General features: G+C 60.0%; 49 protein-coding genes (1 of these 49 running past the window's edge). 23 read left to right on the forward strand and 26 right to left on the reverse strand.

Features of this window, described 5'->3' with window-relative positions; translation table 11 throughout:
* The 3 genes in view from ACOYQJ_RS16265 to ACOYQJ_RS16275 are tightly spaced (at most 1 nt apart) and all read left to right on the forward strand, a layout consistent with a single transcriptional unit that may run on beyond the window.
* Positions 1-652, forward strand: partial view of an ABC transporter permease gene (locus tag ACOYQJ_RS16265; protein ID WP_422907097.1) — the 3' portion only. The gene continues 260 nt to the left of window position 1, outside the view; the window shows 652 of its 912 coding nt (coding positions 261-912); its start codon lies beyond the left edge, outside the window; its stop codon occupies positions 650-652.
* Positions 649-1497, forward strand: coding sequence for an ABC transporter ATP-binding protein (locus ACOYQJ_RS16270; protein WP_422907098.1), 849 nt, complete (start codon positions 649-651; stop codon positions 1495-1497). Before ACOYQJ_RS16265 ends, ACOYQJ_RS16270 begins: the two co-directional genes overlap by 4 nt.
* A gap of 1 nt (position 1498) precedes the next feature.
* Complete coding sequence (locus ACOYQJ_RS16275) at positions 1499-2248, forward strand: ABC transporter ATP-binding protein (protein ID WP_422907099.1); 750 nt, start codon at positions 1499-1501, stop codon at positions 2246-2248.
* On the opposite strand, the gene ACOYQJ_RS16280 is transcribed toward ACOYQJ_RS16275, so the two are convergent.
* Complete coding sequence (locus ACOYQJ_RS16280) at positions 2245-2850, reverse strand: 2-dehydro-3-deoxy-6-phosphogalactonate aldolase (protein WP_422907100.1); 606 nt, start codon at positions 2848-2850, stop codon at positions 2245-2247. The genes ACOYQJ_RS16275 and ACOYQJ_RS16280 overlap by 4 nt on opposite strands.
* Positions 2847-3755 (reverse strand): 2-dehydro-3-deoxygalactonokinase, encoded by a 909-nt coding sequence (locus ACOYQJ_RS16285; RefSeq protein WP_422907101.1) that lies wholly within the window; start codon positions 3753-3755, stop codon positions 2847-2849. Before ACOYQJ_RS16285 ends, ACOYQJ_RS16280 begins: the two co-directional genes overlap by 4 nt.
* Positions 3756-4115: 360 nt before the next feature.
* On the opposite strand from ACOYQJ_RS16285, the gene ACOYQJ_RS16290 reads away from it, so the two are divergent.
* On the forward strand, positions 4116-8393 hold the full coding sequence (locus ACOYQJ_RS16290) for a PAS domain-containing protein (RefSeq protein ID WP_422907102.1): 4278 nt from the start codon (positions 4116-4118) through the stop codon (positions 8391-8393).
* Here the strand turns inward: ACOYQJ_RS16290 and ACOYQJ_RS16295 are convergent.
* The 5 genes from ACOYQJ_RS16295 to ACOYQJ_RS16315 form a co-directional block, all read right to left on the reverse strand.
* On the reverse strand, positions 8390-11791 hold the full coding sequence (locus ACOYQJ_RS16295; RefSeq protein ID WP_422907103.1) for a translocation/assembly module TamB domain-containing protein: 3402 nt from the start codon (positions 11789-11791) through the stop codon (positions 8390-8392). The two genes, ACOYQJ_RS16290 and ACOYQJ_RS16295, sit on opposite strands and share 4 nt — an antisense overlap.
* Positions 11791-13593: an autotransporter assembly complex protein TamA gene (locus ACOYQJ_RS16300; protein WP_422907104.1), complete on the reverse strand. Its 1803-nt coding sequence runs from the start codon at positions 13591-13593 to the stop codon at positions 11791-11793. Before ACOYQJ_RS16300 ends, ACOYQJ_RS16295 begins: the two co-directional genes overlap by 1 nt.
* Positions 13594-13853: 260 nt before the next feature.
* Entirely contained in the window at positions 13854-16157 is a 2304-nt protein-coding gene (locus ACOYQJ_RS16305; RefSeq protein ID WP_422907105.1) for a hypothetical protein, read from the reverse strand.
* A gap of 939 nt (positions 16158-17096) precedes the next feature.
* Positions 17097-18197 (reverse strand): ParB/RepB/Spo0J family partition protein, encoded by a 1101-nt coding sequence (locus ACOYQJ_RS16310; RefSeq protein ID WP_422907106.1) that lies wholly within the window; start codon positions 18195-18197, stop codon positions 17097-17099.
* 3 nt (positions 18198-18200) lie between these two features.
* The gene (locus ACOYQJ_RS16315) at positions 18201-19604 is read right to left on the reverse strand and encodes an AAA family ATPase (RefSeq protein WP_422907146.1); all 1404 of its coding nucleotides are present in this window, start codon (positions 19602-19604) and stop codon (positions 18201-18203) included.
* 534 nt (positions 19605-20138) lie between these two features.
* Between ACOYQJ_RS16315 and ACOYQJ_RS16320 the strand changes: the two genes are divergently transcribed.
* Positions 20139-21305, forward strand: a complete 1167-nt coding sequence (locus ACOYQJ_RS16320) for a replication initiation protein (RefSeq protein WP_422907147.1) — start codon at positions 20139-20141, stop codon at positions 21303-21305.
* A 38-nt stretch (positions 21306-21343) separates the two neighbouring features.
* Here ACOYQJ_RS16320 and ACOYQJ_RS16325 read toward each other — a convergent pair whose 3' ends face one another.
* Genes ACOYQJ_RS16325 through ACOYQJ_RS16340 form a run of 4 tightly spaced genes read right to left on the reverse strand, consistent with a single transcriptional unit; the run spans position 21344 to position 25185 of the window.
* The gene (locus ACOYQJ_RS16325; RefSeq protein WP_422907107.1) at positions 21344-21592 is read right to left on the reverse strand and encodes a MoaD/ThiS family protein; all 249 of its coding nucleotides are present in this window, start codon (positions 21590-21592) and stop codon (positions 21344-21346) included.
* Between the two features lie 4 nt (positions 21593-21596).
* A complete protein-coding gene (locus tag ACOYQJ_RS16330) occupies positions 21597-23840 on the reverse strand; it encodes a xanthine dehydrogenase family protein molybdopterin-binding subunit (protein WP_422907108.1) in 2244 nt (747 codons plus the stop codon).
* A complete protein-coding gene (locus tag ACOYQJ_RS16335) occupies positions 23840-24322 on the reverse strand; it encodes a (2Fe-2S)-binding protein (RefSeq protein ID WP_422907109.1) in 483 nt (160 codons plus the stop codon). The genes ACOYQJ_RS16330 and ACOYQJ_RS16335 overlap by 1 nt, the downstream gene beginning before the upstream one ends.
* Positions 24323-24324: 2 nt before the next feature.
* Positions 24325-25185 (reverse strand): FAD binding domain-containing protein, encoded by an 861-nt coding sequence (locus ACOYQJ_RS16340; protein ID WP_422907110.1) that lies wholly within the window; start codon positions 25183-25185, stop codon positions 24325-24327.
* A 228-nt stretch (positions 25186-25413) separates the two neighbouring features.
* On the opposite strand from ACOYQJ_RS16340, the gene ACOYQJ_RS16345 reads away from it, so the two are divergent.
* The 3 genes from ACOYQJ_RS16345 (at position 25414) to ACOYQJ_RS16355 (ending at position 28018) form a co-directional block, all read left to right on the forward strand.
* Positions 25414-26157, forward strand: coding sequence for an SDR family NAD(P)-dependent oxidoreductase (locus ACOYQJ_RS16345; protein WP_422907111.1), 744 nt, complete (start codon positions 25414-25416; stop codon positions 26155-26157).
* A 105-nt stretch (positions 26158-26262) separates the two neighbouring features.
* Positions 26263-27291: a four-carbon acid sugar kinase family protein gene (locus ACOYQJ_RS16350; RefSeq protein ID WP_422907112.1), complete on the forward strand. Its 1029-nt coding sequence runs from the start codon at positions 26263-26265 to the stop codon at positions 27289-27291.
* Complete coding sequence (locus tag ACOYQJ_RS16355) at positions 27284-28018, forward strand: FadR/GntR family transcriptional regulator (protein ID WP_422907113.1); 735 nt, start codon at positions 27284-27286, stop codon at positions 28016-28018. The genes ACOYQJ_RS16350 and ACOYQJ_RS16355 overlap by 8 nt, the downstream gene beginning before the upstream one ends.
* On the opposite strand, the gene ACOYQJ_RS16360 is transcribed toward ACOYQJ_RS16355, so the two are convergent.
* The 5 genes from ACOYQJ_RS16360 to ACOYQJ_RS16380 are packed head-to-tail and all read right to left on the reverse strand — an operon-like array spanning position 28015 to position 33122.
* Positions 28015-28983 (reverse strand): ketopantoate reductase family protein, encoded by a 969-nt coding sequence (locus ACOYQJ_RS16360; RefSeq protein WP_422907114.1) that lies wholly within the window; start codon positions 28981-28983, stop codon positions 28015-28017. The genes ACOYQJ_RS16355 and ACOYQJ_RS16360 overlap by 4 nt on opposite strands.
* 14 nt (positions 28984-28997) lie before the next feature.
* A complete protein-coding gene (locus tag ACOYQJ_RS16365; protein ID WP_422907115.1) occupies positions 28998-30119 on the reverse strand; it encodes an iron-containing alcohol dehydrogenase in 1122 nt (373 codons plus the stop codon).
* A gap of 11 nt (positions 30120-30130) precedes the next feature.
* Positions 30131-31036, reverse strand: coding sequence for a dihydrodipicolinate synthase family protein (locus tag ACOYQJ_RS16370; protein ID WP_422907116.1), 906 nt, complete (start codon positions 31034-31036; stop codon positions 30131-30133).
* The gene (gene pdxA / locus ACOYQJ_RS16375) at positions 31033-31980 is read right to left on the reverse strand and encodes a 4-hydroxythreonine-4-phosphate dehydrogenase PdxA (RefSeq protein WP_422907117.1); all 948 of its coding nucleotides are present in this window, start codon (positions 31978-31980) and stop codon (positions 31033-31035) included. Before pdxA ends, ACOYQJ_RS16370 begins: the two co-directional genes overlap by 4 nt.
* Entirely contained in the window at positions 31977-33122 is a 1146-nt protein-coding gene (locus tag ACOYQJ_RS16380; protein WP_422907118.1) for a sialidase family protein, read from the reverse strand. The genes pdxA and ACOYQJ_RS16380 overlap by 4 nt, the downstream gene beginning before the upstream one ends.
* Positions 33123-33386: 264 nt before the next feature.
* On the opposite strand from ACOYQJ_RS16380, the gene ACOYQJ_RS16385 reads away from it, so the two are divergent.
* Positions 33387-34280 (forward strand): DMT family transporter, encoded by an 894-nt coding sequence (locus tag ACOYQJ_RS16385; protein WP_422907119.1) that lies wholly within the window; start codon positions 33387-33389, stop codon positions 34278-34280.
* Positions 34281-34285: 5 nt separating this feature from the next.
* Here the strand turns inward: ACOYQJ_RS16385 and ACOYQJ_RS16390 are convergent, their stop codons facing one another.
* Positions 34286-35197 (reverse strand): LysR substrate-binding domain-containing protein, encoded by a 912-nt coding sequence (locus ACOYQJ_RS16390; RefSeq protein WP_422907120.1) that lies wholly within the window; start codon positions 35195-35197, stop codon positions 34286-34288.
* A gap of 194 nt (positions 35198-35391) precedes the next feature.
* Here ACOYQJ_RS16390 and ACOYQJ_RS16395 point away from each other — a divergent pair, with 194 nt between their 5' ends.
* From ACOYQJ_RS16395 to ACOYQJ_RS16425, 7 genes are all read left to right on the forward strand, one after another.
* Positions 35392-36897: an ABC transporter substrate-binding protein gene (locus ACOYQJ_RS16395; protein WP_422907121.1), complete on the forward strand. Its 1506-nt coding sequence runs from the start codon at positions 35392-35394 to the stop codon at positions 36895-36897.
* Positions 36898-36965: 68 nt separating this feature from the next.
* Positions 36966-37880 carry an ABC transporter permease gene (locus tag ACOYQJ_RS16400; RefSeq protein WP_422907122.1) on the forward strand — a complete coding sequence of 305 codons (915 nt, stop codon included), beginning with the start codon at positions 36966-36968 and terminating at the stop codon, positions 37878-37880.
* A gap of 3 nt (positions 37881-37883) precedes the next feature.
* Positions 37884-38804, forward strand: coding sequence for an ABC transporter permease (locus ACOYQJ_RS16405; protein WP_422907123.1), 921 nt, complete (start codon positions 37884-37886; stop codon positions 38802-38804).
* Complete coding sequence (locus ACOYQJ_RS16410) at positions 38801-40429, forward strand: ABC transporter ATP-binding protein (RefSeq protein WP_422907124.1); 1629 nt, start codon at positions 38801-38803, stop codon at positions 40427-40429. The genes ACOYQJ_RS16405 and ACOYQJ_RS16410 overlap by 4 nt, the downstream gene beginning before the upstream one ends.
* Entirely contained in the window at positions 40429-41391 is a 963-nt protein-coding gene (locus tag ACOYQJ_RS16415) for a 2-hydroxyacid dehydrogenase (protein WP_422907125.1), read from the forward strand. Before ACOYQJ_RS16410 ends, ACOYQJ_RS16415 begins: the two co-directional genes overlap by 1 nt.
* Positions 41388-42428, forward strand: coding sequence for a DUF475 domain-containing protein (locus ACOYQJ_RS16420; RefSeq protein ID WP_422907126.1), 1041 nt, complete (start codon positions 41388-41390; stop codon positions 42426-42428). Before ACOYQJ_RS16415 ends, ACOYQJ_RS16420 begins: the two co-directional genes overlap by 4 nt.
* A 1-nt stretch (position 42429) precedes the next feature.
* Positions 42430-43152, forward strand: coding sequence for a FadR/GntR family transcriptional regulator (locus ACOYQJ_RS16425; protein ID WP_422907127.1), 723 nt, complete (start codon positions 42430-42432; stop codon positions 43150-43152).
* Between the two features lie 17 nt (positions 43153-43169).
* On the opposite strand, the gene nadC is transcribed toward ACOYQJ_RS16425, so the two are convergent.
* The 3 genes from nadC to nadA are packed head-to-tail and all read right to left on the reverse strand — an operon-like array spanning position 43170 to position 46640.
* Positions 43170-44018, reverse strand: a complete 849-nt coding sequence (nadC, locus tag ACOYQJ_RS16430; RefSeq protein WP_422907128.1) for a carboxylating nicotinate-nucleotide diphosphorylase — start codon at positions 44016-44018, stop codon at positions 43170-43172.
* Positions 44015-45583: an L-aspartate oxidase gene (locus tag ACOYQJ_RS16435; RefSeq protein WP_422907129.1), complete on the reverse strand. Its 1569-nt coding sequence runs from the start codon at positions 45581-45583 to the stop codon at positions 44015-44017. Before ACOYQJ_RS16435 ends, nadC begins: the two co-directional genes overlap by 4 nt.
* Positions 45584-45590: 7 nt before the next feature.
* Positions 45591-46640, reverse strand: coding sequence for a quinolinate synthase NadA (gene nadA / locus ACOYQJ_RS16440; protein ID WP_422907130.1), 1050 nt, complete (start codon positions 46638-46640; stop codon positions 45591-45593).
* 385 nt (positions 46641-47025) lie between these two features.
* Here nadA and ACOYQJ_RS16445 point away from each other — a divergent pair, with 385 nt between their 5' ends.
* The 3 genes from ACOYQJ_RS16445 to arsB all read left to right on the forward strand — a co-directional run bounded on the left by ACOYQJ_RS16445 (position 47026) and on the right by arsB (position 49519).
* Entirely contained in the window at positions 47026-47844 is an 819-nt protein-coding gene (locus tag ACOYQJ_RS16445; RefSeq protein WP_422907131.1) for a transglutaminase-like domain-containing protein, read from the forward strand.
* Positions 47845-48034: 190 nt separating this feature from the next.
* Complete coding sequence (locus ACOYQJ_RS16450) at positions 48035-48430, forward strand: hypothetical protein (RefSeq protein ID WP_422907132.1); 396 nt, start codon at positions 48035-48037, stop codon at positions 48428-48430.
* A gap of 78 nt (positions 48431-48508) precedes the next feature.
* A complete protein-coding gene (arsB, locus tag ACOYQJ_RS16455; RefSeq protein ID WP_422907133.1) occupies positions 48509-49519 on the forward strand; it encodes an ACR3 family arsenite efflux transporter in 1011 nt (336 codons plus the stop codon).
* A gap of 45 nt (positions 49520-49564) precedes the next feature.
* Here arsB and ACOYQJ_RS16460 read toward each other — a convergent pair whose 3' ends face one another.
* On the reverse strand, positions 49565-50299 hold the full coding sequence (locus tag ACOYQJ_RS16460; protein WP_422907134.1) for a Crp/Fnr family transcriptional regulator: 735 nt from the start codon (positions 50297-50299) through the stop codon (positions 49565-49567).
* Positions 50300-50443: 144 nt separating this feature from the next.
* Here ACOYQJ_RS16460 and ACOYQJ_RS16465 point away from each other — a divergent pair, with 144 nt between their 5' ends.
* The 3 genes from ACOYQJ_RS16465 (at position 50444) to ACOYQJ_RS16475 (ending at position 52145) form a co-directional block, all read left to right on the forward strand.
* A complete protein-coding gene (locus ACOYQJ_RS16465; RefSeq protein WP_422907135.1) occupies positions 50444-50713 on the forward strand; it encodes a hypothetical protein in 270 nt (89 codons plus the stop codon).
* Positions 50714-50798: 85 nt separating this feature from the next.
* Positions 50799-50933, forward strand: coding sequence for a hypothetical protein (locus tag ACOYQJ_RS16470; RefSeq protein ID WP_422907136.1), 135 nt, complete (start codon positions 50799-50801; stop codon positions 50931-50933).
* A gap of 216 nt (positions 50934-51149) precedes the next feature.
* Positions 51150-52145 (forward strand): DUF3179 domain-containing protein, encoded by a 996-nt coding sequence (locus ACOYQJ_RS16475; RefSeq protein ID WP_422907137.1) that lies wholly within the window; start codon positions 51150-51152, stop codon positions 52143-52145.
* 316 nt (positions 52146-52461) lie between these two features.
* On the opposite strand, the gene ACOYQJ_RS16480 is transcribed toward ACOYQJ_RS16475, so the two are convergent.
* Positions 52462-53121: a hypothetical protein gene (locus ACOYQJ_RS16480; RefSeq protein ID WP_422907138.1), complete on the reverse strand. Its 660-nt coding sequence runs from the start codon at positions 53119-53121 to the stop codon at positions 52462-52464.
* A 347-nt stretch (positions 53122-53468) separates the two neighbouring features.
* On the opposite strand from ACOYQJ_RS16480, the gene ACOYQJ_RS16485 reads away from it, so the two are divergent.
* Positions 53469-54149 carry a hypothetical protein gene (locus ACOYQJ_RS16485; RefSeq protein ID WP_422907139.1) on the forward strand — a complete coding sequence of 227 codons (681 nt, stop codon included), beginning with the start codon at positions 53469-53471 and terminating at the stop codon, positions 54147-54149.
* A 12-nt stretch (positions 54150-54161) separates the two neighbouring features.
* Here the strand turns inward: ACOYQJ_RS16485 and ACOYQJ_RS16490 are convergent, their stop codons facing one another.
* From ACOYQJ_RS16490 to ACOYQJ_RS16505, 4 genes are all read right to left on the reverse strand, one after another.
* Positions 54162-54401, reverse strand: coding sequence for a hypothetical protein (locus ACOYQJ_RS16490; protein ID WP_422907140.1), 240 nt, complete (start codon positions 54399-54401; stop codon positions 54162-54164).
* Positions 54402-54527: 126 nt separating this feature from the next.
* Complete coding sequence (locus ACOYQJ_RS16495; protein WP_422907141.1) at positions 54528-55328, reverse strand: inositol monophosphatase family protein; 801 nt, start codon at positions 55326-55328, stop codon at positions 54528-54530.
* Positions 55325-56392, reverse strand: a complete 1068-nt coding sequence (locus ACOYQJ_RS16500) for an ABC transporter ATP-binding protein (protein WP_422907142.1) — start codon at positions 56390-56392, stop codon at positions 55325-55327. The genes ACOYQJ_RS16495 and ACOYQJ_RS16500 overlap by 4 nt, the downstream gene beginning before the upstream one ends.
* A partial coding sequence (locus ACOYQJ_RS16505; protein ID WP_422907143.1) for an ABC transporter permease occupies positions 56389-57630 on the reverse strand: 1242 nt, incomplete at its 5' end. The genes ACOYQJ_RS16500 and ACOYQJ_RS16505, both read right to left, overlap by 4 nt.

The raw sequence follows: 57630 nt of genomic DNA on the forward strand, positions 1-57630 counted from the left end.
CCTTGGCCGGGATATCCTGTCGCGGCTGATCCACGGCTCGCGCATCACCCTGTATATCGTGGCGCTGGTGGCGCTGATCGCCCCGATCGCGGGGCTGCTGATGGGCACCGTTGCGGGCTATGCCGGGGGCTGGGTGGACACGATCCTGATGCGGATCACCGATATTTTTCTGGCCTTTCCCCGGCTGGTTCTGGCGCTGGCCTTTGTCGCCGCCCTGGGCGCGGGGATCGAGAACGCTGTTCTGGCGATTTCGCTGACCGCATGGCCACCCTATGCGCGGATTGCCCGGGCTGAGACGCTGACAATCCGATCTTCGGACTATATCAGTGCGATCCGCCTGCAAGGGGCTGGCCCCTTGCGGATCATCACCAAACACATATGGCCGCTGTGCATTTCTTCGCTGATCGTGCGGGTGACACTGGATATGGCCGGAATCATCCTTGCGGCTGCCGGTCTGGGCTTTCTGGGCCTTGGCGCACAGCCGCCCAGCCCGGAATGGGGCGCGATGATCTCGGAAGGACGGCGGTTTATTCTTGATCACTGGTGGGTGGCAACCATGCCCGGCCTCGCGATCTTTACCGTCTCACTGGCCTTCAACCTGCTTGGCGACGGGCTGCGCGATGTGCTTGATCCGAAGGATGCTGGCAAATGACGCTTTTGGATGTCGAAGACCTTTGGGTCAAATTTCCCACGCGCCAAGGCATCTTCGATGCGGTGCGCGGGATATCCTTTACCCTTGGCAAGGAACGTCTGGGGATCGTGGGCGAGTCTGGTTCAGGCAAGTCGATGACCGGCCGCGCCATCTTGCGGCTGATCCGCAAGCCGGGGATCGTCGAGGCCAAGCACATCAACCTCGAAGGCACCAACCTGCTGGATCTTACGGAAAAGCAGATGCGGTCGGTGCGCGGCAAGCAAATCTCGATGGTAATGCAGGATCCCAAATTCTCGCTTAATCCCGTAACCACGGTGGGCGAGCAGATCATGGAGGCTTATCTGCTGCACAACAAAAGCAGCAAGGCCGAAGCCTACAAACGCGCCATCGAAATGCTCGAGGCGGTGTCGATCCGCGACCCCGAGCGCGTGATGCGCGCCTACCCGCACGAGGTTTCGGGCGGGATGGGCCAGCGCATCATGATCGCCATGATGCTGATCCCCGACCCCAAGATCCTGATAGCGGACGAACCGACCTCGGCGCTGGATGTGAACGTGCAGCGGCAGGTGCTGAACATCATGGACGGGCTGGTCAAGGAACGCGGCATGGGGCTGATCTTTATCAGCCACGACCTGAACCTTGTGTCCGAGTTCTGTGACCGCGTGCTGATCATGTATTCCGGCCGCATCGTCGAGGTCTGTCAGGCCGACAAACTGCACGAGGCCAAGCACCCATATACCCAAGGATTGCTGAATTCCCTGCCGCGGCTGGACGATCCAAAGGACCACCTGACCGTGCTCAGTCGCGATCCGGCATGGTCCGACGCGCCAAGTGTGAGGGGCTGACATGAACGCTTTGGACATCAAAGACCTGAACGTCTGGTTCGGGGAAGGTCTTGACCGCGTCGATGCGGTGAAAGGCGCAAGTTTCAGCGTCGCACAGGGCGAAAGCTTTGGTCTGGTGGGTGAAAGCGGCTCGGGCAAATCGACCATCCTGCGGGCGATCACCGGGCTGGCGCCGACATGGTCGGGCCAGATCGAAATCGAAGGACAGGCGCTGCATGGCGCCCGGCGCGACCGGACCTTTTACAAGACCGTCCAGATGGTTTTTCAGGATCCCTACGCCTCGCTGCATCCGCGCCATACGGTCGATCAGGTGCTAAGCGAAACGCTGCAACTGCACGGCATGACAGACATTGACGCGCGGGTGGAAAAGCTGCTGGAGGACGTGGGCCTTGGCGGGCGTTTCCGGTTTCGCTATCCGCACCAGCTGTCGGGCGGGCAAAGGCAGCGCGTCGCGGTGGCACGGGCCTTGGCGGGCGAACCAGACATCCTGCTGCTGGATGAACCGACTTCAGCCCTTGATGTGTCTGTGCAGGCGGAAATCTTGAACCTGCTGACCGATCTGCGCAGCGAACACGGGCTTACCTACCTGATGGTGTCTCACGATTTACCCGTGGTCGGGCATATGTGCGACCGCCTCGCTGTGATGAAAAACGGTGAGATTGTCGAAGTCATGGACAAGGCAACCCTGCGCAGCGGCGCCGCCCAACACGCCTATTCCCGCGAATTGTTGGGCGAGTCCCTCGGGGCCTAAGTAAAGGCGGCGTCAAAGGCTGCGACCATGTCAGCGGCCCGCGCGGCCACATCCGCCGCATCGCGCCCCGGCTTGTACAGGTTTGACCCGATGCCAAAGCCTGTGATCCCCACCGCCTGCCAATCGGCAAAATTGTCGGGGCCGACGCCGCCCACCGCATAGGTTTTGGCGTCGGCTGGCAAGACGGCTTTCAATGCAGCCACACCATCGGTGCCGAGTTTGAACGCGGGAAAAAACTTCAGCCCGTCAGCGCCGTTTCGCAAGGCGGTAAAGGCCTCGGTCGCGGTGAATACGCCGGGATAAGACGCCATACCCGCCTGCTTTGTCGCGACGATGACACGCGGATTGCAGTCCGGCGAAACCACGAGATGCGCGCCAAGCACGGCAAGGCGCTGCACGTCGCTTGGGTCAAGAACGGTTCCGGCACCGATCTGCGCGCGCGTTCCGGCCACGTCCAGCATCGCCTTGATGCTGTCAAAGGGGTCGGGCGAATTCAGCGGCACTTCGATCTTGGTGATCCCGGCAGCAATCAGCGCCTCGGCTATCGGGGCGGCTTCGGCGGGGCTGATCCCGCGCAAAATGGCAATCAGTTCACGGGTCATGTCTTGGCTTCCAATTGTTCATAGGCCGCTTTCAGCCCTTGCAGGGTGGTGCCTTCGGCGCTGACCATCCGGCACCAGGCAGATTGGCTTTGCAACGCGGTGTGGTAGGCCTTGGCAAGCCCCTCTTGGCCCAGGATGACAACCTCTTGGCCCAGCCAATAGGGGCGCGCGGCAGCCAGTTCCAAGCCGATCAACATGCCGGAAAGACGCGCCCGCGCCACATCCGGCGATTGGTCTTGCAAAAGCTGAGCGGCGCGCAGGGTGAACAGTTCAGCGCCGATTCCGGCAGGGCGCGAAAGCGCATCCGAAACAGCGACATCAAAGGCCGCGTCATCCCATCCGGTCCCGATGGAATGCTTGAGAACCGAGTGTTCGCCGAGCAAGGCAAAGAGCTCGCCAGTCATGAACGTGCGGAAAGAAACGACCTCTCGCGCGCTGATGTGGACCCATTTGCAATGCGTGCCCGGCAGACAGAGAATGCCGTCGAAATTTGGCTCCGCAGCAAGGAACCCGCCGATCTGCGTTTCCTCGCCGCGCATCACGTCTGGCGGAGTTTGCTGACATATCCCCGGAAGGATATAAACCGACAGGCGCGGATCGTCCGTCTTGACCTGCGTGGCATTCGCCAGTGAGGGAACCTCGCATGGAACGGTCGCATAGGGCGCCTCGACCCAGCCCTGCCGCGCACCGGCCATGCCGCAAATGATGACCGGAATTGCCGCATCCGGCAGATCACCTGCTAACAGTTCCAACAGAGCGGGTTCATATCCCTCTGGCGTCAGACGCCCCATACCCAAAGGCGACTCGCGCCGAGCGATGACGTCTGAGTTTGCCGCCATCAGCCAAAGCCGCAGATGCGTGGTACCCCAATCGGCGGCAACCCATGACAGGGCTGGTTTGGTCATCGCTGCATTCCTTCGATCCCCGGATTGGCCGCAAAGGTTCCTCAACTGACCAATATGGGTTCGTTTTCGCATCCGGGCCACAGGGCGTCAATTGCCGAGAGCACGACGCAAAATTCAAAGTGAATCCCGCACGCGGCGCCCAGCAATTTAGGCCGGTTTCAACGCAAATTTTCTACGCCGATGCCAAAGGGACGGCCGCAATCCAGAATTTTCTGTCTATTTCCAGAGACTTGCGCGCAAACGACCAAGCGAGAACGACTATGTATGGACCACCGGCTAAATAAATCGGCTGTGGCGCACTTAGCCCGCTCTTTAAGTATTGCAGCTAAAAACGCTCCGAAATCGGACGAGAACAGAACAATGATCGACGAAGATGCCCTCAGGGCGTTCAATCAGTTTTTTTCCAGCTCGGACTTCCCGGCCTGGCTTGCCAGTCCTGACGGTCAACACCTGGTTATCAACGGCGCCTTTCAAGGTGTCAGTGGATCATCGATCCCGCCTTTCGCTCCGGTGCTCTCCTCAGAAGTCCTCAGTAGCGATGACATCACGCATCTTGGACAGGCGGGCGCGCAATTGCAGCGCAAAGAGCAAAGTCTCGAACACCACCACATCTGGCTGGTCAGCGGGGCAAATGCATCGGGGGGATACACATTGCAGCCAATCCTGGGCGAGGACGGTATGGTTGCGATCCTTGGCACACGTGCCTTTGGCGCTCCGTTCTTTTCCAAACAAGCGGGTGAGCGGTTTGAAAGTGCCGAACTTCAGCAAGCCGCCATCGAAAGCATTGGCGTTGCCCTATGGTTCGCCGATACCGGCACGGGCAAACTGCGCGCCAGCGATGGATTTTTCGATCTTTTGGGGTTTGCACCTGATGAGGTGGACCTGGACGCAAGTTGGGTTCGTGGCAGGATCCATCCCGCTGACCTGCACGAAAACATCGCCGGTATTTCTGCGCTCTTGTCCGGAGAGATCCAGCGATACGACAATGACTATCGCATGTTGTCCAAGGACGGGTCGTGGAAATGGGTACAGGCCAGCGCTCATCTTGCGACACCGTCCGAAAACGGGGATGGCGCCCCAGTTCTGTGCGGCAGTTTCGTGGACATCTCGGCGCGGAAAGCCAATGAGGAAGCGCTGTCAAAGGCTTTGAAAGAAGCCGAAATGGCAAGATCCCTTTTGCAGTACAGCGAAGAGGCGCACAGGGTTTCGACCGAGGGTGGCGGCATCGCGCCCTGGCATATCGATCCAAAGACCGGCGAAGCATGGTGGAGCGATCATTTTTACCGCATCCTTGGGTATGAGATTAACGGGTTCGACAAAACCCGCGATGCCTTTGTTGCCTTGATCCACCCCGACGATGTTGCGGCAGCGGTCTCTTCGATGGCTGCGCTGAACAACGACGGCGCCGAGGAATATCACGCGAAATTCAGGCTCAAGCGCCGGGATGGAACGTGGCAATGGTACGAGTCCGTCGCGCGACTGGTGGCACGGACTCACATGGGGCTGCATCCGCTGATTTGTGGAAGCATGCGCGACATCGGTGAGTGGAAAGACCAAGAGGTCCGTCTGAAAGCCGCCTTGTCCGAGGCCCGCAATGCGCGCGATGACGCTCAGGCTGCGCGCAGCATCGCACAGTGGAACGAGGAAATTCTGCGTGTCTCTTCCGAAAGCGGCAACGTCGTCCCTTGGACAAGGGTTCCGGAAACCGAGGAGTCGTGGTTTGGCACGAACATTTCGAAAATTCTCGGCCTGCCGCAAGGTTATACTGTTGATTCAGCGTTTTTCAGAACCTTGATACACCCGGACAATCTGGAAGATGTCATCAAAGCCTTTTCTGGACTGGAAAGCGGCGCGGGCGAAACCTTTGCTCAGGATTTTCGGATACGCCGGGCGGATGGCGGTTGGAGTTGGGTCACCTCTCGGGGGCGCAGGATCGAGCGGGCGGACAAGGGTTTGCCCTATATCATTTGCGGTAGTCTGACTGTTATCGACCACCTCAAAGAGAACGAAAAACGACTGGCCGAAGCCGCTGCCGCCGCCGATGCAGCCCGCGCCGACGCCAAAACCAGCGAAGAGATGCTGCGGACATCTGCGTCTTGCGGCGAACTTGGCCCATGGAATGTGTGCCACGAGACCGGTGAATGCTGGATGCTGGACACAACCTATCAAATGCTGGGCTACGAGCCGGGCGACTTTATTCCTAATTCCGAAGGCTGGCGCAACCTAATCCACCCTGACGATGCCCAGCAGGCCATCGAAGCGATGACGGCATTGATTGACGGGCGGGCTGATGTTTACGACGTTGAAAAACGCCTGCGCCACAAGAACGGTAACTATTTCTGGTATCGCGCGATCGCCCGGCAAATCGACCGGTCGGATCAAGGGCTGCCACCACTGATCGCCGGAACGACCACCCGGATTGACCACCTCAAGGAAAATGAACGACGGCTGGCTGAAGCCGCCGAATTGGCGCGGCGGGCGCGCGATCGCCTGAACCGTCTGGCGGACAATGCCCCCGGCGCTCTGTTCGAATTTCGTCAGAACGCCGACGGCTCCTACGAGGTGCCTTATTTCAGTGCGAAACTACCCGATCTTCTGGGAATCGACCGCAGCAACATTGGCTTGGATGGTTCCTGGGTGCTGACCCACATCGCACCGGAGGACTTGCCCGAGTTCGCAGAAAAACTTCACGAGTCCAAGCGAACCCTGACCGAATTTCATTGGCAATTCCGGGTCAATCATCCGCAAACCGGTCAGCGCTGGATTCTCGTCAACTCGCTACCGATGCAACAGCCCGATGGCTCCACGATCTGGTTTGGCAACCTGTTCGATATTACTGACCAACTATTGATTGAACGAAAAGCACAGGAGGCTGCCAAGGCCGTCAAAGAAGCGCATGCGCGTCTGAGTACCATCGCTGATAATGCTCCGGCGGGAATCTTCGAATTGCACCGGGATTGCGACGGCAAAACGGGGCTGCGGTACATCAGTGCCCGGCTCAAGGAATTGTTCGGGATGGAGCATATCACCGCCAAAGATTTCCTGTCCGAACTTCTAGAAAGGATCGCACACGAGGATCAAGTAGGATTCCAGGCCTCGATGGAAAGGTCGCGAAAAAGCTTGACACAATGGAGCCACAGGTTCCGGGTTAACCACCCAAAGCTTGGCACACGGTGGCTGGCGGGATCAGCGACCCCCAAGACCCGCGATGACGGTTCGGTCACGTGGATCGGAACCCTGCACGATGTAACCCGAGACGCCGAGCGCGAGGCCGAGTTACGAAAAGCCCATGAATTGGCCGAAAGAATGCGCGCCAAAAGCGAATGGCAGGCGTTCCATGATTCCCTGACCGAACTGCCCAATCGTCGGTTGTTCGACCGTGCGCTCGCTGAGCGTCTGGAAAACACCTTGTCGAAAAACGGGCCACGCGATTGCGTTCTGATCCGGATCGACGGGGACCGGTTCAAGTACATCAACGATACTCTTGGCCACGAAGCGGGCGACGAGGTTTTGAAGCGCATTGGCGAAATTCTGGTGACGGAAACTCGCGACGATGATTTGGCCGCACGCATCGGAGGGGACGAGTTTTCAATCCTTCTGGCACCGGGAACCACCACCGATAAGGCGAAAAAAATCGTGGCACGCATTCAGGACGGGCTGTCCAAACCGATGGCCTTCAATGGGCGCCAATGTCAGATCGAAGCGAGCTTTGGCATTGCTTACGTCGACGATCTGCGTGCGGCTGGCAGTGACATTCTGCCATTCGCAGATGCCGCGCTTTATCGCGCCAAGGAAAAGGGCCGCAATCGGCTTGAACTTTTCACACCCGAACTGAAAGCTGAAATCCTGAATGATCGCCAACTCGCCGGAGAATTGCAGGATGCGCTGAACAACGATGAGTTCATCCCCTATTTCCAGCCGCAAATCTGCGCCAACACAGGTCAATTGTCGGGCATCGAAACGCTGCTGCGCTGGCAGCACCCGACACGAGGAATTCTGGGGCCGGACCATTTTCTCAAAGTGGCAGGCCAGTTGCGGATGGTCCCCGAGCTTGACGGGCTGATGTTGCGAAAGGCAAAGACTTCGCTGCAAAATTGGCGCCGCCAAGGCATCAAGATTCCCAAGATCGGGTTTAATGTCAGCTCGGGTCGGATGCGCGATCCGAGCATTCTGACCGGCGCCGAGAGCATTACGCAGGACGGCACAAAGGTGGCTTTCGAGCTGCTGGAATCGATCCTGCTAGAGGAAGAGAACGACATTTTCCGCTTTCACCTGGATCAGTTGCGCGAAGCAGGTATAGATATCGAAATTGACGATTTCGGATCAGGTCACGCCTCCATCATTGCTCTCATGGCGATTTCGCCATCGGCGCTCAAGATTGATCGACGCTTGATTCAACCAGTCGATCAGGGGTTCCGCGCCCAGAAAATGGTCCGAGCAATTGTCGAGATTGCCGAAACATTTGAGATAGAGACCATTGCCGAAGGCGTCGAAACGCCGGAACAGGTAGAAATTCTGCGCGATCTTGGCTGTGATATCCTGCAGGGTTACCACTACTCGCGCCCGGTCAGCGAGGCCGATCTGGCGGTTTTTGTTCGCAAACTTTCAAGCCAGACACGTCAGGACAAGGCGGGTTAATAGTCCCGTTCAAAGAAAATCCCGACGCCGCTGCGCCCGTCTGTTCCGACGTGGCCACGCAAAGTCGTCGACGGGCTCAAATCGAGGTTCAGGTTGATCTGGCTTTGCCCATTGCTGTCCACTTCGACGTTGGTATAGGCCTTTTCGCTGATGTATTTCCCAATGCGCAGGGTTGCACCGCCTTCACCATCCGTCGTGACATCGAGATCGTCGACGCCCGTACTTTCACGCAACCTTTCGATAATTCCAACGCCGCCCTTGCCGGCCAAAGTCGCCACGGCAGAGGCAAGTTGAACGGCCTGTAATGCGGAAATGGATGATATTCCCCGCCCGAACAACAGACGGGCAAGCACTTCGTCTTCGGGCAATTGAGGATCGGATTCAAACCGGATCTCGGGCGCATCCGCCCGCCCCTCGATCGTGACGAACACGACTGTGTCTTCGGCTGTGGTGCGTGCAACCAGACGCAGCGTGGGAACCATGTCGCCTTGCAGCCGGGCCGACCCTTCCTCCAGCGTCAGGCGTTTACCCAGAATATCAAGGCGTCCGCGGATCAAATCAAATCGGCCCTGCGGGATCACATCCGCCGTGGTGCCGGTCAGGCGCAATTGCCCCCCAAGTTCGGCATCAAGTCCCCGTCCACGAACAAATATTCTGTTCAACGCGAGGATCTCAACATTGAGAGCAACCGCAACACCCGATCCGCCGCCTGAGGCTCCGGTCACATCCAACAAACCTGCATAGCTTCGGGTGCGGCGCACCGAAGCAGGTTCGTTCAAATGGATGATATCGGGGATGCTTTCGAAAGAGCCGATCCCGGTCGACGGCACACGAATCTCGGTCTGGTCCAGCGCCAGTTGACCGGAGATTGCCAGATTTCCGGGCGCCGTTCCACTCAGCCGCAGGTCACCATTGGCCCGGGTTTCGTATAGCTCCGGGTCGGTGATCTTGACGTTGTTCACCTTCAATTCGGCTTCGGTAACAAAAGGCGCTTGCAACCGTACGCGGCCATCGGCGCCGACGCGGCCCCCGGTATCGAGCGTGCCGCCGACCTCAAAATTTGCCTGCCCGCCGTTGAGCGTGACATTCGCGTCAATCCCCTTCAAAGCGTTGCGCAAACCAGGCAAGGCAAGGCGCGCACCCGCGGTCGTGATCTGCCCGCTTACCGAGGACAGGGCCAAGGCACCGTCAATGCGCAGATCAAACCGCGCAAGCCCTTGGATGGAATTGCCATTCAATCGCCGGTTCACCAACCCAAGCGGCAAAGTTCCGTTCAGCCCCAAAGCCGCAGTGCGCGCATCCTGAGCGATCTGTCCCGCCACGTTGGCCGCACTTCCGCCCGGCCCCTGAACGGCGGTGTCCAGGACCCACTGGCTGCCGCTTCGGCGCGCAGTGCCGCGAATGCTGCCAGGGCCGGCCAGTTCTGGCGCGAGCCACGCAAGCGAGCCGATCCTTGCGTCGAATTCGGCGCTTGGCTCAGCCTGTTTTGGCAGGGAAAGCTGCGCCGACAACGTAATCGCGCGCGGCGCCGTGCCATCCAGCGAGACAGTCCAACCTGCAGAATTTTGCTGCGCGCGCCCTTTCGCAGTGGCCGGGCCGGACAAGCTTGGGACAAACTTGCCAAGATTGGCCAGTCGGGCGTCAAACGTCAGGTCGCTGTCATCGGTTGCCACCCGGCCCGAACCCTGCGCGGTGACGCCGCGTGTCTTAACCTCTGCCCGGCGCAGCGTCAGCCCTTCGGAGCTTCTGAGTGCCGAGACATTCAGTCGGCTTTCGCCAGCCAGAAGATCATCGACATCGGGATTGCCAATCGCCAGATCGCGGCCCGTGGCCACAAGGTCCAGATCGAACGCCCCAGTCAAAATCGTTGTCTGCCCGTCCAGACTGGCCTGCACGCCGCCGCGCAGGTTTTGCCCCGAGATCGCGGAAAACCGCGAAAGATTATCAACCTGCGCTTTCAATGCTCCGTTGACGGTCAGATTAGTGTCCAATCCGTCCAGCGTACCGTCCCCGGTCACCTGCATGCCGGGCGCACTCAGATCAAGGTTGCTGAACTGGATCGGTGCCCCTTCGCGCCAGACGATATCTGCCCCGAGATCGAACATCGAGCCCAAAGCCTGCTGCAAGGCCGGATCAGCCAAAGCCGCCCCCTTAGCCGAGGCATCTATGCGCGCCGAGACTTGTCGCACTTCGCCATTCTGGATCGACCCGCCCGCGACCAGTTTCAGATCGTCCAGCGTGACGTCCGGGCGGCGCAGATCTTTCAGGTCGCCATTCAGCGTCCACGTATCGCCATCCTTGCTGTCGAAACTCGCCGTGATCAGCGCCATTTGAACTTTGGTTTCAGCGCCGGAAATCGGCAACTGGACCGGCGCGCCATTGGGGTCCATCAGCACCGCATCAAGCCGAAAACTCTCGGGCAAACCGCCAGCGGCCAGCGCGAAATTCCCGTTCAGGCGCAGGGCCGCAGCTGTGGCTGTCAAGTCATCCATGGCGACGCGACCGTCAGGGTAAAGGCTGATGCGGCTTCGCAAAGCGACCTCGGGGCCGAAGAAAGATTGATACTGCGGCACGAACAGAGGCGTCAGATCCCCCGAGATATCCACGCGGATCAGTCTTGGATCACCTTCTTCGCCGCTGCCCGCCTGCGTTTCGACCTGCCCCGTCAGGCGCTCTTGGCCATCGCTCAGAAGAACAATGTCGGCGGTGTAGTCGTCGATTGGCGCCGTGCCTTTTGTAGTCAGTTCAATGGCAGGCTTACCCGGCAGATTGAGAAGATTGGCCGCAATCCCGTTTTCGGCTTCCTTCAACGACAGATCGACCGAAAGTTCCTGGCTCGCATTGGAATAGCCAGCGTCCAGAACGAATTCACCGCTCGGTCCTTCCAGACGTGTGATCTCAAGATTTGCGGTGCCTTCGCCATCCGCAAGCTGCATGTCGCCCTGGATCGACGCCACCGCAGGTACGCCAATGATCGGCGCGCCCATTGTGACACGCGCAACAGAGATCTTTTCGATTCGTACGCTGACCGGCAGCTCGGGAAGAGTAAATGCGCGCGCTTCTGCACTGGCAGAGCTTTCAGAAGTAGGAAGGCGCGGCAGATCGATCTGGGCCGCGGACAGTTCGTTGATCTCGATCCGGCCACCCAAAACCGCCGTTCGGTTCCAGTCCAGAACCGCATCCGTCAACGTCAGCCAAATGCCATCGGCATCGGCGATTGTCAGTTTGTCCATCGTCGCCCGAGAGCTGAGCGCACCACGAAAGCCCTCGACCGTCACCTGGCGGCCAAGGCCCGACAGTGCACCCTCAAGGTATCTGGTCAGTCTGTCTTTGTCTTCCTGAGCGCTTGTGCTGAGGGTCTGCAAGAGCACCAGAAAAACGGCTACAATCCAACGCATCAAAAGGCCTGTCCTATTCCCAGATAGATTTGTACGCCGCTGCTGTTGTCACCGGTGACCGGGCCAGCAACATCCAGCCGGATCGGACCGATCCCGGTTTGATACCGCAGGCCGATCCCTGCGCCGCTGTGCCAATCCCCGGTGTCATCCATAAAACTGTTCGCCCCGATATAGGCCGCATCGTAAAACACCGCACCCCCGAGTTTGTCGGTGAATTTGGCACGGATCTCGCCCGACAGGCCAAGGAACGATCTGCCGCCGGTTTCGTCAGGCCCGGAATTGATCGCAAGCGACTGATAAGAATGCCCCCGCACCGTGCCGCTGCCGCCGGAAAAGAACAAAAGGTCCGGCGGCGTGTCCTTGATTGATGAGCCGAGCACCGAGCCAAGTTGCATGCGACCGGCAAAAACCAGCTTTTTCTCTTCGCCCACGGCGCGATAAGCCCGACCGTCTGCATAAAGTCGCCCACCAGAGGCGCTTCCCGACAGTCCGATATAGGGCATGGCATCAACGCGCAGGTACGTCCCTTTGGTGGAGTCCAGCGTGTTATCCCGGCGGTCCCAAGTGACCGCCAAGGGGAAGGTCAGGTGGGTGAACTGGCGCTTTCCCAGATCGTCTTCGACATCGGAGTACCGAAAGGCGACCGACGCATCCGCAGTCAATTGATCTGAAAATCGCCGCGTGATCCCGACCTCAAGGTTTGCCTGCTGCGAAAAGTACGTCGGCTCGGACAACTCTTCGAACTCAGCGCGAACAAACAGGTCAGTTTCAGGATTGAAGGTCGAGGGGCGCGTCAGGCTAAGGCTCAGGTGGTAGTCCAATGAATCCGCATCGCCATTTATCCCGGTGACAGCCCCTTCGATGCGAAACCGTTCCGCCCCGCCGAAAAGATTGCGATGCAGCCAAAATGTCGAAAGCGCCAAGCCTTCGGCGGAATGAAGCTCGGCCCCAAATCCGAGGCGCCTTGGTTTGGCATCGACAACGGCAAGTTCGACATCCATTTGATCGTTTGCATCAAGGGTCTCGGCCTCGCGCAGCGTGACCGAACTGAAGGTGCCTGTCCGCCTTAGCCGTGACGCGGCGTTCTCAAGAACCGCGGGCTCAAAAACCTGCCCGCTCGGAATGCCGGCAATCTCACGGATACGTTCGGGCCGGACAGCGCTTTTCCCGCTGATCTTCAGATCGCCAAACCGGACTACCGGACCAGGGGCGAGTCGCAGGAAAACATCCAACTCCGAAGTTTTGTGGTTTGCGACGACGTCCTGTTCGACCACGTCGGCCTTGGCATGTCCGATCTCGCGCCATGAATCGACACCAGCCAAAGCGGCATCGCGAATAACCGAGGTCTGCGCAGGCTCACCTTGATTAAAGCCCTTTGGCAATTGGGTTTTCGGGGCCAACGGCGCAACCTCGGCGCGGTCGAACACGAACAGAGGTCCGGGATCGACGGACAGAACCACACGGTCAACTTTCGGAAGTTTGGTCAGGGGGGGAAGTTCCGCCGCTTCGCGTCCATCAATCTGGATTTTGACGACAGGTCCGTAATACCCCTGCTGATACAAAGCCCCGACCAATCGGCCATAATCCGCCTGTGCGGCAGCCAGGATATCTTGCGGGTTTTTGGTGCCCTCTTTTTCAGCAGTCAAAACCAAGGACGCATTTGTCAGAATGCCTTCGAGAGTGTCGTCACCACCCGCCACTTTCAGCTTGCCCTGAAAAGCAGCCGCCTGCCCTGCAAGCAGAGAAAGACCTAAAAACAACAGCGCCTTAGCTGAATTACCTGTAAATTTTCGTCTGCTCATACATCCAGCCCGAATACTCTTGGGGGACTTGCAATTGGAAGGATCGTTCGCGTTTCCCCATTGCAACCATTGTGATGCCCCAAGCACAAAGGACAAGTGCTTTCCGGTATTTTCTTGGGGTTGAGGCGGGGAAAAAGGCCGTCAGAAAGTCGACAGCAACAGCCGGCGAACCGCCGCATGTGGATCTTCTTCGGACTCCACCACACAGCGGCCCGGCATTACCTGGCCCTCCGCAGATTTTGCTGCGGAGGGCCGCGAAGTCAGCTTTCGATTTCCAACACGAAAGCCGCGGTATCACCGCGATACTGGAACCCGAGATCGTCCCCGTCGGTGCGCTTGTTCCAGATGTTCAGGAACGCTGTGAACGCGCATTTGCGACGGTTGGGATCAAGGTCCGGTCGCAGCATATCGTCGAACGTGTTTGTGGCGCTGCCACCCGGAAGCGCCGGCGGCTTGCCCACATTGTTCGAGATGACCGGTTGCAGGACGCCCGACGAAAATGCCGTTGACCCAAGTCCGCGCTTCCACGTTATGTTGTGGTAAAGCTGGAATTGCTCGCGCGGGTGATAGGCCCTGTAGCCGACACTGAAGGTGGTATCGCCATCGCCGCCGAAGAACAGACATTCGGCGTTGAAGATCAGACCGTTCCGGCGCAGATCGACAATATCCGCAAAGACATCACGGTTGTCCCACCAGAACATATGCGTCAGCGCGCCGAAGGGCACGTTGGCGGTGGCACCGGTGTCCTGATAACGTCGGCGATAAGTGAAGGCCGCCGTGGTTTCAGCGCCGCTCAGACCGGTGGCGGGAGTCCCTTGCGGTCGCAACCGCTGTCCGTTCTCGTCAAAGACTTCGAGCATCACTAGATGTCGGACATCCGGATCGTTCCAGCGCAGGTCATCGGTATTGATATGCGCATGATATTGGCCAGCGTTCCAATCGGTCGTCGGATTTGTGTCATACGGAATTTCATAGAGGAAATTCTGCGTGTTCCCGCCGCTGCCCGCGCTTGTTGGGCCAAGGCTCACCGGGACAATATCGACCCCGCCGCCGCCATCGGGAACCGCCTTGTTCCAGGACAGTCCGGTATCGTAATAGTGCCGCGTCCCGGTCGGATCGCCGCTGCCATCCGCCTCTATGATGCTGACACGATAGTATTTGGCACCAACGTCCTGCATCCCTTCACTGAACATGAAGCTGAGCTTGAGTGTGCCGCCCCAATTGCGGTTCAGCGCAGCGCCGTCTGCAGCCGCCGGATTTGGCGCCGGGAAGACCAGACCACTGTTGTAAACCGGAGTATCCACCGAGATCGCGCTGTCTGCATTTGGTGTGATCAACTCGTGCGCGCCAGTATCCCCGATCAGATCCAGGAACACGAAATTGCCCGAGGGGTTGCCACGGCATCCATAGGCGAACGGGCTGTAGCTGGTCAGGGTCGGATTGTCGTCGTCATCATACCAATGGCCCGCCGCCACACCGTTGTAGATCGTCAGCCAAAACTGACCAAAGGGTTGCCGCACGATATAGGCGAACTCTTCGTGGCATCCGGGGCGCAGTACGTAGGGGAAATTGAACCAGCAGATGTTGAAAACGCCATCCGGGCCAAGATCTCCCTCGGCCACCTTGACGGGTTGCCCGCAATCATAGCGCCGGCAGAAAAGGTAAGGCCGGGCGTTGATATAAGCCGGGATTTGCTCGTCGCTCAAGGCCTTGATCGCGCGCAGATCTTCCGCCGCCCGCACGGCCCGCTCGTCAAGGGCCCCTTCGCGGAACATCACGTTGTCCCCGCTCGGATCAACCAAGGGAGCCGCTGCCATTAGCGGACCGGGGTCGGGAATTGGTGGAATTGGGCCGCGCGGTATCCGCTGGACGATATCTTCCAGTTCCTTGACCAGCTCGGGTATGCGTGGATCAAAGACAATCCAAGGCTCGCAGCAGCAGACCCGCCGCCAGACTTCAACCCGTCCACGGCACACCGGAAAGCATCGAAATGGCCATGCAATCAGCTGATCGATGGAACCAGCAGGCGAGAGGCGCTTGGCCGCGATTTCTGGCGCCGCCAAGAGATTTCGGGAGGTGTCGGCAGTCGGTGCGCAGCTTGCCTGCAATGCCCTGCTTTTGATCGACGGTGTGCGGTCAGCCAAAACAGGCTGCGTTGCCAGGGCAACAAGGTCGTTGAACCACCAAGGGCTGCGGCGGCATACGCGGACCCGGCCACTGACGCAGCGCAGCAAGCGCAGCCAGCCAATCCAGATCGACCTTGAGATATCGATTTGCCCCCTCTCCAATACGGCTTGGAATTGCTCGCGGCGGAATTTCAAGGCGCTGTCACTCGGGCGCCGCACCTCGTCGCCCTCGGATGGCGGGCCGATGCTGAACCGTTCGGCTTTCTTCAGAACCTCTTTGGGAATGCTTGCATTGCCGTCTTCGCCGAACTTCGCCTCGAAGATCATTTGGCGTTTTCCATCTTGTGCGGACACGACAAGATCGGGACGTTCATCGTTCGGGCTGACTCCTTCTAGATTTGCAAATAGCTTGAGTCCGTCGTTGGGTTGGCGCGCCATGGCCCCCTCCTTGGGTTAATGCCTCACACCCGACACCACCGTGCATGGCGTGAAAATCAAAAAAGGTGCCAACACCACAATCGTCAGACCGGAGCCTGACGTCATCCCGCCGCCGTTACCGCTGCGTGCGGTCATGTCATGGTGTCACCGGGCATCGTTCTATGCCAAAATTGCAAGGAACCCCGTAGGTGTCGAACAGGCACCGAAAGCTGGTTTCAAATACAGTTGACGCATCTCTGCGTTGTGCCAGTTCTACCATAGGTGGTGATCTTTTTCCACCTTTCCGAGAAGGTGTAAGCTTAAACCCGCCGAGATCGCGGATCCTGTTAGCCTGTCGAGAACGCCCAATAACAGACTGTACATAAGGCTCTGAATTTAGGAGTGAATATACCGAAGTACTTTCGTATCCGCTTGTGCGGATGTGACCTTAACTCGTGTCCGCAAATAAGTTTCTCTGTTGTTAAAGAATTCCGGCCGAGCGAATGTTAATCGATAAACGCGCCCACAGGCGGCGCTTTTCCTTCCCCTCAGGAACATTAAGCGCCGCCTATTGGAGATCATCTCTATGTCCGATAAATCTTTGATTGTGCGCAGGTTATGCCTTGGCGCGGACTCGCGTGGTTTTCCTCGACGAATTCAACCAAGCCGTTTTAGACGCTGCGAACTACAATTTTGATACCCGCTTTTCAAGGTATGATGAGTGAGGCTCCAAGTCTGCCGCATTGGTTTGGCCTTGGTCCGAGGGATCGATTTTAATGAAATTCGGGCATGACCCAACTTGTTCAAGAACGCGTCATGTGCATTTCGGGATCGCACTGCGCGTCATCGCGGGATGTCGCGTGTTTAATCGCGGACGGGGATCATAGCCGCAGTCAGAAAGCCAGCCGGCCCGCAACCGAGTTGGATGCAGGTTTCGTGGCGAAACCATGCCTTCAACTTTCAACTCCTGGACTTATCGAGAACCCTCTGAAGCTCGGCAATCAACTGGTCGATCATCTCGGGGCTGACCCCCCTGCCCCCGACCCGGATGAAATATCCGCGGCTGTCCTGCTCGCGGTGGATAGTATACCCCGCGCCAGTTTTGACCTCCCGCACAGCGCTTTTGGTGGCCGGCTTCTTATGGCTTGGCCGCCCCCCGCGCCGTTCATCCCGCGCATTGCCTTCGAACTCGCTGACCACGGGCTCCAACACGGCCCACTCGGCAACGGCGTCCTGCGGAGCGGCGTCAGCCAAAGCTTCTCGCAAGGCACTGTCCGCGCCGCCTCTCAGCGCGGCGGATAAACGCAGGCCTTGCTTTTCACTTAGGCTCTCGGGATAGCTGAGCAGGTCTCCCAGTTCCTCAAAGATCAGCGCAAACGACCGGATCTTTGACCGCTTGGCCTTGGACGCCGCAGCGAACATCTTACTTACCGACTCTTCAGTGGTGGCGAAAACACCAAGCTGCACCGAAATCGACGCAATTCGCCCGCGCTCAAACGGGCTCAGACCTGCGCGAACTTCGTTCTCCTCAACCATCGCGGCGAAGGCCTCGGGGACGGATCCGGGCTTGCGGATCAGCGATTTGATCCTGCTGTATTTGGCATCCCCCGTCAGTGCGAAAAGACCGCTGACTGCCTTGAAGCGGCGATAGCCTGACAAGATGCCATAGCGAGCAGGCCCATCGGTGTTCTCAAGCGCATAGAGTTCTATCGGCAATCGCAGCCCACTGGCCTCGATCGAGCTGCGCAATTCAAGCATGTCCTCTTCTACGAGCTGTGCCCGATCGCGCACCATGTCCTCGGGATTGATCTGCTCCAGCGGGATTTCGCGGATCAATAGCCCAGCGGCCTCGCTCTCCCGCAGGGTCTTGGCATCGAGGGAATCCCGAGCCGCCGTTGCACGGCCTTCGGGTGTCCCAACCGGGGTGGCCAGGGCAGATTCACCCGCGACCTGCGCAATCGGTGCCATCGGCGACGCGGGGGAGGTTTCGCGGCGAAACTCCTCTTCGTAGCGGTTGAGGTCTTCGGCTGAAGGGGCGATCAGTTTACGTCTCTTGGCCATCTATCACACCTCCTCAGCTGTAGGGTTTTCTTCGGTCTTGGGCAAATTCACATCCCGCCACCAGGCGCCAAGGATCAGTTCTTTGACCTCAGCCCATGTTCTGTCAAAGGTTTCGCGACCGCGCACGTAGGTGTCTCGATTGAATTCCCGGTAATCCGTCTCGTAAATGCCGGAAACCTGCTCACCGGCTTGCCCCACCATGGCCGTGAAATCCTGCCGGTAAGTGGTCATGAAATCCCCAAAATAGGCTTGGATGACATTGGCCAGATCGGTCTGCTGACCGGCGTCAAATCGGGTGATCAATGCCCGCACGGCGTCCCATTCAAAGCGCACCTCCTCCAGCCCTTCGCGGCGGCGCATGGCGTTCTCACCTTCTTCTATCGAAGCGAAGGTCGAATAAAGCATGTCAAAGAACCGCCCGGTTGAGTCGAACTCGAGGAACGATGCGCCAAGCGGCACAAGAAGGATGTCCGCCGCCGCCAACGCGTTGATCGTCAGATAGCCAAGGGCAGGCGGGGTATCGAGGAAGATCAGATCGTATTCGTCCAGCAGCCCTTCGGTTTCGAGGAAGCCGTTAAGCGCATCCCAGAGCGGCCAACCGCGCGATTGCATCCGCCAGACCGGAACCTGAAATTCCGCCCAGTACAAATTCAGCTGCGCGCCGATCAGGTCGATGTTGGGCCAATGCGTTTTCTGGATCACCTGTTTCGCTTCGAAACCCAGCGCCTCGGTCAGCGTTTCATCGAAGGGCAGGGGAGCTTGACCGGCGGCCTCCCGAACTTTGTTTTCTTCGGTCATGTGGGTGGCAAAATGTTTGGCCAAAAGCGGGAAAGCCGTCTGCCATTCGTCCGCCACTTGGCCACCCATGATCGAAGTCATGGAACCCTGACTATCGAGGTCAATCACCAGAACCTTGTAACCGTCCAGCGCGGCGGACATCGCCAGATGCGCACAGGTCGAGGTCTTGCCGACCCCCCCTTTGAAGTTAGCCACGGCAATGGTTTTGGCCGCAACGCCCTCCGGGCGCCATGGACGGTACTCGCGCGACGCGACGCCTTCTTCGGCAAAGTGATCTCTCAGCCGTAAGACATCTTCGAGCGCAAACCATTTCGATCCCCCCTCACCGGTGCCTTGTGGCAAATCCGGGTTGGATTTCAGAACTCGCCGAAAATGTGCTGGCGCAACGGGGATCAGATACCGGCAAACCTCCCACGTTGAAAATCTGCGCAAACGCTTGCGGCCATCGGGCATATAGCCACGCTTGGCGAGATCATCGCGGCCTTTCGCGGCGAAGGCGGCGGCTTTGGCGAATCGATTGGTGGTGATAGGGTCGCTCAAAGTCTGCGCGGCGATTTTTGGGTCGATGTTGAAATAGGGCGGGGGAGGGGGCTTACCTGCGGAATTCATGCTGTCCTCGTGATGTGCGGTTATATGCACTATATGCGCCTGAGTATCGCACATGGTCGCAGGAAAGGGAATCGGGATGTCGCAAAACTCGACGTTCAGGCTTCTTTTCAAGAATAAATCAAGGAAAAGCACAGACTATAGGTTGAGAGTCTTTTATGTACTTTAGAATCTTTAAGCGTATAAAGGTGTTCTTATTCAGATAGTTAATCAAGTTTCGGGACCAGTATACAGGATCATTGGCACCCATCCTCGGGAGCTTGGGGACCAGGACACGGGAAAAGCGGTGCCGATTCGCAGGAAGACGGGTGCCAGACTCCGGGAGAGGCAGTTTTCCACTGGATTATCCACAGCAGAGCTGCCAAATGGGGTCTCAGGTGCCATTCTTCCTCCCGTATTTGGGTCCCTTTGCGCCGATAGGCACCCATTTGCGGGACCACACCTTCTTGTATTCAGGCACCCACGGAATGCTTGATCACTGGTTCCTTGGATGCGATACTGCCTCAAAACACAAGCCTGATACAAAGGTGAGCAGTCATCGATACGATTCCCAAAGACGCGCTGTCCGGCGCCCTGCGGCGTGAGAGCGTCAAAAAGAACGTGGCGGCGATCCACGTTTCGGGAAAGCTGTCGCTGCTTCAGCGTAAGCTGAGCAATGTGCTGCTGCTGAACGCCTATGACACGCTGGTGACCAGTGCCAGCCACAGGATAGATGCCCGCACTTTGTGCCTGATGATCGGCTACAATTCCAACGACACTGACACGCTAAAGACCGCGCTGCGTGGGCTGGCCGAGACCGTGGCGGAATGGGACATGTTGGATGAACGCGGGCGGCAGGAATGGGGCGTCTCGGCGTTGCTGTCTTATGCCAAGCTGCGCGACGGGATCTGCGAATACGCCTATTCCCCGGCCTTGGCGGAAAAGCTGCACGATCCGAAAGTCTTTGCGCTGATCAATCTGAATATTCAGCGCCAATTCACCGGAGGCCACGCGCTGGCCCTCTACGAAAATTGTTTTCGCTTTGTGAACACTGGCAGCACCGGTTGGTGGCCATTGGAAACGTTTCGGCGCCTGATGGGCGTCGATGGATCGGATTATTATAAAAGCTTCAAACAACTGAATGCCAAGGTGATCAAATCCGCGGTCGCCGAGGTCAACAAGGTCAGCGATATCATTGTGACGCCCGAGACCCGAAAGATGGGGCGCTCGGTTACGGACATTAGGTTCAGGATCAAACGCAATCCGCAATTGGCGATGATGAATATCGACGATGGCGAGGGCGTTCGAACCGGGGCGGTGTATCAGCGCCTGTTGGGGCTGGGGGTCAGTGACCGGCTGGCACGGCAATGGATCAGTCAACACGGCGAGGACCATGTCGCTGACAAGATCGCCTACGTGGCCGCTCAGGACGGGGTGAAAAGCCCTGCACGCTATCTCAGCGCGGCGCTGCGCGAGGATTTCGGCGAAGCAGTAGGGCAGGGGCCTTTGGTGGGCCGTGCAGCCCGGTTGAAGCGCGTTCAGGATCTTGTGGCGGCACGCTCGCCCACGCAGCGGGATGCGGACCGACGACTGTTCCTGAACCAATTGGCGGACTCGGGCAAGCGGGCGGATTTCGAACGACATGGCTGGATGTCAGCGTTGAACGCCGAAGCCGTCTTTGCCTTTTGGGAAGATCTGGAACCGGGGGCCTTCGACGGGATCTAACCCTTTGCCTGAAGGCACAACGATTGACGGGCGGCGGATTAGCCGCCCTTGAGCCGCTGCATGAGAAAGATCTCATTCTCTTCCGTGATCGGGATATGACGCCCCGTGGTAATCTCGCCGTCAATCGCCACCGAGACTCCGGCTTCGAGCAAGGGGCCAAGGCCTGGATGCGCCTCGGTCAGCGCATCCAGCATTTCTCCGACGGTCGAGGCCTCGACCGTGACCGCCTGTTGACCGTCGGTGAGACGGCGCAGTCCGGACCACAGGTTGACCTCGACCATCGCCATGTCGTTACCCCTTCGCCGCCTTGATCGCCGCCAGAACCTTGGGCGGTGACATGGGCAGGTGCCGCAGACGTGCGCCTGTGGCGGCGTGGATCGCGTTGGCGATGGCGGGCAGGGGCGGGGTGATGCCGGTTTCGCCGACACCGCGCACGCCGTAGGGGTGGCCGGGGTTCGGCACCTCGACGATCACCGTGTCGATCATCGGCAGGTCGGACGCCACCGGCACGCGGTAGTCCAGAAAGACCGGGTTCAACAGATGCCCGTCCTTGTCATAGACGTACTCTTCATTCAGCGCCCAGCCGATCCCCTGTGCCGCGCCGCCCTGATACTGCCCCTCGACGTAAGAGGGGTGGATCGCGCGTCCCGCATCCTGAACCACAAGGTAGCGCAGGATGGTGGTGCGCCCGGTTTCGGGATCGACCTCGACATCGACCACATGCGTGCCAAAGCTTGCACCGACACCGCCGGGAACGGATTCATGGTGTCCGGAAATCGGGCCGCCTGTGCTGCCCATCTTGCTGGCAATCTCTGCGATGGTCATCGGCCGGAACTTTCCGGCGTTTGGACCGGCAGGTTGCGCCGCGCCATCCACCCATTCCACGGCATCTTCGTCGATGCCCCATTCATTGGCGGCGCGGCGGCACATTTCCTTGATCGCATGAGTCGCGGCTTCGACCGCGGCCTTGCCGCTGGCAAAGGTGGCCCGGCTGCCGTGGGTCGGCTCGTTCACGCCAAGCGCACCGGTTTCGACCACGTTCACCCGCACATCTTCGTAAGGGATGCCCAGCGTTTCGGCGGTCATCAACGCGATCGAAGCGCGGCTTCCGCCGATATCCGGGGTGCCGACAGACACCTGCGCAGTGCCGTCCTCGGAGATTGCCATCGAAACCGAGGTTTCGCCGCCGTGGTTGAACCAATAGCCCGAAGCGATGCCGCGGCCCTGATTGGGGCCAAGCGGGGCAGAGAGGTTCGGGTGCGTCTTGGTGGCCTCCAGCGTTTCGATCAGGCCGATGCTGCCGAATTTCGGGCCATAGCTGGCCCTGTCCCCCTCCTTCACGGCGTTTTTCAGGCGCACGTCCAGCGGATCAAGGTTCAGCTCGCGACACATTTCGTCGACAAGGCTTTCGACTGCAAAGGCCCCCATGGGCGAGCCCGGCGCGCGGTAGGCGGCACATTTCGGGCGGTTGGCCAGAACGTCATACCCGACGTGATGCACGGCAGGCAGTTTGTACGAGGCAAAGGCGCAATACAGCGCCATGTCTACCGGTGCGCCCGGAAAGGCACCGCCCTGCATGCGGAATTCGGCATTGGCGGCAGTGATGCTGCCATCCTTTTTCATGCCGATCTTGACGTCCATCGAGGCGGATGCGGTCGGCCCGGTTGCGCGAAGCACCTCAGCGCGGCTCATCACCAGCTTGACCGGACGCCCACCCGCCTTGCGCGACAGCGCCAGCGAAAGCGGTTCCATGAAGATCGTGGTCTTGCCACCAAACCCGCCGCCAATCTCGGACGGAGTGACGCGCAGTTGCGACGCATCCAATCCCAGAACGGCGGTACACATCTTGCGGATGAACCACTGGCCCTGTGTGCAGACCCACATTTCGCCCTTGCCGTCCTCGCCCAGCTGGCCAAGGCAGGCGTGCGGTTCGATATAGCCCTGATGGGTTGCTTCGGTCTTGTAGCTGCGCTCCATCACCAGATCGGCCTCGGCAAAGCCGGCTTCGACGTCGCCGTGACCGAACTCCATGTAGCGCACCACATTGGGCGGGCTGCCTTCGGGGACGGTGGCATCGGCGGCACCTTGGCGGATCACCGGGGCGTCGGGTTTGATCGCCTCGTCCACCTCGGTCACATGGGGCAGAACTTCGTACTCCACCTCGATCAGGCGGGCGGCGTCTTGCGCCAGCAGCGCCGAAGTGGCGGCAACAGCCGCGACCGCATGGCCGTCATACAGCGCCACGTCCCCGGCGATAGTGTTTTCCTGCAGGTTCCAATCCTCACCGGTCAGCCCGGTGGGAAAATCGGCGCGGGTGACCACCGCCTTGACGCCTTCCAGCGCCTCGGCCTTGGAGGCGTCGATTTTGACGATGCGCGCATGGGCATGTGGCGATCGCACGACCGCTGCGAACAGCATCCCCGGCGCCGAGATATCGGCACCATAGCGCGCCCGACCTGTGACCTTGTCCAGACCATCGGGGCGGTTTGGCCGGGTGCCGACCAGCTTGAATTCCTTGAACTCGTCTTTAGCCATCACGCAGCCTCCCCACGCAGTTCGGCGGCCGCATCCATCACGGCGCGCACGATCTTGTCATATCCGGTACAGCGGCACAGGTTGCCTGCCAGCCAATAGCGGACTTCGGTTTCGGTCGGTTCCGGGTTCTGCTCCAGAAGCGCCTTGGCGGCGACCAGAATGCCCGGCGTGCAGAACCCGCACTGAAGCGCGGCGTGTTCGATGAATTTACGTTGCAGCGGGTGAAGCTCAGCGCCCTTGGCCATGCCTTCGATGGTTTCGATGCTCTTGCCTTGGGCCTCGACCCCAAGCACGAGGCAGGAACTGACAAGCGTGCCGTCCAGCGTCACCGAACATGCGCCGCAATCGCCAGTGCCGCAGCCTTCTTTCGAACCGGTCAGGCCAAGGTGGTCACGCAGGCAGTCCAGCAGGGTTTCGCGCGGATCGGTGAGGAACTCGACCGGATCGCCGTTTACTGTGGTTGTCACATGGATCTTGCTCATTTTCAGGCTCCTTTCGCCCGGTCATAGGCGATGCGGGCGGCGCGTTTCGCAAGCACGCCCGCCACGTCGGTGCGGAATTCGATCGTTCCGCGTTTGTCGTCAATCGGGGAACAGGCGGTGCGGGCCGCAGCGACCAGCGCGTCGATGGCCGCGTCGTCCAAGGTGGTGCCGATGATTGCGGTGGCGGCGTCCGGGACAACAACCACGGTGGGGGCGACAGCGCCAAGAACGACGCACGCTTCGGTGATGGTGTCACCATCCAGCCGCAGATTGACGGCGCAGCCGACAACAGCGATGTCCATTTCCGTGCGCGGGATAAAGCGCAGATAAGCGTCACCCCCATTTGCGCCGCGCGGCGGCAGGGTGATGGCCGAGATCACTTCGCCAGCGGCCAGTGATGTCTTGCCCGGCCCTGTCGGGATGTCCTGAACTGCAACCTCGCGGGTGCCATCAGGGCCGGTCACGGTGACCATGGCGCCTGCGGCCACCAGTCCCGGAACGCTATCCGCCGCTGGTGAGCCATTGCACAGGTTGCCGGTCAGGGTCGCACGACCTTGAATCTGGGTCGAGCCGACCAGTTCCATGCCTTCAACCACGCCGGGCCAATCGCCGGTCAATCCATCATGCGCGCCGAGTTCGGCGCCAGACACAGCGATACCAATACGCCAGCCGCCCTCGGGCGTTTGGGCAATCTCGCGTACGCCAGCGATCTGCTTCAGGTCGATCAGATCGTCGGGGATCACCATCCCCGCCCGCAACTGGACAAGTACGTCGGTGCCCCCAGCCAGAAACCGCGTCACGCCAGAGGCCGAGGCGGCGACGCGGGCGGCTTCCTCGAATGTTTCAGGTGTGTGGTAACGCATTTCGGTTCCTCTTCGTGCGGAATGTATGCCGGTGGCAGGCCCACCGTTTGATGACAGGCAGGCGCCCAAAGGCGCGATGTCTTGGCAACACCCTGCCAGTAGCCGCAGGGCTCCGCAACACCCGAGCGCAGGTCATTTGCCATTGCTTGCCTATCGCCGGACGCTCGGCAATGCTGCGCGGATCACGGCGACCCAGCGGTCATGGCAATTTACAAGAGGAGAGGTGTAATGCTGAAGGGCAAAACAGCGATCATCACTGGCGCAAGCCGTGGTATCGGCCGGGCCTGCGCGCTGCGGTTGGCCGGGGCAGGGGCCTCGGTCGTGTTGCACGGCACCAACGCGCAAAAACTGGCGGACCTCAAGGCCGAGATCATCGCGGCTGGCGGAAGGGCCGAGGTCTTTGTTGGCGATGTCGCTGACCCCAATACCGGGCCTGCTGCGGTGGCCTTTACGCTGGACAAGTTCGGCTCAGTCGATGTGCTGGTGAACAATGCGGGGATCAACACGCGGGCGCCGACGTTGGAAATGTCGCTTGAGGACTGGAACCGGGTGATCGACGTCAACTTGAATGGCACATTGCACTTTTGTCGCGCGGTGCTGCCGGAAATGATCCGTCAGAAGGGTGGGAAAATCGTCAACGTCAGCTCGACCACGGCCAAGACCCCTCACAAGAATGCCGCGCCCGCCTATGGCGCTTCAAAGGCCGCAGTGAATTATCTGACCATGCATCTGGCTTATGAAATGGCCCCGCACGGTATCCGGGTGAATGCCGTTTGTCCCGGCCCGGTTGAAACCGACATGTCGGCGCAATGGAGCACGGACTACCGGGAAAAAGTCACCGCCGGCGTGCCTTTGGGCCGGCTTGGGGCGGCACAGGACATAGCCGAGATTGTGCTGTTTCTGGCATCTGAGCAGTCTGCGTTCATCACGGGCGAGTCGATCAACGCCAATGGCGGAACGTATATGAATTGACCCCTTGTCCAATGCCGGAATGCTGACAAATCCAAAGCTTAAACCCTTTGACAAAAAATGAAAAAGACTGGAATATCGGACAACTGAACAAATTGCACTCGACCCATGCCGCACCTTGCCATAATCGCAGATGATCTGACCGGCGCTTTGGACAGCTCGGCGCCATTTTCCGGGTCTGGAAAGGTGGTGGTTGCCACCGATGCGAATGCGATTGAAAAAGCCCTGCAAGAACAACCCGATGTGATCGCGGTTTCGACCCGCTCGCGCGAAATCGCGGTGGCCGAGGCGCGGGACCGGGTGGCACAAGTACTGCGCCAGTTGCCGGCTGAAACGCGGCTGTTCAAAAAGATTGATTCCCGGCTGAAGGGCAACATCGCCGCCGAGCTGGAGGCTTTTGGGCCGCGCCACATGCTGGTTGCACCGGCCATTCCTGACTTTGGGCGGGTGGTGCGGGGCGGCAGGTTGTCCGGCTTTGGTATTGAAAGCCCGATCAATGTGGCCAGAGTGTTGGGCCGCGCTGCGGACATGGCCGTTATCCCCGAGGTGACAAGCGCCGAAGACATGCACGAGGCTTTGCGCGATTTGGCAAGTGATACGATCCTTGTTGGCGCGCGCGGGTTGGCAATGGCTCTAAGCGGCATGGCGCAGGCCCGGGACGTTGTGTTTGATAGGCTTGCAGGGCCGATTTGTTTTGCGGTTGGATCAACCGATCCGATCACACTGGCGCAGGTTGCGCGGTTGCGGCAGGTTCGTGGCGATATTCAGGTGATCAAAGCGCCCGGCGGACAGGTTCCGGAAATTTCGGGCCCGCCAGCAGAGGTCACTTTGTTGCAGATCACTCCTGGCGAAGACACCTCCGCCCGAAGGGCAGCACAACGATTTGCTGAGGGTGCCGCACCAGTTTTGCGCCTTGCGCAAACCGTCTTGATGACGGGTGGTGCCACCGCCGAGGCCATGCTTGATGAACAGGGGATCGACGTGCTGACCGTCACCGGCGAAGTCCTGCCCGGGTTGCCCTGTTGCCGGGTGGGGGAGCGCAGCTTTCTGACCAAGTCTGGCGGCTTCGGCGATGCCGAAACCTTTGTCAGGCTCGCCGAGATGGCCAAACATATGGAGGGTTGCGGCAATGACTGAACAACGCCCTGGCAAAGGCCCCGTTGCGGCATCCAATCGCAAAAGTCTGCCGGATGAAGTTTTTCAAAAGCTGATGCGTTCAATCAAATCCGGCGCTTACGATCCGGATGAACGCTTGCCGACGGAACATGATCTTGCAGCTGAGTTTCAGGTCTCGCGCCCGACGATCCGCGAGGCGCTGCGGCGGCTGCGGGAACAGGGCCTGATCTATTCGCGGCGCGGCGCCGGCAGCTTCGTGCGTCAGGCCGGGGTGCGCGAACCTTTGGGTTTTGGCAGTCTCGAAAGCATCGCGGATCTGGACCGCTGCTATGAATTCCGTATCACGGTAGAGCCCGAAGCCGCCGCGCAGGCCGCGCTGCGGCGCGGTCCCAATACCCTTGAGGTGATTTCCGATGCGCTGGGGTTGATGCGCGACGCGACGGCCCAGTCCCGGCACCGCGAGGATGCGGACTTTGCCTTTCACCTCGCCATCGCCGAGGCCAGCGGCAACCAGTACTTCTCGACCGCGATGCAGGCGCTCAAGGAGCATATTGCCGTCGGGATGCAGTTTCATGGCCTGTCGCTAAAGGCATCAAGCGACGCGCTGGATGCGGTCTACCGTGAACATAAGGCGATTTTTGACGCGATCCGCGACGGGCAGTCCGATGAGGCCCGCGATCTGATGCGCCGCCATTTGAAAGGGTCGCGGGACCGGTTGTTTGATGGGCGGCAGGCCGAAGGCGGTTAAAGCCCCAGTTCGGTTGCCAGCTCGGCTGGAGACAACGATCCAGATGGGCTTTTTTCCCGTGCCAGCCGCGCGGCAAGAGCCGCGGCACGGCTGTTCAGCGGTGCGTCACTTCCGTTAAGCCGGGCGATCAAGGCAATCTCACCATTGAGATAGTCGGTTTCGATCGATCCGGCACCACGAGCCAAGCTTTGCGTGGTCGAGCCGCCAATCCGGTCAAGCCCTTTGATCGGCTCGATGGTCAAGAGCGTCCCGCGACGCGGATCGCCTGCGCCCATGTCCTGCCAGCGAATTCCGGCCATTTGATAGACCGCCTCAGCCTCTTGTTTGAGCGCGGCAATGATCTCGGGCGCTTTTACGCTCCGGCCCAAGGCGGCCTCGACAATATTCCCAAGATTGACCAGCAGCTTGCCGTATTTGTTCTGCATCGCCTCGTCCTGAACGAAGGTCTTGATGCGGGCCTCGGTCAGGGCGGCGGCCAGCGCATCATCCACGGCATCGCAGCCCTGCGGATAGCGCCCGATGTCAAAGACCCCAAGGTTCGGGTGGCCAAAGACAATTGCCTCGTCGGCTTGCATGTATTCGGCGGGCAGCATCACGTTGACGGCGTGGACATTGGGAAACAGGCGCAGCGCCATAGCTTCGTTGGCAACGCCGTTCTGCATGCAAAAGATCGCCTGGTCGGTGAAACCTGCCGTGCGCAGGGCTTCAAGCGCGGGCACCGTGTCCTGACTTTTGGTTGCCAGCAAGATCACGTCGTCAGGGCGCGGGGTGATTTCGGCTGGCGTCTCGACGCAGGGCAGGGCGACGGTGTCGTTGCCGTAATGGCTGCGCAGGGTCAGACCCTTTTCGCGGATCGCCTCCAGACGTTTGCCACGCGCGATCCCAAGGACATCCTTGCCTGCCAAGGCCAGCGTCGCGGCGACCACGCCGCCGACCGCGCCGACGCCAAAAATGATGATCCGCATTGCCAAGCCCCTTTTCAGTACGCCGCGCGGTAGATCGCTTCGATGTCAGTCACGCTCATGTCGCGCGGATTGTTGTCCATCAAGCGCCGGATGCCATGCGCCTCGGCGGCCCAGGCTGGCAGATCGTCTTCGCGTGCGCCATGCGTCTGCATCGACATTTCGATCCCCAGAGTGTTGCAGTAGTCGCGCGTTGCCGCAACCACGGTTTCGGGATCATCCGTGGCTGGCAGGCCAAGCGCCGTCAGCACCTCGGCCGTCTTTTCGGCGCGTGCGGGGGCGTTGAATCCCAAAACGTTCGGGAACAGCAGCGCGACACTCAGGCCGTGCGGAATGCCAGCGCGGGTGCCCAGCGGATAGGCCAGCGCGTGACCGGCGGCGGTGTTCACCGGGCCGAGGCATAGCCCGCCGTAAAAGCTGGACAGCAACATCCCGGCGCGGGCCTCGGCATCTGAGCCATCCTGCACGGCGCGGCGCAAAAATTGCCCCGCAAGCCGAATGCCCATGCGGGCGTAGTCATCCACCAAGGGGTGCGCGTTGATGTTGGTAAAGGCCTCGACGCAATGGGCCAGCGCGTCAACGCCGGTCGCGGCGGTGATGGCACTTGGCACGCTCATCGTCAGTTCGGGGTCCAGAATGGCGATGTCGGCGGCCATAAAGGGGCTTTCGACAGCGATCTTCATGCTGGTTTCGCTCGAGGTGATCAGCGCGCGGATGCCGCCTTCGGAGCCAGTGCCTGCGGTCGTCGCCACCTGCGCCAGAAGCGAAGATTTCTGTGCCACCTTGTTTGGCCCGGCGACCTCGATCAGGGTTTGATCGCTGTCCCACAGTGCCGCAACCAGCTTGGCAACATCCATGACCGATCCGCCGCCAAGACCCACTACAAGATCGGGCTTGCAGGCGCGGGCCGCTGCCAATGCAGCCTCTAGATCGGTGTCCTTGGGTTCGGGGTGTACGCCGTCAAAAACGGTGATCTGCCCGCGCAGGCCCAGCTTGTCGATCATCCCTGCGGTCACGGGCTGTGCGATAATCAGAACTCGGGCGTCCTTGGGTGCCCAGTCGCCAAGCCGCGCGGCGGTGCCGGTGCCAACCTCAAACCGTTTGGGCAAGTGCAGGGTGATTGCGCGTGATATGTCCATAGGGTCCTCTCTCAGCCGTCAAGCTGCTGCATTTGCGCCCAGACATCCTGCTGTTCGGCCTTGGTCAGCTCGACCAGCGGCGGCATCAGGTTGAGCCAGCCAAGATCGCCGCGCGACCGCGCGAGCATGGTCTTGACCGTCGGCAATTGAACATAGGCGTTGGTAAGCTCGCGCCAGTCGTTGATCCGGGCCTGTGCGGCGCCGACCTCATCGGATTTCGTCGGGTCGTTCCAGCCGTCCCAAACCGCACGCAGCGCGTCCGCGCGAAGGTTCGATGTGGCCGTGATGCAGCCTGCTCCGCCGACGCGCAGCAGGGGCAGCATCATCGGATCGGCTCCGGCCAGAACGCCCAGATCCGGGAACCGTTGGCAGAGCGCGGTCATGTTCTCCAGATCGCCCGAGCTGTCTTTGATCCCGCAGACGATACCGGGGAACTCGGCCATCAGCCGGTCGATCAGGTCGTGGCTGATCGGGATCTGCGTGACCTGAGGAATGTGATAGAGCACGACCCGGAGACGGTCATCACCAATCCCCTCGATCACCCGCGCGTAAAAGCGGAACAGCCCTTCGTCGCTGACACCTTTGTAGTAGTAGGGTGGCAGCAGGACGACGCCCTTGGCCCCAGCCTGCACCGCGTGGCGCGTCAGGGACAGCGTGTCACTGACCGATGGGGCCGAGGTGCCGGGCAGAAGGGTATTGGCGGGAATGCCGTGCTCGATCGCGGCGTCAACCAGCGCCATGCGGTCATAAAGGCCAAAGCTGTTGGCCTCGCCAGTGGTGCCCAGCATCGCCACGCCGTGGCAGCCTTCGTCCAGCAGCGCCCGGCAGTGTTGGGAAAACAGCGCCAGATCTGGCTTGCCATCTGCAGTGACGGGCGTTGCGGCAGCGCAATGGACGCCGTGGATCGCGTGTTTCAATGTCCCCTCCCGGCGGCCAGTTTGCGCGCGTAGGCGATGGCCTTTTCCATATTCTCATGGCTGGCAATTCCCTTTCCCGCGATATCGAACGCGGTGCCATGATCGACCGAGGTTCGGTCTATCGGCAGCCCAAGCGACACGTTTACTGCCGTATCAAAGGCGACCAGTTTGACCGGGATATGTCCTTGGTCGTGATACTGCGCGACCACCAGATCGAAGGCTCCGCTGTAGGCGCGGTGAAACACCGTGTCGGCGGGAATGGGCCCCTCGACGTTGATGCCTTCGGCCAGTGCCGCCTTGACGGCAGGGGCGATCTGCGTGTCATCCTCGGTGCCGAAAAGCCCGCCTTCCCCGCAGTGGGGGTTGATGCCTGCCACGGCAATCCGCGGGGTGTCATAGCCCAGACGTTTCAGGTGCTCATTGCCGATGCGGATTGTCTTGAGGATCGAGTCCGGTGTCGCCCTGTCGATGGCGTCGCGCAGGGACACATGGGTTGAATTGTGCACCACCTTCAGCCGCTCTGATGCAAGGATCATCCATGCTTTGGGTGTGCCGGTCAGATGCGCCAGCATCCCGGTGTGGCCGTCATAATGATGGCCCGCCGCGTTCAGCGCTGCCTTGTTCAGTGGCGCGGTCACGATGCAGCCTATTTCATCCGCCAGCGCGGCTTTGACTGCCGCCTCCATAAAGCGAAAGGCCGCATCGCCAGCCCGCGCGTCGGCCTTGCCCCAAGGCAGTGGGGCGCCAACGACGGGGATGTCGGTGACCGCCACGTCCTGTCCCGGCATCAGGCCGGTCTGAACCACCACTTCGGCGGCTTGAAGTGTTGTGAGGCAGCCAAAGATGCGGGTCTGTGCCCTGTCTTCTGCGCTCATTGCGGCCACGGCCTTGAGGATGATTTCCGGGCCGACGCCTGCGGGATCGCCCATCGTGATGCCAATCATTGTGCCTCCAGCCAGTCGCGGGTGAGCCGCACATATTTGATCGCGCGGCGATGGTAAGTATAGGCAAGGTGCAGCGTTCCGGCGTCATCCTCAACCAGCGAGGGGTAAGACATTTCCTTGTTGGCGCCGTCAACCGAATTGTTGGACAGACAGTCGCCGGGGCCATCTTCGACCACGATCCGTTTGGCGAAGCTGCGCCCGCCGTCATCCGATATCGCCAGTGTCATCGGCGCCCGGGGCACACCCCAGATCGGGTTGCAGCCGCCGCCTGCATTGGGGCGGTTGTCGTCCTTACCAAGTTCGTCATAGAGCGAGGCGCGGCGCGCGAGCGGGTACATTTCGGCGTTGGCCGGATTGCAGGCCATGGCGACGCGTCCATCCCGCAATCGGATCACAGAAATTGACGAATTATTGTTGGGAACATCGGTCGGCTCTGGCGCGCTCCAAGTTTCGCCGCCGTCATGGCTTTCGCAGCGGTGCACAAAGTCGGACTGGCGGCGGCGGAAGAAGGCGGCGTAGTGGTTTGGGCCGAGCGGTACGAGAGTCATATGCACGCAGCCCATCGACTCCGGCACATGCACCACACCCCATGTTTCGCCTGCATCCTGACTGATCGCCAGCGCGGCAGTGTCGTGGCTGCCGGTCCAGCGTTCGCCGGGGCGTGATACGCACATGAAAAGCGGTAGCAGCCAGGCGCCGTCGGCGCGCAGCTGGATAGGGGCGCGGATGAAGGTTCCCAGTGGCAGGGGCAGATCGCGCGGCGGGCCTCCTTCGGGGAGCATGCGCACGACGCAGGCGTCTTGATTGCCGCCGGGCTGTGCGGTGTGCAGGATCAATCTGCGTCCGTCTGGTGCATCGAACTGCACAGGATTTTGCTCCGAGCGGTCGGGATCGTCGGTCAACTGCTCGGCCTCTGACCAGCCGTCCGCCTTCATCTTCGAACGCCAGATGGAAATGTCGGACTTGCCTTCCAGTGATCCGCCGAACCAAAGGCAGGACAGCCCGTCAGCGTCCAGCGACAAAAAGGCTGCGTGATTCTGGATGCAGGGCGAAGGCAGCAGCGCGTCCTCCCGGCCTGCACCGTTCGGCGTCAGGCGCCCATCCATTTGAGCGACGATGTCTTCAGGAGAGAGCGTGCGCACCGATTCTATTTCCTTTGACTGTTTCGGGCGAGGGTGACGCGGCAAATCTTTCGACCTATAGTTACAAGTTGTCAAGTTGAAAGTTTGCATCGTAAATCCGTAATGGAATATAAGTTCATGTAATAAATAACAAATACATGAAAGTCGATCTTAGATTCTGAGAAAAACCAAAAATGTTGACAAGTTACTGGTTGCCTGAAACTATCTGGTATGACCACCGCTGCGCGTGTTTTACGTCTTGCGGTTACTTTTGTTGGAGCTGGGATGGCAACGGCCGGATGGAGCAAGGATACGGACCGCGCAGCACTTTTCGGCGTTGGCCTGATGCTATTGGCTGCGGTGTTTGGGGCCATCGATTCCGTCTTGGTGCGGCATCTCGCCGGATCGGTGCACCCCTTTGTCATGGGCTTCACCCGGGCGCTTTTCGGACTGCTTGTTGTTCTCCCCTGGATCGTGGCGCGGCCCGGCATCCTGAGATCCAACTACCGGTTTCGGCATGCCCTGCGTGCGGCCCTCAAGCTGGCTTCGCTTCTGGCCTATTTCGTGGCCTTCGCCACCGCGCCATTGGCGGACGTGACGGCGATCGCTTTTACGTCACCGATCTTCGTCACCATCGGCGCATGGCTGTTTCTGTCGGAGCGCCCGAGGGCGCTGCGGATCGCGGCCGTGGTCATCGGGTTTGTCGGGGTTTTGGTGGTGCTCAGCCCAGGGCGACAGGCGGGGATTTCCAGTGGCTTGCTCTTTGCGCTTTTGGGTGCGGTGCTGACCGCGCTCATTCAGCTGATCCTGAAGCCCATGTCCGGGCGCGACACGACCGAAGCGCTGGTCGCCTGGAACTTGATCGCAATGGTGCCAATCGCCGCCCTGCCTGCAATTCTGGTCTGGGCAACTCCGACGCCGTACGAATGGATGATCCTTGCGGTGCAGGGACTTCTGGGCGCAGCGGCAATGGGGTGCGTCACGCGGGCCTTCTACTTTGCCGAAGCCTCTCTGATCGTGCCGGTCGATTTCCTGCGCCTCCCCATCGTGGCGGCACTCGGGTTCTTTCTGTTTGGACAGGTTGCGCCGATGTCCACATGGATCGGGGCAACGGTCATCTTTGTCGCGATCCTTTTGATGGCGCGCAGCGCGCGGGGACAGGTCAGGCCGCAGCCATGAGCGCGTTATCGAAACTCGGCCAGAACCTGCGTGATGGTTTCGCGCATCCGCGCATAAAGCGGTGTGTCGCGCTTCTTTGGCCCAATGGTCAGGTACAGGGAAGAGCGGAAGCGTTTGGGTGTGGCGATGGAGCGATAGGTCAGATTGGCCATCTGAACCGATTGCGCCGAGGCGGGCACCAACGACACACCCAACCCGCCGTTCACACAGGCGAGGACTGTCATGGTCTGGCTGACCTCCATGACGATTTCCGGGGCGATGCCTTCGCTGGCGAACAGCGCAAGGTGTTGCTCGCGCAGGAAACCGCCGCGATCCGCCGAATAGCCGACAAAGCTTTCGTCGCGCAGGTCGGCCAAGGTGGGATCGGCGGCACGGGTCAGGGGATGCGCAGCCGGCAGCGCCAACACAAAGGGTTCGTTGACGACCTGCAAGCTCTCTATCTCGGGGTGACGACGTGCGGTGCGGGTCAGGCCCAGATCAAGGCGTCCCGACAGCAGAGATTGGACGATTTCGTAGCTCATCATCTCGGCTGGCTTGAAGGTAACTTGAGGCAAAGCGTGACGCATTGCCAGAGCGATGCGCGGAACGAATTCGATGCCCGCCGAGGGTACAAAGCCAAGCGCAACGTCGCCCGCTTCGCCGCGCGCGGCCTGACGGGCCATCAGCACCGCGTGTTCCGAGCGTTGCAACAAATCGCTTGCGCTAACCAGCAGGCTTTCGCCAGCGGGGGTCAGGCGGACCTCGCGGTTGGAACGTTCGAACAGGGTCTCGCCGATAGCGTATTCCAGCAATTGGATTTGCCGCGACAGCGGCGGTTGCGTCATGTTCAGGCGCACCGCGGCGCGGCGAAAATTCAGTTCCTCGGCCACGGCAATAAAGCAGCGAAGTTGGTACAGCTCATAGGCGGACTTGGCCATTCAAAGCGCTCCGATTGGGGGCTGGCCTGGGAAGCATGATACAAAATTTGGATCAATTCAATCCAAGGTCGGAACGTTCGACCGGAATTTGATGCGTATCCTAAACGGAATTCCGGCACGTCCAATGAGTCGTTGGCCGGAGAACTTGCGGCCTGAGGAGAGGTCGCCGGAATCGGGGATTAGGGAGGAAAACCATGACCCATACCTTTGGACGCCTTTCGGCAGTATTGCTGGCGACGACTTTCGCCAGCACGGCTTTGGCGCAGGACAATTCGCTTACGGTCGTGTTGTCGGAAGAACTTGAAAACGTCGAGCCTTGCATGGCGTCGAAGTCGAACATCGGCCGCGTCATCCTGCAAAACGTCTCGGAAACGCTGACCGAGCGGGTGCCTGGCTCTGGCCTGCAACCGCGCCTTGCAGAAAGCTGGGAGGACATGGGCGGCGGCACATGGCGCTTTCACCTGCGCGAAGGCGTGAGCTTTTCGGACGGCACCGCGCTGGATGCCGCTGACGTGGCCTTTTCGATTGAGCGCAACAAGTCTGACAAATTCGTCTGCGAGATCGGCGCCAAATATTATGGCGGCATGACACTGACCACCAGTATCGTTGACGACACCACGATCGACATCACGTCGGATCCGGCGCAGCCGATCCTGCCGCTGCTGATGTCGACACTGACGGTTCTGCCCTCGGAAACCGATACCGAAGCCTTTGTCGATCAGCCGATTGGCACCGGCCCCTATACCTTTGACGAATATGCCCGCGGCCAGCACATCAAACTGAGCGCGCGCAGTGACTATTGGGGCGATGCGCCGACAGTGCAGAATGCGACCTATGTTTTCCGGTCCGAAAGCGCCGTACGCGCCGCAATGGTCGCCGCAGGTGAAGCCGATATCGCGCCGAACATTGCACTGCAGGACGCCACGGATCAGGCGACCGACTACAGCTATCCGAACTCGGAAACCGTCTATATGCGCCTCGACAACAACACGGCGCCGCTGGATGATGTCCGGGTCCGTCAGGCGCTGAACTACGCGGTCGACAAAGAGGCCTTCGTCGGCACGATCCTTGCCAATGGCACTCTGCTTGCCACCGGCATGACCCCGCCTTCGACCATCGGCTACAACCACGATCTGCAGCCCTATGCCTTTGATCCGGAAAAAGCCAAGGCGCTTCTGGCCGAAGCCAAGGCAGATGGTGTTCCGGTCGACAGCGAGATCCTGCTGATCGGGCGTCTTGAGAACTTTGCCAACGTCACCGAAACCATGGAGGCCCTTCTGGCCATGTGGCAGGACGTCGGCTTTAACATCAAGCTGAACATGGTCGAAACCGCCGAGTGGAACGAGTACTACTCCAAGCCCTTCGTCGCGGACAAAGGTCCGATCTTGGTCGAAGCGATGCATGACAACGCCAATGGCGATCCGGTCTTTTCTATGTTCTTCAAATACGCGTCCGAAGGGGCCCAGTCTGGTGTTACCGATGCCAAGTTGGACGGTATGATTGCAGCTGCGACGGCGGCAACCGGGGACGAGCGGGAAACTTTGTGGAAAGATACCTTTGCCTATATCTTCAACGATCTCGTTGCAGATGTTTTCCTGTGGCACATGGTGGGCTTTACCCGCGTCAACGAACGGTTGGATTTCGAACCGACCATTCGCACAAACTCTGAACTGCAACTGGCGCAGATCAAGTTCAAGTAAGTCAAAAACAATCTTCGCGGGGGCAAGTCCAAAAGCCTGTCTCCGCGTATTCGACCTGCGGAGCCGTCATGACAAGCTTTCTGAGCAAACGCGCGATCGCAAGCGCCATATCTCTTATCGTGCTGATCGTGCTGGTCTTTTTCCTGTCACGTCTGACAGGTGACCCGGCCTCGCTGTATCTGCCGGTGGATGCCTCGGCCGAAAGCCGCGAAAGGTTTCGCGAGATCAATGGCCTCAACGATCCGCTGATCCTTCAGTTTTTTCGCTATGTCGGGGATCTGGTGCAGTTCGATTTCGGCATGTCGATCCGCCGCAGTGAGCCGGCGCTGGATGCAGTGCTGCGCGCCTTTGTCTGGACGCTGCAACTGGCGGTGATCACCATGTCGCTGGTGACAATAGCCGCGATTGCGGTGGGCAGCCTGGCGGCTTTCCGGGTTGGCGGGCTGTTTGACCGCCTGGCCACTTTCCTTTCCCTGATCGGTGCCAGCGCCCCGGATTTCTGGATTGCAATCGTGGCGATCGTGGTCTTTTCCGTGAACCTTGGCTGGGTGCCAACTTCGGGCACCGGGACGGTCTGGCACTGGATCCTGCCGATCATGGTGCTGTTCATCCGGCCCTTTGGCCTGATCGTGCAAATCGTCCGCGGCGCGATGATCGCGGCGCTCAGTTCGGCCTATGTCAAAACCGCCCGTGCCAAGGGTGTTCGCAATCGACCGATCATCTTTGTCCACGCCCTGCGCAACGCCATGTTGCCTGTCATTACAGTGATTGGCGATCAGGCTGCGGCGCTGTTGAACGGAGCCGTGGTGGTCGAAAGCGTTTTTGGGTTCCCCGGTGTGGGCAAGCTGATGATCGATTCAATTCTGCAAAGGGACTTCACAGTGGTATTGGCGGCGATCTTTGTCACCGCGGTTGCCATATTTGTCATGAACATCGTGATCGACATCCTCTACGCGGTGCTCGATCCCCGCATTCGGTACTGACCCATGGCCGTCACAGAGACCTCGCAACCCTTGCCCGATGCGCCGCCCGCCTGGCTTTCCATTTTGCGGATGCTTTGGCGGGACAAGTTCGCGCTCTGCGCCGCGATCTTCCTGCTTGTCGTCGTGTTTTGCGCGGTTTTTGGGCCAATGTTGCTTGATGGTATCGCGACCAAACAAAACCTGCGCGGGCGCAATGCGCCGCCTTTTGACTGGTCCAAGGCATGGGTTTACTGGCTGGGCGGCGATGCGCTTGGCCGGCCCCTGCTGGCGCGGATGATTGTTGCAGCGCAAAACACCATGATGGTCGCGGCCGGCGCGGTTGTTGCCTCAATGTGCATCGGAACGGCGCTGGGGCTGATTGCGGGCTACACCTTTCGGATCACCAGTCAGGTCATCATGCGACTGGCGGATGTGATCATGTCCTTTCCCTCGCTGCTTTTGGCGGTGATCGTGCTTTATATGCTGTCGCCTTCGGTGGGAAACCTTGTGGTTGTGCTGGCGATCACGCGGATTCCGATCTACCTGCGCACCACCCGCGCCGAGGTGCTGGAGGTCCGCGAACGCATGTTCGTGCAGGCCGCGCAGGTCATGGGGGCCAGCACCCGAAGGATCGTGTTTCGCCACATCCTGCCCATCGTCTTCCCAACGCTTGTGACCATCGCTACGCTGGATTTTGCCTTTGTCATGCTGGCGGAAAGCTCGCTCTCGTTCCTTGGCATCGGCATTCAGCCGCCCGAGATAACCTGGGGTTTGATGGTGGCCCAGGGGCGGCCCTATCTGACCAACGCCTGGTGGCTGTCTTTCATGCCGGGTCTTGCCATCATTCTGACCACGCTGTCGCTGAACCTATTGTCAAACTGGATGCGCACCGCGCTTGATCCGGTTCAACGCTGGCGGCTTGAGATCGCGAGGAAATCGAAATGACCGGTCATCTTCTTGAAGTGCGTGGCCTCACGGTGGATTTCCACACCGCGCAAGGGATCGTGCATGCGGTGCGCGATGTCAGCTGGCATCTCGACCGGGGCGAATGCCTTGCCATATTGGGCGAGTCCGGCTCGGGCAAATCAGTTTCGGCCTCGGCCATCATGAACCTGATCGATTGTCCGCCGGGCGATATCGTCGCCGGTGAAGTCCTGTTCGAAGGCCGCGATTTGCTGCGGATGACCGATGAAGAACGCCGCCAGTTGAATGGCAAACGCATCGCGATGATCTTTCAGGACCCGCTGAGCCATCTGAACCCTGTCTATACCGTGGGTTTCCAGATCGAAGAGATGATGACCGCGCATGGCACGCCAAAGGACAAGGCCCGCGCCCGCTGTCTTGAACTGCTCAAACGGGTCGGCATCCCTGAGTACGAGGACAAGATCGACGCTTATCCGCACCAGTTCTCGGGCGGTCAGCGGCAACGTCTGATGATCGCCATGGCGTTGGCGCTTAAACCCGACATACTGATCGCGGATGAACCGACGACAGCCCTGGACGTGACCGTTCAGGCGCAGATCCTCGCGCTGCTGGAAAAGTTGCGCGAAGAGACGGGGATGGGGCTTTTGCTGATCACCCATGACTTGGGCGTCGTCGCCGAGGTCGCGGATCGCGTGGTGGTTATGAACTCGGGCCAGATCGTCGAAACCGGCAGCGCCAGCCAAGTTTATCACAACCCTGTGCACCCCTATACCAAAAAGCTGATTGGCGCTGTGCCGGGCAGCGGCCAGATGACCGCCCCGCTGCAAACGGACATGAAGCCGCTTTTGGAAATCAACGGGCTGACAAAGTATTTTGGCGCCTTTGCCGCGTTACACAGCGCCAACCTGACGGTTCTGCCGGGGGAAACCGTGGCCATTGTGGGCGAAAGCGGGTCGGGCAAATCGACCCTTGCCAAGACCTTGCTGCGGCTGGAAGTTGCGACCTCGGGCGAGGCGCTGTACGAGGGCAGGGACCTTGTCACCATCTCTCCGCAAGAGCTGTACAAGTTGCGCCGCGATATCCAGATGGTGTTTCAGGACCCGACGCAATCGCTGAATCCGCGGATGACGGTCTATGACATCATCTCAGAAGCGTTCATCATCCATCCGGACATCCTGCCCAAGGCGCAGTGGCGAGACCGGGTGCGCGAGTTGCTGGATCAGGTCGGGCTGGAGGCTGGGCATATGCACCGCTATCCGCACCAGTTTTCGGGTGGGCAAAGACAGCGGATCGCCATCGCCCGGGCCCTTGCGCTGGAACCCCGGCTGATCGTCTGCGACGAAGCTGTTTCCGCGCTGGATGTTTCCATTCAGGCGCAGGTTATCGACCTGTTGACCCGACTTCAGGATGAATTGGGGCTGAGTTATCTGTTTATCGCGCATGATCTGCCCTTGGTGCGCGATTTCGCCCATCGCGTTGTGGTCATGCAGGGGGGCAAGATTGTCGAGCAGGGCCCCGTGGCACAAATTTTCGAAAACCCGCGCATGGACTACACCCGCAATCTCATGGCCGCGTCGCTGAACCCGGACCCGGATATTCAGGCACAGCGCCGAGACGCGCGGCGCGCATTGCAAGAGGCTTCGTAATGGGCAAACCTGACGTTCTGGTAATTTTCCCCGCTCGGCCCAAGGCAATGGCCCAGTTGGAAGCGGCTTATACGCTGCATCGCCTTGATGAAGCGACCGACAGAGGCGCCTTTCTGGCAGAGTTTGGCCCACGCTGTACCGCGATTGTGACCAATGGCCATGCAAACCTGACCCGCGCCGATCTGGAGTATCTGCCCAATCTCAAGATTGTCGCCTGCTCCTCGGCAGGGTTCGAAAACATCGACGATCAGGCGCTGCGGGAAAAGGGGATCCCTCTGACCAACAGCTCGGACGCGTTGTATGATGATGTGGCCGATATTGCGCTGCTGCTGACGTTGGCCTGCCGCCGGGAGCTGGTCCATGCGCATGATTACGTCCGTTCGGGGGATTGGGGCGAAAAGGGCATGTACCCGCTGCTGTCTTCGGTCAAAGGCAAGCGCGCCGGGATCGTCGGGCTGGGCACCATCGGCTCAGCCATTGCGCGGCGGTTGGAGCCGCTGCGCGTCGAACTGGGCTATACCTCGCGCAGTCGCAAGCCCGTGGACTACGCCTTTCATGAGACCGTCACCGGCCTGGCCACCTGGGCGGATATACTGATTGTCGTTGTTCCGGGAGGTCCTGATACCGAAGGGATGATCAATGCCCAAGTGCTTGAGGCACTGGGGCCGCAGGGCACCTTGGTCAACGTGGCGCGTGGCAGTGTCGTGGACGAGACCGCGTTGATCGATGCCCTGAAAACCGGCAAGCTGGGCAGCGCAGGGCTGGACGTCTACCTGAACGAGCCGAACCCCAACCCGGCGCTCACCTCATTGCCCAATGTCACACTGTACCCTCACCATGCCAGCGGAACCGTGGAAACCCGCGATGCCATGGCGCAAACGGTGGTCGACAATCTGGCCGCCTTTTTCGCGGGCGAACCCCTGCTGACGCCGGTCTATGCCCTACCGGACAGCACCGAATGAACCCGCTGTTGTCCTATTTCCGCTGGCCGATGATCCTGACGGGTCTGGGTTTGGCGCTGGCGTGGTGGCTGGGCTATCAAACAACCGGGACCGCTGCGGGCGGGCTGTCGTTCTTTTTGATCGGGTCGGTTCTGGCGGTGCTGGAAATCTCGCTCAGTTTCGACAATGCCATCGTCAATGCCAACAAGCTCAAAGATATGACACCGGTCTGGCAGCGCCGCTTTCTGACCTGGGGTATCTTGATCGCAGTCTTCGGTATGCGCATCGTCTTTCCATTGGCGGTTGTGGCCATCGCGGCCAAGATCGGCCCGATCGAAGCCATCATCCTTGCCGCCAAAGCCCCGCAAGACTACGCCCGCATCATGGACGAGGCGCATCTGTCGATTTCGGCCTTTGGCGGGACATTTCTGATGATGGTGGCGCTGAATTATTTCATCGATCAGGACAAGGACGTGGACTGGTTGCGCGCGATTGAGACGCGGCTGCGGGACTGGGCCTCGATCCGCGGGCTTGAGGTGGCGCTGGTGCTGGCGACGGCTCTGGCTTTTTCAGTCAATCTGCCGGGTCAGGAGGGGGCGGAATTCCTCTTTGCCTCGGTTTGCGGGCTGCTGACCTTTCTTGCGGTGGAACTGCTGGGCCATGTGCTTGATGCGTCGCAGGAAACCAAAAGCGCGGCGGCTTCGGGCGGCCTCGGCGCCTTCCTTTATCTCGAAGTTCTGGATGCCAGCTTTTCCTTTGACGGGGTGATCGGCGCCTTTGCCCTGACGCAAAACCTGTTTCTCATCGCCATCGGGCTGGGGATCGGGGCGCTTTATGTGCGGTCGATGACCCTGATGCTGGTCGAACGTAAGACACTGGCGCAATTTCGTTATCTGGAACACGGCGCTTTTTATTCGGTGCTGGTGCTGTCGATCATCATGTTCGCGCAATCGGTTGTGCATATCCCCGAAGTTATCACCGGGCTGATTGGTGCCTGCCTGATCGGTCTGTCTTTGATGGCCTCAATCCGCTACGAACGCTCCATCGAAAGAGGCTGACATGTCGCAATCAATGTCCCGTCGCGCGCTCTGGATGCAGAAGATCGCCGATCAGATCAGCCACAGTCTGACCGAACGGATCGCCGATGGAACGCTGTCACCCGGCGACTATGCCGGCTCGCGCGATGATCTGGCGGCGGAATTCATCACCAGCGGATCCGTCGTTGACCGAGCCATCGAGGCGCTTGTGGACGAGGGCTGTCTTGTCGAGGGTCCGGACGGCGGGTTCGTGGTGGCCGAACCCATGGGGGGCGAAAATGCCTTTGAACTGCCGAAAGGCGAAACTCTGGCAGATGTGAGGGCCATTTTGGAAATGCGCCTTGGATTGGAAGCCGTCGGGGCGGCGCTGGCCGCTGAGCGACGCACCGATGCCCAGCTGGATGTGATCCGACTGGCCAAGGAGGCTTATGAACAGGCGGCGAAACGTGGCGAGGGTGCCGCGCAGGCCGATTTCCGGTTTCACCACGCGATCGCGGCGGCCAGTGGCAATCAATACCTGTCGGACCTGTTGAACCACCTTGGCCCCTTGCTTATTCCGCGGATGCGCCTGTCGATGCCGCGCGGACCCGAGGCCGGACGGGACGAACATTTGCAACGCTCGGTGAGGCAGCACCGTGCGATCTATGACAAGATCGAAGCGAAGGATTCAGACAACGCGCGCATCCTGATGCGGGAACATCTGCTGAGCGCGCTTGAGTTGATCGACACGATGTCCGTGGACTAAAGGGGCCTGAAGGCCGCTTAGAAATCGAGACCCAGATCAACCGTGCGGGCCGAATGGGTCAACGCCCCGGACGAGATATAATCGACGCCCGTGGCCGCAATCGAGGCGATCCGATCAAGTTTGACGTTGCCGCTGGCCTCGGTCTGCATTCGACCGTTCACCATGCTGACCGCCTGCCGCAGCATATCGTTGTCCATGTTGTCCAGCAGCACGACGCTCGCGCCGCCGGTCTCAAGCACTTCGGCCAGTTGGTCCAGACGGTCCACTTCGATTTCAACCGCCATCATATGCGAGGCATGGGCCTTGGTCGCCTCGAGCACAGCGCGCACGCCCCCGGCTGCGGCAATGTGATTGTCCTTGATCAGGATCGCATCGGACAGCGAATAGCGATGATTGAAGCCACCGCCATGCAGAACCGCCAGCTTTTCGACCACGCGCAGACCCGGCGTTGTCTTGCGGGTACAGGTGATCCGCGCTTTTGTGCCCTTCGCCTCGGCCACGAACCCGGCGGTTTTTGTGGCGATTCCGGTCAGGCGACCGGCAAAGTTCAGCGCGACACGTTCCCCCGACAGGATCGCGGCGGCCGAACCCTTGATTTCCATCAGAACGTCGCCTTTGCGGCAAGGCCGTCCGTCTGCGATATGCGTGATGATCTCAAGGGTCGGGTCAACAAGGCGAAAGGCCAGCGCCGCCACTTGCATCCCCGAGACGACAGCCTCTTCGCGCGCATTGAGCCGCGCGTTGTAAGTCGTGCCGGTGGGGATAACGGCGCGGGTTGTCACGTCGCCATAGCTGCCAAGATCCTCCATCAGCGCGTTGCGCACGAGGGGTTCCAAAATCAGGTCGGGAACGGTGGCAAAGCTCATGTCTGGTCCTTGATGACTTGGGTGCGGTAGGCCATGGCCTCGGCAAGATGAATGCGCGACCGTTTTCCAGGGCCGGGCAGCGTGTCCGGAAAGTCCGACCGCGCATGCGCCCCGCGACTTTCTTTGCGCTGAAGGGCGCAGACGGCGATCAAGGTGGCGGTCGCACACATGTTCAGAAAGGCCGAGCTGCCGGCGTGTGCAGCTTCGAGATCGGCGATGATACGCAGCGCTTGGCGCAGGTCGGTCGCATCGCGCACCACGCCAACAAGGTCGGTCATGGTGCGGCGCAGCTTGGCGACAGCCGCGTCATCCGGCGCCGTGCCGCCGGTTTCAAAGCTGACCTCAATCGTTGGAACGTCGGCTGTGGCGGGGATCGCGGCTTCGATCCCGTCGGCGCAGATACGGGCGTAAACAAGCGCCTCGAGCAACCCGTTTGAGGCCAGACGGTTGGCTCCGTGCAGACCTGTCGATGATGCCTCGCCGCAGACCCAGAGATTGCCAAGGCTCGCGCGGCCCTGCATGTCGGTGGCGATCCCGCCCATGTGGTAATGCGCGGCGGCGGCGACCGGGATGGGCTGAACGGCCGGGTCGATTCCATTGCGGGCGCAGTATTCGGCCACGGCGGGAAACAGGTCCTTGATCCGCTCGCCCAGCACCTGGCGCGTGTCCAGCATGGGGCGATTGCCGGCCTGCGACTGGGCAAAGATCGCCCGGGCCACGATGTCGCGCGGCGCCAGTTCGGCGTCGGGGTGCACGTCCAGCATGAACCGCGTGCCGTGCTTGTTGATCAGTATGGCGCCTTCACCGCGCAGGGCTTCGGTCGCCAGTGGCGCGGGATCTTCGCCGACGTCAATCGCAGTCGGGTGGAACTGGACGAATTCAGCGTCGGCAATCTCGGCCCCGGCTCTTGCGGCCATGCCGATGACCTGACCGCGAATGCGCGGCGGATTGGTGGTGTTCGCGAACAACCCGCCCGAGCCACCGCCCGCCAGAAGATAGGCCGCGCCGCGCAACATGACCGGGGTTGAGCGGTCATCATGGGCCTGCTGGATCGCCACACCCGTCACAACGCCATCGCTGACATCCAGACCCGCGGCCATGGTGCCTTCGAGCACTTGGACCGAAGGCGTTTCGCGCACCTGCGCGATCAGCGCCTCCATGATTGCGGCACCTGCCTGATCGCCCTTGACCCTCACGACGCGGGCATAGCTGTGGGCGGCCTCGCGGGACAGCACATAGCCGCCATCGTCGGTCCGGTCGAAAGGTGCGCCGCGCGTGGTCAAATCAAGGATGTACGCGCGTGCCTCGCGGGTCACAAGATCAGCGACGGCCGGATCGACGGTGCCCGCGCCCGCGCGTACGGTGTCGCGTGCGTGGTCGGCGGGGCTGTCGTTGTTGTCCATTGCAGCGGCGACACCGCCCTGAGCCCAAGCCGAGCTTGCGCCCAGCCCGAGTGTCTCGGGCGAGATCATCACCACCGGGCGGGGGGCAAGTTTGAGCGCGGCATACAGACCGCCAAGGCCCGCGCCGACGATGACGATCCGATCCGTCGTGATTTCCTTCATCGACGTCTTACAGTCCCAGTTTGCGCGACAGATCGATCATGCGCTGCACGGAAAGACGCGCCTTATCCGCCACAGCGGGATCAATTTCGACCTGATTTTCCATGCTGTGCAGCACCCAGAGGATTTTCTCGAGCGTGATCTTCTTCATGTAGGGACACATGTTGCAGGGCTTGGCGAATTCGACCTCGGGCAATTCGTCTGCGATGTTCGAGGCCATCGAACATTCCGTCACAAGCATCGCCTTTGAGGGCTTATGCGCGTGTATCCAGTCGAGGATGCCGCTGGTCGAGCCGGTATAATCTGCCTCGGCCACCACGTCAGGGGTGCATTCGGGGTGCGCGATGATCTTCACGTCGGGGTCGGACTGGCGGTAGGCACGCAGATCCTCGGCGGTGTAAAGTTCGTGCACGATACAGGAGCCTGCCCAGTAAACGACCTTTTTCTTTGATTGGTTCGCCACGTTTTGCGCAAGGAACTGATCGGGGGTCATGATGACCGTGTCGCCTTCCATCGCGTCGACGATCTGCAAGGCGTTTGAAGAGGTGCAGCAGATGTCAGAGGCGGCTTTTACTTCGGCGGTGGTGTTCACGTAGGACACCACAGGCGCGCCGGGATACTTGGCGCGCATTTCTTCAACGCCCTCGGCGGTGATGCTTTCGGCCAAGGAACAACCCGCTGCCATGTCAGGCATCAATACGGTCTTTTCCGGGCTGAGGATTTTCGAGGTCTCGGCCATGAAATGCACGCCCGCCTGCACGATGACATCGGCATCCACCTCGGTGGCCTTCATCGCGATCTGGAGGCTGTCGCCCACGTAATCGGACACGCCGTGGTAAATCTCGGGCGTCATGTAGTTGTGCCCCAGAATGACCGCGTTGCGCTGTTTCTTCAGGTCATTGATGGCTTTGACATAGGGTGCGTAAATTGCCCATTCGGGCGGCGGCACCACACGATCCATCCGGCTGTAGATATGCTGCATGGATGCGGCCAACTCGGGCGACGGTGCGAGATCGTAATGCTCGGAAAGCTCCGAACGAATTTGACTGTAATCGAGCAACAGCAAGTCTCCGGTTGCGAGGTTTGGCACGTCGTAAACGCTTTTGCCGAAAATACCCAGCCTTGCCGGCAGATTCGAGCGGAAACTCTCTGCTTGTGCAGGGCAATCGTCTATCGCTTCAGAATTGCACAGGAAAACAGGACTCTTCCCACTGAGACCGGGGTGTCTTTCCATAATTCGACTAACATGGATCAGCGCGGGTTCTCACAAAGCGGTGTATTGGAAGGCAGTCTTGCTGTGCCTGCTTGTTTTTCGGGCGGCTTGGCGCGGGCGCGAACACTGCAAAGAGCTGGAAGTCCCTGGCGCCGATGAACTCGGGTAGGGTCGGTTTCCATGCGTTTCGCGTCTCCAAGACCCGAAACCGATCACCGTCAGGAGCAAATACATGCGGATAAGCTTGGGCTGCCGTCTACAATACAACTTGCCGCAACCAACGCAGATGATTGCCATCTTGAACGTGCATTATTCTCGTGTCGGCGATCTTGAGCGACCCGACTATCTGGTAACCACGCCAAGCGTGCCGATCGAAAGCTATCGGGACGGCTTTGGCAACTGGTGCACGCGGCTGATGGCGCCGCAGGGCGATTTCACACTGACCACGGATGGCATATTCCGCGACACCGGTTTGCCCGATCCCGCTTCGCCCGGCGCGTGGCAGCATGAAGTGCAGGACATCCCCGGCGAAATGCTGGTTTATCTTCTGGGCAGCCGCTATTGCGACACCGACATCCTCTCGGATGAAGCCTGGCGCCTGTTCCAGATGACCGAGCCGGGATGGCAACGGGTACAGGCGATCTGTGATTTCGTGCACAACCATGTATCCTTCGACTACATGCAGGCCAATTCGACACGCACTGCATCGCAGACACTGGCCGAGGGGCGCGGCGTTTGCCGTGATTTCACCCATCTGGCCGTCGCCTTTTGCCGCTGCATGAACATTCCGGCGCGCTATTGCACCGGCTATCTGAGCGACATCGGCGAGCCGTTGCCGCATGCGCCCGGGGATTTCGCGGCCTGGATGGAGGTTTATCTGGGAGGCCAGTGGTGGGTTTTCGATCCGCGCAACAACAAGCCCAAGATCGGCCGCATTCTTGTCGCGCGCGGGCGGGACGCTGCGGATGTCCCGCTGACCCACAGTTTTGGTCGCAATATCATGACGGACTTCAAAGTTTGGACGGACGAGATCCCGGAACCTGCCTCTTGATGCGACACGAAACGTCGTAAACCCGGCGCGAAGCCCTATATTCAGACAAGCCAAATGCATTCTCGTGGCGTAGCCTCCGGTGGCTGCGGGACTGCGGCGGCCAGCCCTGACATCATGAAATCCAAACCCGGCTTTGGCTGGCTTGTCGCGTGATGGGTCACGCGGAACGGCACAGCACATGAAAGGACGCATGCAATTGGAAGACCATACCAGCAAGACCGTCGCGGTCTTTGCGCGGCCCTTTACCGTTCCCGGCTTTGACGAGACGCTACCAGCTGGTGAGTACGATATCGAAACCGAACTGAGTTCGCCCCCAGACCACCACAACCCGGAGATCTGGAAGGCTTCGGTCATGGTTCACCTGCATCCGCGAACCTCGCATCCCGGCCTGGCGCGGAGCTTGACCGTGTCATTGGCGGATCTCGATCGCGCACGCGCAAAGGACAAGCTGTCTGGAAATGAACTGTCGCAGGTTTTTCTGGAAGAGATGCTTGCTGACCCGATGGTGCAATTGGTGATGGAGGCGGATGGCGTTTCGGAAATGCAGTTGCGCCTCCTTTATTCTGGCGCGCGGACGAAGCCCTAATCGCAGCACCACCTTGCTATTGCCAATCCGGGGCAGAGAGTTCCAATTGTGGACAGGTTCGGAAAATGAGGTGCCCGCATGAGCGTTTTCGAAAAGTATCTGTCGGTCTGGATTGCCCTTGCGATGGTGGCCGGGATCGTTGTCGGCAATATCGCTCCAAGCTTGGTCAACGCTATTGCTGCCGCTGAATTCGCGAGCGTCAATCTGGTGGTCGCGGTTCTGATCTGGGCCATGGTCTATCCGATGATGGTCGGGGTCGATCCGGGATCGTTGCGCGACGTTGCCCGACAACCCCGAGGCCTGTTGATCACGCTCGTGGTGAACTGGCTGATCAAACCCTTCACCATGGCGGCGCTTGCGGTGCTGTTCTTTCAGCACATCTTTGCCCCGTGGATTCAGCCCGAGGATGCGATGCAATACGTTGCCGGGCTTATCCTGCTTGGGGCCGCTCCCTGCACGGCGATGGTTTTTGTCTGGTCGCAATTGACCCGCGGCGATCCGACATATACGCTTTTGCAAGTCTCGGTGAATGACTTGATCATGGTCATCGCTTTCGCGCCCATCGTGGCGTTCCTGTTGGGGGTCACCGACATCACGGTGCCTTGGGAAACGCTGGTCTTGTCGGTGTTGCTGTTCATTGCACTGCCACTGGCTGCGGGGATGCTGACGCGCAAGCGGCTGGGGGATGACGCCGCGATCGAGGCGTTTCAGGCGCGGGTCAAACCCTTTTCCGTGGTTGGGCTGATCGCGACCGTGATGATCCTGTTTGGCCTTCAGGGGCAGGTGATCGTGTCCAAGCCGTTTGTCATTGTGTTGATCGCAGTGCCGATCATGCTGCAAAGCTATGGCATCTTTGCGCTCGCTTATGCGGCGGCCTTTGCCCTCAAGGTGCCGCACCGTATCGCGGCCCCCTGTGCGCTGATTGGCACCTCCAATTTTTTCGAACTGGCGGTGGCCGTCGCGATCAGCCTGTTTGGCCTGAATTCAGGAGCCGCGCTGGCGACGGTGGTCGGGGTGCTGGTCGAAGTACCAGTCATGTTGACACTGGTTGCCATCGCAAATCGCACACGCGCGCGCTTTGCCACGTGACGTGATAAGTGGTCCGCCTGACGCTTGTCGTTGCGGTGGCCCTTTTCATTTCAATAATGGGCCGGTCTGATCCAGATAGGTTGGGTCAAATTCGGCCAGCGCGACCAGTCTTGCGTAGTTGTCAAAGGTCACCCGGCCGTCGCGGAACGTGACCAGCCCGTCTTCGCGCAACTTGCGCAGAACGCGATTGACGTGCACCGCGCTTAACCCCAGCGCATCCGCAAGATGGTATTGCGTCAGCGGGCAGAAATAACCTTCCCGGCTTCCCATGCCGACCAAGGCCAGCCGCGCGCCCAGTTCCAAAAGAAAATGCGCCATACGTTCATTCGCATCGCGCCGGCCAAGCCCCACCAGATGTTCAACCACCATGGCCTCGTCCCGCGACAGCGCCCAGAGAATGGCAGTGGCCAAGCGGGGCGTTTGTGCGAACGCGTCCAGCAAGTCATCAACCAGAACTTCGGCAGCCTGAATGTTCACGATTGGCTCGATGCTGTGATCCGATGCGTGCAGCAGGACGCTGCGCAATCCGAGAAAGTCACCGGGGATCTGAAAGTCTACGATCTGCCGCGACCCATCCGGTTGCAGCTTGTATGAACAGGTCCAGCCGGACGCCAGAATATAGGCCGCCTGCTGGGACTGGCCCTGATGAACCAGATCGCGGCCAGCGACGAATGCCTTGCGGCGCTGATGCAGCCGCTGCAAGACCGCCAACTCCTTTTCAGACAGGGCGACAAAGGCAGAAAGCTTTTTGGTGAGGGGACTGCGATCTATGGCGTTCATGTGCCCTCCCGGGCCGGTGCGGATATCATGACGAAAGCGGGCTGGAGACTGCTTTCGATCAGTTCAGCCCGAAACTTTTTCTGCGAAGATGCTTGTGTCGATGCGGCCTTGCTCGCCGCCACCCAAATTTTCGGAAGCCCTGCGATGCCCGATCACTCAGATTATTCCGGAATGGCCGCTCTTTCGATTTGCGAAGCCCTCCTGCTTGCGATGAACGATCACGGGTTGCTGCCCGAGCATGAGATCGTCGGGGTTTTGCGCGATGCGGCAGCGACCCACGAGAATGCCGCCGGATCGGATATCGACCTCGCCAAACATGTGGCGGTCGCGGGGCTGATAAACAAGATCATCGCTGGCGGAAACTCGGTCCGGCGCAAATCGGTACCGGCAAAAGACGACAGACAGGATGACTGAAGGCACGCGGTGGCATGGTGATTCCATCACCCTGACCGCATTGGCAAAGATGTGACTCAACCGTTTGGTATCGAAAGGAAAACAGATGTCCAAGGGTGACAGAAAACGTGGCAATCGTGAAGTGAAGAAGCCGAAGAAAGTCAAGGACAAGGTCATTGTGACAGCTGATTTCACGAAGGGCAAAACCGCCGTGAATATCGGGGAAAAGAAAAAGCCCTGACCCCGTTCGCGCTGGCTTGGACCCGCGCCTTCGTTGATCTGACCAACTCGAAGCAGCGGGCGTGATTGCATTGGCAGTCACGCCCGTTTGGTTGCGCTCGCGCCGTGTGTCACGATCTTTGCACAGTTATGTGAAGAGCGTAATGCAGTCGTTGCGCGCTAGTCTTAAGGATACCGGCCCAAAACTGGACCATTTCGTTCACAAGGAAGCCCAAGCATGACGGTCAGGCAACGCCTTACGATGACAGTGGTGACTGCGTCCATGATCAGCTTGGCAGTCCTTGTCTTCAGCGCAGTCACGACACAGGCACAGGACACTCGATTTGCGCAAAGCTGGCCGAAGACGGATTTTTCGCGCAGCACCGTCGATCTGTCTGATGTCATCTCGGGCGGGCCAGCGAAAGACGGGATACCGGCGCTGTCCAACCCGCCCTTCATCCCGGCGCAATCGGAAAATCGTCTCGATGCCCGGGAACCGGTGATTACCTTTGTTCCGCCCAAAGGCCCGGCGCGGGCTTATCCAGTGCGCTACCTGATGTGGCATGAGATCGTGAACGATACCGTTTCCGGGCGCCCGATCACCGTCACGTTTTGCCCGCTGTGCAACACGGGTATGGTTTTTGACCCTCGTGTAGACGGCGAAACGTTGGATTTCGGGGTCTCCGGCCTGCTGCGCCATTCCGACATGATCATGTACGATCGACAGACCGAAAGCTGGTGGCAGCAGGCGCTTGGGCAGGGGATTGTCGGGCGGCATGCAGGCAGGCAGCTTGAACAATTGCCCGCATGGATGGAAAGCTGGGCGGCGTTCCGCACCGCCTACCCCGAAGGGCAGGTGATGGACGAGCCGAAGTTGCCGCGCAGCTATGGTACCAATCCTTACCGCGGGTATGACACCGCGCGGCCGTTTCTGTACTCGGGCGAAAACCCACCCCATGGCATCGACCCGCTAGAGCGTGTTGTGCGGGTAGGCAACCGCGCCTGGCCGCTCAGCCGGTTGCGGACCCAAGGCCGGATCAGCGAAGCCGGCGTTGTACTGACTTGGCGCGAAGGGCAGGCTTCGGCCTTGGACAAGGCGCAGATCGGCGCGGGGCGTGAGGTTGGAAACATTCGGGTCCAAAGCCCAAGCGGCGCAGACGTTGTGCATGATATCCCCTTTGCCTTTGCTTTTCATGCGTTCCATCCAAAAGGGATCTGGATGCTTGGGAAATAGTGGACCGCGCTTAGGTGATCTGCCTCAAGACTGGTCAGGAGAAAACACCATGCCGCCCGAAATGAACAAGATCCTGCCGAATCTCGTGGCAACAGCCCTTGTGCTGGTGTTCGCCGGGCTTGGCGGTGCTGAATGGTTGGGCGCCCACCCACTGTGGGCGGTCAAGGCAGGTTTGGTTGGCTCAGCCATTGGGGTTGCTTTGTACGGGGTGGCACGTTTTGTCGGGATGGGGCGGATGTGGGCGGTGCTTTTGCCAAGCGCAGGATTGATCTTGGCGAACCTTGCGGCATACTATGGCAAGCAAGTCTTTGCCGCGTCATTCGCCGAGGATGCCCTCGCGGGGCGCTTCTGGTTCTTTGGCTGGTTCGGAATTTTCGCCATGTTTGTCTGGCTGGCCAATGCGCTGATTGCCTTTCTGTTCCGGCGGTGAAGCCGTGTCCCAAGTCAGGATATGCGGATCAAATCCCTTTGCCAGATGCGGTTTTACGATCTGGAAATAGGGCGAAAGGTCAAAATCACGCGGCGCGAACAGTGAATGGTGGCGGATATGGAGGATTTCCTTGCGGGCGTAGCGCGAGCCATTGCGCAGCTTGATCACACGCACGTCGGGCAGGATCGGATAACGCACCGATTGAAAGGCCTGCGCGATCAGCGATGAACAAATGGCTCGGGTCGGATCACCCGAGCCGAAGGCCAGCATTCGTCTGCGCCAGCGCACCGGCACGGGCGGCGTTGGCAGGAAATACCGGGGAAGGTCAAAGATATTGCGAAGGCCATATTTCAGCCCGATCCTGTGAGCCAAGAAGTCGGTCACCGCCTTGCGGTCCTCGGGTGTCAGCCCGACGGGTCGGCAAATCCGGGTGTTATAGCGGGCGTATTTCGACAGCGGCGCCGAGACACATCTTTCGCCCAGATTGACCTCGACAAGGCGGTGCGGGTCGCTGCCATCGGCGGGCGGATCAAAGCGATCGCCCACATACATCGCAGCATGGGACCATGTGGATTGCGTCAGGTACTTGATGGCCGCGCCGGTTCCGGCCTGTCCTTCGACAAAGATGACACCGCCTGGACGCAGGGTTTCGCAAAGGGTTTCATGGTGGTCTTCTCCTTACAGATGCGGGATGGACTCGCGCCTGCGCCGCGCGTTACAAATTTTGGTCTCATGACTAAGTGAGGCGGCGCTTGTTTTCCCTTTACCCCGTGTCTGTCAGCCGAAATCCTGCAAAGCGGAGGCTACCTGAATGCCTAAGCCCCTTTTCCTGCGCCGCAGTCCGACCGAGAGCGGCAATTCTTGGCGGCCTTTGTGGTCGGCGGAGCGACCGTTTGATTGACGAAAAAGGCGATCCGACGCCCGAGCGTGGCGCGCTTTGGCGTATTGCAGGTCGGCTTTTGGTGGTGTTGGTGATTGCCTGGGGCGCGCATTTGGCGCTGAACTGGGCTAACGGGTTGGTGGACTCGGGCGGATTGGCCATGCGGGTAGGCATGTTGTCCGTATTCCTCCTTGTCTATGCCATCTTGATCGCGATCCCCTTTTTGCCCGGCATCGAAATTGGCATGGCGCTTATGGCGATCGAGGGGTCGTGGATTGCGCCATTGATTTACGTGGCGACGCTCGGCGGATTAACACTGGCCTTTGCCGCTGGTGAATGGATGCCCTACGAGCGCCTGTATCAGATTTTCAAAGACCTGCGGATGCGCCGTGTGTGCGTCCTTCTGAAAACGGTGCAGCCGCTGGACCGCCAGACGCGGCTGGACCTGTTGCGCGACCGGGCGCCGCGTCTGTTGCGGCCTTTGGTGTCGCGGTTTCGCTACGTTGTTCTTGCCATTCTGGTCAACCTGCCGGGGAATTCGATCATCGGTGGGGGCGGGGGGATCCTGTTTATCGCGGGGTTCAGTCGCCTGTTTCGACCGTTGGCTACGATTGTTACGCTTGCCTTGGCTGTCGCCCCGGTTCCATTGCTGGTCTGGGCGTTCGAGATCAACGTACAGGATTGGTTTCGCTGACAGTGCGGCGCGCTAGGAGCCAGTTGACTTGCTGCCGTGAAGTTGCGCAAGGATGTCGGTGATGCGGGCTTCGTCGTCAAACTCGGCGCTTTCGAGGGCAATGGCGTGATCTGCCGTATCCTTGGCCATCCGCATCTGTTGGACGAAGGCACCACATCCCTTGCACATCGCCATATGCAGCGGCATCTGAACGGACTCCCAGGTCGACAGCTCGCCATGACGCGCAAGTCGTTCCCCAACCCGAGTGTTCACGAGGATGTTTTCTTTTGAGAGCAGAAGGTTAGCCGGCCCGAGGATCACGGCGATTTCAAAACGCTTTTTTCCGCTCTTGGTAGCGATCCAAATAGCTGTCCGAAAGGCGGAAAAGGTACTGGAAATCTACCAGTCTTTTGCCGTCCCAAATCCGCACAGTGCGGTCAATTCGTCATAGACCGCTGGCCCGGCGCCCAGCACCGGGGCCGGTTCGGTGATCAACTCTCCGTCCGGAAAAGACAGAACGCGGCCTCCGGCTTCGTTGATGAGCGCATAGCCTGCCATGCAGTCCCAAGCGCTCATCCTTGGTTCGGCATAGCCCACCAGCCGCCCTGCCGCGACCCATGCCAGCATCAGGGCGCCAGAGCCATAGCGCACCCAGGCCGAGCCTGCTTCCATCAGGTCCGCCAGCATCTGGCCGACCCTTTCGCTGGCAACGCGGTCGTTGGCCCCAACACCAAGCAGACCCGAGCGCAGATCCCCCTGCGCCACGCCAATGGGGGCGCCGTTCAGCGTGGCCCCCATTCCACGCGCGGCGACGAAAATCTCGTCCAGCATGGGGGCGTAGATCACCCCAAGCGCGGGCCCGTCAGCGTCACATCCTCCGATGGACACACACCAGCCCGGCAATCCGTTCAGATAGGGCGCGGTACCGTCAATCGGGTCGATCACCCATGTAAAACCGGATTGTCCCGGGCTGATCCCGTGTTCTTCGCCCAGTTGTGCATCCTCGGGAAAGGCGCGGGTCAGAGCGTCGCGGATCAGGGTTTCAACCTCGCGGTCCGCTTCGGAGACAAGGTCTGTCACGTGGCGCTTTGTGGTGATCACCAAGGCATCGCGCCGGTGGAAATGGTCAAGCGCCAATTGGCCTGCAGCGCGGGCAATTTCGGTGGCTTGGATCAGCCGGTCGGACATCAGATCGCTCATGCGTCACCCGCCGGGATCAGTGCGATGCCGCGCGGGCGCAATTCGAGCGAGACAGCGGTGCCTGCGGGCAGGGGCGTGTCGCTTTCGGCATCGACCGCGAAAATGCGCCCCAAAGGTCCGTCGATTTCGTATTCCACGTGATCCCCCAGATAGGCCGAAGTGGCCACAACGCCGGGTACGCCTTTGCCCTCTTGCAGCACGCGCATCGCGTTGGCCCGCAACGACAGCCGTGCTGGACCGGGCGGCACGCCGCGGCTGGGCAAAGGCAAGGTCACGCCGCCCAAATTGACCTGCGCGACATCGCCTTCGATATGCAGAACCTGCCCTTCGACGACATTCGCCTCACCGATGAAATCCGCGATGAAATCCGAAGCGGGGGCGTCGTACAATTCGCGCGGGGTGCCGATCTGCGCGATCAGGCCGTCCTTCATGACAACGATCCGGTCGGAGACGGCCAGCGCCTCTTCCTGATCATGGGTGACGTAGACGGCGGTAAAACCAAGCCTTTGCTGCAACTCGCGGATCTCGGTCCGCACCCGGCGGCGCAGACGTGCATCGAGGTTGGACAGTGGTTCGTCCAGCAACAGCACCTGCGGTTCCAATACCAACGCCCTTGCGACCGCGACGCGCTGTTGCTGGCCGCCGGACAGTTCGGCAGGCAGTCGTTTGCCCATACCGCCAAGTCCCACAAGGCTGAGCGCGTCCTCGGCCGAGGCGCGGGCTTCGGTTGGCTTCACGCCGCCTGATTCCAGTCCGTAGGCGACGTTTTGCGCCACGGTCATATGCGGAAACAGCGCATAGCTTTGGAAGACCATCGACACATCGCGACGATCCGCAGGCAGGCGCGTCACGTCCTGCCCGCCGATCAGAATTTCCCCCGACGTCGGGCTTTCCAACCCGGCGAGCATCCGCAACGTCGTGGTCTTGCCACAGCCGGAGGGGCCCAGAAGTGTCACCAATTCTCCCGGCGCGATGTTCAGGGTCAGTTCGGGAATGGCGGTGAAGTGGCCAAAATCTTTCCGCACACTGCGGAATTCAACGGCGCCGTGCAGCGGCTGTTTCATGCGGGTACTTCCTTGTCGTTGGCCAGTTTGCCTTCGTCCTGTCGCCGGATCCGCCGTTCGCCAACCAAAAGCTGAAAGCCTCCGATGACGGTGATCATCACGATGATCAGCACCGAGGAATAGGCGATGGCAATACCGTATTCGCCGTTCTCGACCAGTCCGACGATATAGGCCGTGGCCATGTTGTATTTTGCACTGACCAGAAAGATCACCGCGGAAATCGACGTGATCGCCCGCACAAAGCTGTAGACCAGCGCGGCAAGGATCGCGGGACGCATCAAGGGCAGGATGACCTTACGCATCGTGCGCCCAGATCCTGCGCCCAGCGTGAGGGAGGCTTCGTCCAATGATCCGTCAAGTTGCGCCATGGCGGCCACGCCGCCGCGCACGCCGACGGGCATGTTACGGAACACAAAGCAGGCAATCAGGATCGCGGCGGTGCCGGTCATCTGGATCGGGGGCAAGTTGAAGGCCATGATATAGCTGATGCCGATCACGGTGCCGGGGATGGCAAAGCTCATCATCAGGGCGAACTCGAAGACCGAGCGTCCGGGGAACCGCTGTCGGACGATCAACCAAGCGGTCAGTAACCCGACGGCGGCGGTCAAAGGGGCAGCGATCAACGCGATCTTCATCGTCGTCCAGAAACTGTCCCAAGCCACGCCGGTCCAGCGCAAGCCCTCTTCCCAGCCTATGCCGAACGCGCGGACATAGTGGTCAAATGTCAGTGAATGATCCAATCCCCAGACCTTCACGAAACCGCCGAACAGGATCATCGTGTAGATCGCCAGCGTAAAGGCGCCCCAGAAAATGACGATCCCGGTGACGGGTAGCGCCACCCGGGCAGGCAGTTGTGCATGGCGTCCGCCATCGCCCTTGCCGGTCACGGTCGCATAGTTCTTGCCGGCCAGCCAAAACCGCTGAGCCAAAAAGGCCGAGAGGGTAAAGACCAGCAACACGCTGGCCAGTACCGCCGCCCGCGCGGGATCGTTCTGGGCGCCGACCACCGCAAAGAAAATCTCGGTCGAAAGCACACCGCCAGAGCCGCCCAGCACCAGGGGGTTACCGAAATCGGCCATCGATTCAATGAATCCGATCAGAAAGGCATTCGCCAGGCCCGGCGCCATCAACGGCAGCGAAATCTTGCGGAATGTGCGCCACTGATGGGATGGATGGCTCCCGCTTCCGGCATCGCAATGTGCCACATTGGGTGCTGTAACATCACCAATGACGGGAGC

Origin of the sequence: Pacificoceanicola algae (genome assembly GCF_049341065.1) — a bacterium.
In the GTDB taxonomy this organism is placed as follows: domain Bacteria; phylum Pseudomonadota; class Alphaproteobacteria; order Rhodobacterales; family Rhodobacteraceae; genus Pacificoceanicola.

Excerpts from the sequence above, each read along its gene's own strand:
- ACOYQJ_RS16270 (WP_422907098.1), top strand. The coding sequence starts at position 649 with ATGACGCTTTTGGATGTCGAAGACCTTTGGGTCAAATTTCCCACGCGC.
- ACOYQJ_RS16275 (WP_422907099.1), top strand. The coding sequence starts at position 1,499 with ATGAACGCTTTGGACATCAAAGACCTGAACGTCTGGTTCGGGGAAGGT.
- ACOYQJ_RS16280 (WP_422907100.1), bottom strand. The coding sequence starts at position 2,850 with ATGACCCGTGAACTGATTGCCATTTTGCGCGGGATCAGCCCCGCCGAA.
- ACOYQJ_RS16285 (WP_422907101.1), bottom strand. The coding sequence starts at position 3,755 with ATGACCAAACCAGCCCTGTCATGGGTTGCCGCCGATTGGGGTACCACG.
- ACOYQJ_RS16290 (WP_422907102.1), top strand. The coding sequence starts at position 4,116 with ATGATCGACGAAGATGCCCTCAGGGCGTTCAATCAGTTTTTTTCCAGC.
- ACOYQJ_RS16295 (WP_422907103.1), bottom strand. The coding sequence starts at position 11,791 with ATGCGTTGGATTGTAGCCGTTTTTCTGGTGCTCTTGCAGACCCTCAGC.
- ACOYQJ_RS16300 (WP_422907104.1), bottom strand. The coding sequence starts at position 13,593 with ATGAGCAGACGAAAATTTACAGGTAATTCAGCTAAGGCGCTGTTGTTT.
- ACOYQJ_RS16305 (WP_422907105.1), bottom strand. The coding sequence starts at position 16,157 with ATGGCGCGCCAACCCAACGACGGACTCAAGCTATTTGCAAATCTAGAA.
- ACOYQJ_RS16310 (WP_422907106.1), bottom strand. The coding sequence starts at position 18,197 with ATGGCCAAGAGACGTAAACTGATCGCCCCTTCAGCCGAAGACCTCAAC.
- ACOYQJ_RS16315 (WP_422907146.1), bottom strand. The coding sequence starts at position 19,604 with ATGAATTCCGCAGGTAAGCCCCCTCCCCCGCCCTATTTCAACATCGAC.
- ACOYQJ_RS16325 (WP_422907107.1), bottom strand. The coding sequence starts at position 21,592 with ATGGCGATGGTCGAGGTCAACCTGTGGTCCGGACTGCGCCGTCTCACC.
- ACOYQJ_RS16330 (WP_422907108.1), bottom strand. The coding sequence starts at position 23,840 with ATGGCTAAAGACGAGTTCAAGGAATTCAAGCTGGTCGGCACCCGGCCA.
- ACOYQJ_RS16335 (WP_422907109.1), bottom strand. The coding sequence starts at position 24,322 with ATGAGCAAGATCCATGTGACAACCACAGTAAACGGCGATCCGGTCGAG.
- ACOYQJ_RS16340 (WP_422907110.1), bottom strand. The coding sequence starts at position 25,185 with ATGCGTTACCACACACCTGAAACATTCGAGGAAGCCGCCCGCGTCGCC.
- ACOYQJ_RS16345 (WP_422907111.1), top strand. The coding sequence starts at position 25,414 with ATGCTGAAGGGCAAAACAGCGATCATCACTGGCGCAAGCCGTGGTATC.
- ACOYQJ_RS16350 (WP_422907112.1), top strand. The coding sequence starts at position 26,263 with ATGCCGCACCTTGCCATAATCGCAGATGATCTGACCGGCGCTTTGGAC.
- ACOYQJ_RS16355 (WP_422907113.1), top strand. The coding sequence starts at position 27,284 with ATGACTGAACAACGCCCTGGCAAAGGCCCCGTTGCGGCATCCAATCGC.
- ACOYQJ_RS16360 (WP_422907114.1), bottom strand. The coding sequence starts at position 28,983 with ATGCGGATCATCATTTTTGGCGTCGGCGCGGTCGGCGGCGTGGTCGCC.
- ACOYQJ_RS16365 (WP_422907115.1), bottom strand. The coding sequence starts at position 30,119 with ATGGACATATCACGCGCAATCACCCTGCACTTGCCCAAACGGTTTGAG.
- pdxA (WP_422907117.1), bottom strand. The coding sequence starts at position 31,980 with ATGATTGGCATCACGATGGGCGATCCCGCAGGCGTCGGCCCGGAAATC.
- ACOYQJ_RS16385 (WP_422907119.1), top strand. The coding sequence starts at position 33,387 with ATGGCAACGGCCGGATGGAGCAAGGATACGGACCGCGCAGCACTTTTC.
- ACOYQJ_RS16390 (WP_422907120.1), bottom strand. The coding sequence starts at position 35,197 with ATGGCCAAGTCCGCCTATGAGCTGTACCAACTTCGCTGCTTTATTGCC.
- ACOYQJ_RS16395 (WP_422907121.1), top strand. The coding sequence starts at position 35,392 with ATGACCCATACCTTTGGACGCCTTTCGGCAGTATTGCTGGCGACGACT.
- ACOYQJ_RS16400 (WP_422907122.1), top strand. The coding sequence starts at position 36,966 with ATGACAAGCTTTCTGAGCAAACGCGCGATCGCAAGCGCCATATCTCTT.
- ACOYQJ_RS16405 (WP_422907123.1), top strand. The coding sequence starts at position 37,884 with ATGGCCGTCACAGAGACCTCGCAACCCTTGCCCGATGCGCCGCCCGCC.
- ACOYQJ_RS16410 (WP_422907124.1), top strand. The coding sequence starts at position 38,801 with ATGACCGGTCATCTTCTTGAAGTGCGTGGCCTCACGGTGGATTTCCAC.
- ACOYQJ_RS16415 (WP_422907125.1), top strand. The coding sequence starts at position 40,429 with ATGGGCAAACCTGACGTTCTGGTAATTTTCCCCGCTCGGCCCAAGGCA.
- ACOYQJ_RS16420 (WP_422907126.1), top strand. The coding sequence starts at position 41,388 with ATGAACCCGCTGTTGTCCTATTTCCGCTGGCCGATGATCCTGACGGGT.
- ACOYQJ_RS16425 (WP_422907127.1), top strand. The coding sequence starts at position 42,430 with ATGTCGCAATCAATGTCCCGTCGCGCGCTCTGGATGCAGAAGATCGCC.
- nadC (WP_422907128.1), bottom strand. The coding sequence starts at position 44,018 with ATGAGCTTTGCCACCGTTCCCGACCTGATTTTGGAACCCCTCGTGCGC.
- ACOYQJ_RS16435 (WP_422907129.1), bottom strand. The coding sequence starts at position 45,583 with ATGAAGGAAATCACGACGGATCGGATCGTCATCGTCGGCGCGGGCCTT.
- ACOYQJ_RS16445 (WP_422907131.1), top strand. The coding sequence starts at position 47,026 with ATGCGGATAAGCTTGGGCTGCCGTCTACAATACAACTTGCCGCAACCA.
- ACOYQJ_RS16450 (WP_422907132.1), top strand. The coding sequence starts at position 48,035 with ATGCAATTGGAAGACCATACCAGCAAGACCGTCGCGGTCTTTGCGCGG.
- arsB (WP_422907133.1), top strand. The coding sequence starts at position 48,509 with ATGAGCGTTTTCGAAAAGTATCTGTCGGTCTGGATTGCCCTTGCGATG.
- ACOYQJ_RS16460 (WP_422907134.1), bottom strand. The coding sequence starts at position 50,299 with ATGAACGCCATAGATCGCAGTCCCCTCACCAAAAAGCTTTCTGCCTTT.
- ACOYQJ_RS16465 (WP_422907135.1), top strand. The coding sequence starts at position 50,444 with ATGCCCGATCACTCAGATTATTCCGGAATGGCCGCTCTTTCGATTTGC.
- ACOYQJ_RS16470 (WP_422907136.1), top strand. The coding sequence starts at position 50,799 with ATGTCCAAGGGTGACAGAAAACGTGGCAATCGTGAAGTGAAGAAGCCG.
- ACOYQJ_RS16475 (WP_422907137.1), top strand. The coding sequence starts at position 51,150 with ATGACGGTCAGGCAACGCCTTACGATGACAGTGGTGACTGCGTCCATG.
- ACOYQJ_RS16495 (WP_422907141.1), bottom strand. The coding sequence starts at position 55,328 with ATGAGCGATCTGATGTCCGACCGGCTGATCCAAGCCACCGAAATTGCC.
- ACOYQJ_RS16500 (WP_422907142.1), bottom strand. The coding sequence starts at position 56,392 with ATGAAACAGCCGCTGCACGGCGCCGTTGAATTCCGCAGTGTGCGGAAA.